The sequence below is a fragment of the Mesorhizobium sp. M0166 genome, from assembly GCF_040322255.1.
Classification (GTDB): Bacteria; Pseudomonadota; Alphaproteobacteria; order Rhizobiales; family Rhizobiaceae; genus Mesorhizobium.
The window spans coordinates 1-50,027 of the sequence record NZ_JAMYTD010000041.1 but is presented as its reverse complement, the minus strand read 5'-3'; the positions used below and the strand labels follow the sequence as shown (position 1 = coordinate 50,027).

The window sequence follows — 50,027 nt, the reverse complement described above, 5'->3', positions numbered from 1 at the left end:
CAAAGGGCCTCGGCTCTACGACTGGGCACGCATCCGCCGCCCTTGGACGTCAAAAGGCGGCTTCGAGCATTGGCTTCTCGTCCGCTGCAAGCGATCGACATCCGGAGAAAAAGCCTACTACCTGGTCTTCGCCCCGCCCGGTTCCTCCTTGGCCGAATTGGCGGCAGTGGCCGGCCTGCGCTGGGCGATCGAGGAGTGCTTTGAGCGCGCCAAGGATGATCTCGGACTTGATCATTGCGAGGCTCGGTCCTGGCGGATGGCATCGCCACATGTGCCTGTGCATGGCCGCCCTGGCATTCCTCTCGAAAGCTATCGGCTGATCTTCGCCGCAGCGCATGGAGCAAACCGAACGAAACGAGTCCAAAGGAGCCAATCGCCGCCTGATCCGGATGGCTGCGCTCGTCCCGAGCGTCCCCGAGATCCGCTATCTCCTCGCCCGAATCCTCATCTTCCCACCGACACAAAAGCCCTTCATCATCGCCTGGTCGCTATGTCGACGACGACATCAGGTTGCGGCCACCATCTGTCACTACAAACGGCATCGACATCCGCAACTGTGGTATTAGATGGCTGGTCCTTCATGATTCCGGGGATAACTGGTGTTCCACGCCACCGGTCCAGGGCCGTTTAAAGGCGCCCTATGGAAGACTGAGCTTGGCGGTGCGGCCACCATCCACGACGAAGATCTGGCCAGTGACGAATTCAGCCTCGTAGGAAGCAATCCATGCGACCATAGCCGCGACTTCCTCCACACGGCCGGTTCGACCCAACGGATGAATGGCGTCCAGCCGTGCCCGCGCCTGGTCGGGCAAAGCGGCGACGAAATTGACATTCAGATCCGTATCGATCCATCCAGGAGCCACGCCATTGCAACGCACCCCGTCTGGCCCGCCGTCGATCGCCACCGCACGCGTTAGACCATGCAGTCCTGCCTTCGAGGCACAATAGGCAGCGTGCCCGGGATTGGATGCTAATCCCTCTATCGAGCCAATGTTGACAATTGCGCCGCGGCTTCTGCGAAGATGAGGCATCGCGCGACGGATCAGCAGGAAAGGAGCATCGAGGTTGAGCGCCATTGTGCGTCTCCACTCGTCCAGCCCCGTCTCGTCCACCTTCGCTTCAATCATGCGTCCGGCGTTGTTGACAAGAATATCGAGCCGGCCGGCCTGTTGAATGACATCGTCAATGACGATGGCCGGAACCTCGGGATCGCAAAGGTCTCCGACTATCGAATCAACGGCGCGGGCCTCCCCAAGCTGAACAGCGAATACTCTGGCTCCCTCGCCGGCAAGCCGGTCGGCGATTGCGGCCCCAATACCGCTGCTGGCGCCCGTTACCAACGCGATCTTTCCGGCGAAGCGGGTCATGCGACAGCCTTTCCGTCCATCTCAACAAGGGTGATGTTAAATCGCGTGGAAATCAGCCGCGCTCCATATCGGTCTGGTAGGCAGCGCGCACCCGATCTGTGGGACAACCCACATGAGACAGTCTGCAAAGCAAGCAGGCTTCGCGCGAAGCTAGGAATCGCGGGATGATCCACAAAGCGCGGGCGTTCCGGCCTTTCTGTTGCATCGGCTGCCGATTTCGGTGGCGAGATTTGCGGTAGCGTGGTCATAGCCGCTCCGTTTGTGCGTTGGCGTTGGTGACTACACGAAGAGCCCAATAGTGCGCATCCTCATCCGCGGTATATCTGCCGTCGTTTAGACACTGTGCCAGCACAAGGATGCCCGAATGCTGCAGACGCCGCACCTCGTCTTCAAAGCATGTGGCTTCTGCATAGCTCTTGCGCGTACTTGCGATCACGAATCCGTTCGGGCGCGTGACACGAGCCAGTTTGCGCAATACATCCGGTCGTACATGCCCTGGCGCAAAAACACCGCAACACACGGTAATGTCATAGCTCGCACTGGAGTACTCGGAGAGCGGACCGTTAAGGTCGACATCGGCCTGGACACGGCGGTAGACGCGGGTTTGTCGAGCCTTTTCGGCCATCTCCTCAGAGAGGTCGAACCCGTCGATCAACCGGAACCCGAGGCTTTCCATTTCCATCCCGACGAGGCCTGTTCCGCAGCCAGCATCCAGAATCGCGATGGCTGCCCGCTCCCCGGCCAAATAGGCCGTCTGCATGGTTGCCGCTAATTCCGCCACGACCATCGGCCCGTAGTATCCTTGGCGGCCGACATCCACATCGTACGAAGTAGCCCATCGACGATAGAAATGGGCCAAGCGACTGGCGTCACTGTCGAGGAAGTGGGAATCCTTGATGCGCTTGCGTGCTTGCTCCAATGCCGTCTCCTGATCGAGGGTGCTCATGATAGTATCTCCGTCTATGGGAGCAGATGGTCATCCGCGGCGCCGGTCGGCACCTCGAAAACGAGGGCATCAAAACTCGTGCCAATTGGCCGGACGAGGCGAAGAAGACAGTTTTGCGCGTTTTCAGCTATTTGGCGTCAGGCAGGCTAAACAAAGCTTGTGTCGCGGACCCGACAAGGCTGACAGAATGGCCGATGGCGGCGCGACGTCAGAGCCAGCAAAGAGGGCGTTCTTGCGGTTGAGCGCAATCTCGGGGGTCATTCTGCCCATGTTGGACAAGAGGTCGAAGAGCATTACCGCTGGCATCCGTATTTCGCACGTCGGCTTCGCTGCAGAACTGCGAAGAGCGTGCAACGGCGGGATCATACATTTCGTCGTCGGACCCAGGCATGTCGTTGCCGCTCCGGCTTGGATGATAGATCCCGTGGCGTTCCAACTGGCTCGTTCTTGGGATCTCGATTAGCCTATTTCCTCGGACAACTTGCCCCGGGGAGGACCTGGTTCTTAGCACGCCACCTACAGCAGCCCGGCTTGCTCGGCCTCGCGGCGCAAATTCTAGCGCGGACGCGAGCCGATCTGCTGGCCAGCCCGGCGGCCAGCGAGCCAAGGTCGTGGCAATCCGTAAGGTTGCGTCCGGTCGTGTAGCCATAAGGGAAACCCGCTGCATAAAGATCGTCGGCGCCGGTCGTGTCGACCAGCCCCTTGATCTTTGTCGCCTGGATGGTGACGGTCTCGTCGCCACGCACGATGACCGAGCCTTTTTCAGAACGGGTGACGGCGGCGATCTTGCAATCCTTGCGAATAGCGGCAAGCGCTTCTTCGAAGGAGCGGTCTGGTAAAGCGACGTCTCGTGGCTGTTGGCAAAGACGATGTCGACGCTGCCTGAGCGCATCAGGTCTAGGAACTCATCGCGGTAGCCGAAGTATTTGTCTCAACTGTCTCATGGTCAGCCTTCTCTTTGCCGGCATCAAATGTCTTCGTTCATCGCGAGGCAATTGATCCCAAAGTTGCTGACCCAGGAGGTAATCTTCAGTGCCGAAAACCGGCCGGTCTTGGTTGGAATGGTGGCCGGCTTCGTACCGGAACGGTGGCCGGTGTTTGATCGGAATGGCGGCCGGCTTCACGTCGGAATTCGCACGTCCGCTTCCGTCTGTCGAGCGGGCCGACTATGCTTCGCGACACCGTTCCGGTGCTGTTGGAAGGAAAGACGAAAGCACCCGCTTATCGTTCAAGAACAGGTGTGCTTGACTCAGACGGAGGTAACCGAATGGTCGCCGCAGTCGCCGCCAAGATCGGCATGAAAAGTCTCCTGGTTCAGGGGAGCTGGGTTCCACATGAGGATGCGGTCTAACCGGGTTGGCAATATTCTCTTGAGCCGCATCATCGGAGCAGAGGTGCATCTGGTCGACGATGGCTTTGACATCGGCATCCGCCGCAGTGGGGAAAAGGCACTCTACGAGGTCAAGGCGAGGGGCGGCAGACCCTATGCGATACCAGCCGGAAGGAGCCCTCGGCTATGTAGGGTTCGCGGAGGAGGTGCGGGCTCAGGAGAACAGCTTGGATTTGACTTCGACTACGTCGTTGTCTGCACGGTCACAGGTTCAACGCATGCCGGCCTGCTCGTCGGATTCGCCGAGGAGGGTCGACAGCGCAACGTGATCGGTATCGATGCCTCTGCCACCGCCACCAAAACCAAGCCGCAGGTGCTAAAGATTGCCCAACATACAGCGGAGCTCGTCGATCTCGGAACGGAACTCGTCGAGGATGACGTGGTGTTGCTCGAGGATTACGCATACCCGCGTTATGGGATTCCGTCCGAGGGAACCAAGAAGGCCATTCGCCTGTGTGCGCGGCTCAAGGGTATGATTACCGATCCCATCTGCAAGGGATGATCCATCTCGTCCAGAAGGGCTTGTTTCCGGAGGGGTCGAGGATCCTCTATGCGCAATCGGCGGCGCGCCGGCTATCAACGGGTATGGTTACACCTTCCGCAACGGCTGACGCTCGCCAAGCTTCAAGGCGAAGTCTTTGTTTCCGTTAGCATGTCGCACTTGGACATTATTCCAGCATGCTCGTAATCGAGTGCTACGCAATATCAGGCCTGCCGCCCCCTGGCCATGGAGCCCAACGCCGTTCGGACCCTGGACCTCCTTTGCTATCCTTTTGCGTGTTCGTCGTTTCAGATCGTGGGGCTAACGTTGTAATCGGTCAGGAAATCCTGCAAGGTCAGGATATTCTCTACCCCCCCTGAGGTTGTCGGTCGCATTGAGCAACGCGCGAGAACTGTCGACAGACAACAGCGGTGCCACTGCCGCATTGCGGTCGTTCAGCAGCGCGGTGAACCGCGTGCGCAGCATTCTGTCATAGATGGGACCCTGGATAGCCGGATACGCCTCTTGACTCGCTGCACCACCGACAGCGGGAGCAGGTCCGCGGTGGCGGCCCGCAGTAGACTCTTCTCGCGCCCGTCGAAAGTCTTGTGGGCCCATGGGGTGCCGAACACGTACTCAACAAGGCGGTGGTCGCAGAAAGGGACCTGCACCTCGAGGCCCAAAGCCATACTCATCCGGTCCTTGCGGTGTCAATCGGCGCCGAACTTGACCCCTGATCGGCGTCCAATATTTGCACGCCGAAACACATTCGGCTTCGCGCCCCCGGCGCGGGGCAGCCTGTCGGCTGCTACTGGCAAGTACCTGGTCGGGCGCAGGCGGGGACGCCCACTCTTAACAACGGCTTCTTCAAGTATCCCTGACAATCGGCTGCTGTGCGTTGGACGGTAATCGCATAAAGTTGATCAGAACGTTCCTCCGATTCGGACACCTCCCGCCCAGCCCCGCCTGGGGGTCACAAGGCCCACCCCTATAATGATCCGGGTCGACTCGCCCGTGCAGCGTGGAAAGGGCGCACGAGGCGCCCTTCATTTCCGATCAGCTATCAGCAGCCGCCTTCACCTTTCGTTGTTAGAAGCGGTAGGTGACACCTGCGCCTATCAACCAGGGATCGAGCTCCGCCTTTCCCGTCAGCTTCGCGCCGTCCACCGTGACGTCGAAGTCTGGCTTGAGGAAAACCTTCTTCACGTCGAAGTTGACGCCCCAGTGCTGATCCACCATGTAGTCGAACCCGACCTGCAGCGCGGTGCCGAACGTGTTCTTAACATGGAGAGCATCTGCACTGCCGACGTCCTGGTTATAAAAGATCGTGTAGTTCACGCCGGCACCGACATAGGGCTTGAATGCGCCGAAATCGGTAAAATGATACTGCAATGTGAGCGTGGGTGGCAGCAGCCAAACCTTACCGATATTGCCCAGTCCGCCGATCGTTCCTTGGCCCTCGATGTTGGCATAGGTGGTGCCGAGTATAAGCTCCGCGGCGATATTGTCCGTGAAGAAATAGGAGATATCGAGTTCCGGCGTCACAGTGTTTGAATAAGAAAGACCGGAGCCGGGCACGGCATTGACGTAGCCCGAATCCTCAGTGACGACCCCCAACGCACGCAGGCGGATCTGCCAAGGGCTTGGCGCTTCAGTGACCGAGGCTCCTTCCTGCGGGACGCACGCAGGGTGCGCAAGGTCCGCCGCGACGGCCTGCTGTCCCACCCCCATGAGGATGACGGCCGCTGTTACCCCCCGCGCCACGCCCATTCGCTTTTTCGCCATGCTATTCTCTCCTTGCTCTTCAGAAATGATGCGATGCACTATGAAATCCTGCTGGAATCGACGGAGCGCTCATGCGCAGTTTGCATGGGACAGCGCACACATTATTTGCGCCGTGCTCGCAGTCATCGACCTGTACTCACTTGTTGAAACGTTGCCCTTTGTCTCCGTCCCCCTATCGAACGCCATCAGCTTGCCAGCCGATCGCACTGCGAAGGAAATTGGTGCCCAGGGCAATGAATGCGGCCCGCTCCCGATTGTTCTTGCCGGGGCCGTGCCCGCCCGCGCCGGGCTCGTAGAAGTAGGCGGGATAGCCAAGAGCCTGCAGCTTTGCGGCCATCTTACGCGCGTGGCCCGGGTGGACGCGGTCGTCCCGCTTCGTGGTGGCAAGCAGGATCGGCGGATAGGGCTGTCCTGGTGTCGCGGCGTGATAGGCCGAGATTTCCTTTAGGAAAATCCATTCCTCCGGCTTGTCGGGATCGCCATATTCGTCAATCCAGCTCGCGCCCGCCAAAAGCTTGGTGTAGCGGCGCATATCGATAAGCAGGACTGTGCAGAACAGCGCGCCGAAATGCTCAGGATAGCGGGTAAGCATATTGGCGATCAGAAGGCCGCCATTTGAGCCGCCCTGGGCGGCAATCCGCCTCGGCAGCGCAATGCCTCTTCGCACGAGGTCGGCGGCAACGGCGGCGAAATCGTCATGGGAGAGACGCTTGCCCGCCCTGCGCCCCGCCTCGTGCCAACGGGTGCCGAACTCGCCGCCGCCCCGGATGTTCGCCACCACGCACGTGCCGCCGCGTTCGAGCCACAGTTTGTCGAGCGAGGAGTTGTAGTGGGGCAGGACCGATTTGCGGTACCCGCCGTAGGCGGTGAGGTGAACCGGGGCATCCCCGTTCCCATTCGCCGGACCGACCTGCGTATAGGGGATCATCTCACCATCGGTCGAGACTGCCTCGTGGCGCGTCACCACCAGCCCTGACGCGTCGAAATTCTCCGGATCGCGCTTCAGGATTACTGGAGCGCCGAGAGGCGCTGCGGCATTGAGGTCTAATAGGAGACGCTTCGGCGGCGTGATCGGGTCCTGAGCCGAAATGAGGACCTCTCCATTGGTCTCGTGAGGTTCAGCATCGAGCGACCAAAGGTGAACAGTCCCTTCGGTGGGCACGGTGTCCAGCGCTCGGCGCGTCCATTCGTGGCCCTCGGGGGTGAACATCTCGAAACGTGGATCGAGGTTGACGAGGGATGAGATAACGAGCTTCCCGTTATTCCAGAAGAATGATTGCGGGGAGCGCCTGTCGCCTGGTTCAAAGAGGATGGCAAAACTGCGCTCGCCGGCGATGAAGGAGGAAAGCGAGATGCCGATCAGCGCGTCCGCGGCATAGGTCATCCCTCCGACTGTCCAGGGCTTGCGCGGCTTTACCGCCAGCCAGTCGCCGAAGCCGCTCCACCAGGCGTCCCGAGGAAGGTCGATCCGCATCTTCGGCCCGCTCCTGTCGCCGATTCTGACGATCGTCTCAAAGAAGGTCGACCCCTCGATGAACCAGAGGCGCTCGCTCTCGGCGGTGCGGTCCAGATGGCCGGACACGCGGATGGATTCGGAACCGGCTTGAAATATTACCGGCGCGGTGAGCGGATCCGCGCCACGCTTCCACAGCCGCACGGTGCGCGCGTAGCCGGAGTGGGTGGCCATGCCATCACCAAGCGCACTGGAAAGCAGCAGCGTGTCAGGGTCGAGCCAGTTGACCTCGCCCTTGGCCTCCGCGAGGTTGAAACCATCGGCGACGAAGCTAAGAGATCCCAGATCGAATTCGCGATGCACGACCGCGTCGCTGCCGCCGCGCGACAGGCGCAGAACGGCTCTTTCCCGTCTCTCCGGCTCAAGGGACGCGCCGCCCCAGATCCAGTCCTCTCCGTCACTAGCGGCGAGGGCGTCCAGATCGAGCAGTAGCTCCCACTGGGGATCAACATTCATGTAGGCGGCAAGGGTGGTCCGGCGCCACAGTCCGCGCGGATTTCGGGCATCTTGCCAGAAATTGTAGAGGTACTGGCCGTGGCGCCTGCTCAAGGGAATCCGGTCAGGGCGATCGAAAATCGCTGCCAGGGCGTCATGGTCCCGCTCGAATTGCGGTCCACCGAACTGCTCCAGGGTCCTGGCAGACTGGCTGGCGGCCCAGTCAAGTGCCCGTTCGCCTTCTACATCTTCGAGCCAAAGATAGGGATCATCGTCGGGAGCATTCAGCGTTGGGCGGCAATCGAATGCGGTCATGTCCGGTTAACCCGAAGAGTGAAGTCGCCTGGAAAACAGGCGCAAAGTCTTCCGTCGGCCCGGGAAAGCTCCGCTTTCGCGGCTGTGACCGCATGTTCGGCGCGCATGATCATGGGATGATTTCTCCTGTGTCCGTGCCGCAGCGCGTTTTGCGGACAGCCTCGCAGGAGGCGTGCCAAATGAGAAAATCTTTTCAAAACAATGCGATCACGCTGAGGGCGCTGTGTCTCATGTCCGACATCGTCGAAGATCCGACAACGAATGCAGCCGTGACCGCCTCATAGAACCTCCTGTGCCAGCTCGGTGGGCACTGCGGAATAAGCAGTGAAGCTCACCGCGCAACTGCCCGAGCTTCGGATCGACATCGGCGACGGGGCCCTCGACGATAACTACGTCGCAGGTGTCGGGCGCGCGGCACAGCCTGAGGACTCCGCGGCGGCGATCATCAAATAGCTGCGTTTACGATGGCTCCATCCTGGCCCGCCGGTGGGCGCGCAAAAGGCTGCTTTGCGGCCTCATCCCTCCGCCTGGATTGAGTCGCAGGGACCGAATGGCGCACGTGCTTTTGGAACCGGCAGAGTGGCCATAACGCAATTGTCTTCCGGCTATCTTTGCAGAGATTCGACAATCCGTTGGTGAAGGTCCCATGTCGCCCAATCATTGATGTGCTTAGGTCTGGGCATGCGCTCATCCGCAACTATCTCATCAAGAGCATCGATCCGACACCAACGTAGAGAATTGCTTCCCCATGAGAGAGGCCCTCGCGGCTGACATGAGAGTGCGCCACTCTTCATGATCGCGGCCTCCCAGGATGTCTGGATCGACCCAGTGCAACGGCACTTAGGGCGGAGGATCTGGCAGCTCTTGCAATTGCCGACCTCGATGGGAGAAGGGCAATCGCGATCCGTCCGGCAGACACACAAGGTTCTGCACTGTCCGTTCATGAAGACTTCGTGCTGGTCTCCATAAGAGAAGTATTCTGGTGCAGAAGGTGCCCGATTAGCTATTCGGAAAAGGCGACATCGACGTGCAAATCGGGCGTCGCCATGAGGCGTCCCCCTCAATGTCGGATTTCCGACAGGATCGCAAATCCGCCAACCCATTGTTTAATAAAATTTTCCTTCTCTGGCACGGCCCATGCATGGGGTTCTGCGAACGCATCAGCGAGACGTCCTCCATGATCATGCGCACTGAAAATGCCGTCGCCGCAGTGAAAACCCCGCTCTCGCCTGCCATCAAGCCGCCGAAAAGGCCGGCGTCATGGTCGAGGCGGGCGATTGCGCCGGCTTCAAACACCTTAATGGGCCTGGAAAGCGTCTCGCGTGACGGCGACGCGGGCATCCAGACGGGCGGAAAGGACATACGTCGTTGCCCCACGTCGCCGGCATGACTCGTCGATTGTCACCGCGCTGGAATGCTCGGGTCTACATTCGACGACCCGAACGCGCTGGACAAATTCTCGCAAACCGGTCCGGACCGGGCTCGAAAACATCCGCGAGGGGGCCCAATGGCTATGGCCGATATTCGCCGCGAACAAGCCGCCTAGCGGGAAGACTCTATAGGAGGAAAGCAAGTGGAGTTATCTTGCGTTGGGGTCGGTGCTGGGCCATCTAATTTGAGCCTTGCGTGTCAGATACACGAGCAAGTTGGGCAAGGGGCACTGTTCCTGGATCGGCAGGTCGACTTCCGCTGGCATCCAGCCATCGCATTCGATTCCTCGGAGCTCCAGGTCAGCCACTTCAAGGATCTGGTCACGCTGGTGAATCCGCGATCAGCCTACACTTTCGTAAACTTCCTGCACGAGAACGGGCGTCTGTATCACTTCCTGAACGCACAGTTCGAAGCCGTGCTCAGAGTTGAGTTCGAACAATATCTGAACTGGGCCTTCCACAGGAACCCACTTGTGCGTGGCGGCCAGACGGTGCGCGAAATCCGCTTTGACGGCGAGTTTCGGGTGCGGACGGATAAGGCGGCTCTCGGCGCCAGAAACGTCGTGGTCGGCATTGGCAAGCAGGCGCAAATTCCGCCTCAGTTTCAGGGCTGGACTGGACGCAACCTGTTCCACTCATCTGTTTTACTGCACATCCATCCTGAAGTGCGGAGAAAGCATGTCTGCGTGGTTGGCGGAGGCCAGTCGGGAGCCGAGGTGATGTTGCACCTTGTCGGCCTGCCGAAAGAACGGCGGCCTGCCTCGATCACTTGGGTCTCGCAGCGTGAGAACTACCTGCCTCTCGACAACAGCCCGTTCACAAACGAGTTGTTCATGCCCTGCTTCTCGGATCGTTTCGCGGCGATGAGCGAGTCGCAGCGTAAGCTGCTCCTGCGGCTTTTCGTGCTTGCCTCGGACGGCATTTCGGAAAGGACGTTGCGCGCGATCTATCAGGCGCTATACCGCCACGCATTTTTCGAGCTAAACCGATGCGAAATCACACTGCGGCCAGGCTGCACCGTCTCGCACTGCATCAACGCCGGCGCGGGTCACAGGCTGACCCTGCAGCACGGCATGGACGAAGTCGAAGAAGTCACGGCTGACATCGTCATCCTGGCCACCGGCTACGAGAACGCGGTGCCAGACTTCTTGGAACCCATCGCACACCGGCTGGAGCAGATCGACAATGAATTAGCTATTCGCGAAGATTTTTCGGTGAGCTGGGACGGACCGAGTGACAGACGCATCTTCGTACAAAACGCGAGCCTCGGGCAGCGCGGCCTGGCCGATCCGAACCTAAGCCTGCTGGCCTGGCGCGCGCGCCGCATCCTCGATAGCCTTCTTGGGCGCGCGCCATGCGCGAACCCCGAGCATCCTGGCTTCATCAGCCATACCTCGATCAAGAGCTGGCCCGCCCCCGCAGCCGAAGAAATGGGCAGCGGGATATGACTCGTAGACTTTTGATCATCGGCGGTGGCATCCTAAGAATGATGTCCGCCTCCGCTGCGGCGAAGGCCGGAGGCTTCTCTGAAATCATCGTGACCGAACAAGCCCTTGGACCAAGCGGCGCATCGCATTATTCCGGGGGCGTGTATTTCCCGTACGGTTGTCAAGACCGTCCCAGGTCGCTCACTCGAAAGCGCGCCGTGGTCTTGGCGGCCATGGCTGGGTCGGCGGTCAGCGGATGGTGCCGGCCTTTAGCGATGCGTGTCGTGGCTGGACCGGGTGAAGCGATTGATCCGGCCCAGTTTACGGAACCCCTGGACCCGGCTGAGCCTGACATAGGCAGTCTCGCGCCGAGCTTCTGCCGACAACATCCGCCGGAGCGGAACGCACTTAGCATCGCCGTCCCACATGACGTGAGTCCGTCTCCGTGGACCCGCAACTTGACCAGCGCCCGACTGCCCTAATCGGGATGTCCGACCAACCAGTCTTTCCAACAGGAGGCTTTTCGCATGTTGACTGATGCACAAAGAGAAAAGTGGCAGAAAGACGGATACGTCAGGCTCGAAAGGTTCTTCGCTCCAGCGGCTCAGGAAGATATCTCTACTTTTGTCGAAGATATGTCACGCTGGGATGTCAGCGATGATAAATGGCTCATGTGGTTCGAGAAGACTACGGACAATCGAAAGATCATCTCCAAGATCGAGAATTTTCTCGACTTCCATGATCCATTACGTCGTTTGCTCTTAGAAGATCAACGCATAAAGTCAGCGGTCGAGGATTTGCTTGGCGAAGATTCGCGCAGGCTCAAGGAGTTGCTGATTTTCCACTACCCCGACAGCGGCGGCTATCTCCCGCATCAGGACATTTATCACATTCCACACAAACTCCCCGACCGGATGGTCCATGCGGTGGTCGCCATAGGCATCGACGACTCCGACCCGGAAAACGGCGGGCTTTTCTTCAGCCCCGGGAACCACAAGAAGGGTGTGTTTCCCATGGATGCCGGTGGGGTGATCGATCCTCAAGTCGCCGAAATGTTCGCCTGGGAACCCGTAGTATGGAAGGCTGGCGACATCTTCATCTTCGACGATTACGCACCGCACTACTCACGACCGAACAAAAGCAATCGTTCGCGGCGGACACTCTACTTGGTGTTCCAGCGTGCTTCAACCGGTGGACCGACCCGCGCTGAATATAACGTGCTTAAGCGCGCCCTTAACCCGCCCGAGGGCAAAGTGGCCGATCTCGACAAACTCAAGCCCCCAAATGGCATTTTCTATCGCGATTGAGCTCACGCAGCCAGGCGGAGGCATGCACACGAAACTGATCGACCGCTCAAAAATGCGCGGAGAGTATGGCGTTCTGATTTGCGGGCTCGCGGAGCATCGACCGCAGCCCGTTAAGACGCTTCGGCACGTGGATTGTGGAGATGGTCGCAGGGCGGTCTTCTATGACGCCTACAGCCCGACTGGCGCCCCCCTCGTCGCCCGCCTGGCGGCCCAGAGCTGCATTATCCTGGCCGGGGCGGTCGGGCCGTTTCTCTCCACGAATTGCACGGGAGGCTGTTGCGTTGGCAGCCGAAGATCCCACGGCTTCAACAGCTTAGGTTCGTTGTCATGCGCAAATACACGTTTTCTCGAACGGAGCTGTCGCGGGCGTTCGGTATCGACATGGCCACGCTTGGAACGGGAAGCGTCGGCACGGGTTTTTCGTTCGGTAGGCTTGCACCGGGCGTTACATCCGAGCCCCATCGGCACGACGAAATCGAGGCCTTCGTGGTCCTGTCTGGCGCGGGCAAGGTCACTACCGACCACGGGGAAATCTCGGTCGAGGCGGGCGATGTCGTTCTGTTCCACCCTTTTGAAGCCCATGTGCTGCGCAACGACGGAAACGAAGACCTAGATTTCGTCGATGTCTACTGGCGAGACGGCGAGGCCGCCCTTGATGCCGCTGCAAAGACCACGGCTCCACGCGGGCCGACCTTCGTCTTCTCCACGCCGCCAACGCCAAATGGGGATCTGCATCTGGGGCATCTTTCTGGCCCCTATTTCGGCGCCGACGTCTATACTCGTTTCCTGCGCATGAAAGGAGTCGAAGCCTATCACCTCACTGGAAGCGATGACAACCAGAGCTACGTCACGACACGCGCCGATGCCGATCAATCGACGCCTGCGAACATGGCGCGCTACTACGCCGACGAGATTCGCGCCACGCTTGCACTTCTCGATTGTGAAGTCCACAGCTTCCAAACCACAATGGGCGATGACGGTTACGGCGAGTTTCAAGCCGCGTGTTTCCGCAGCCTTCTGAGCAGCACGGCGGTAGATCTGCACCAGAGCCCCGCGCTTTTCGATGCTGTGACAGGCCACTATCTTTACGAGCCGGATGTTAGCGGCCTCTGCCCCGATTGCGGCGGCTCCGCCGGTGGCAACATCTGCGAGGAATGCGGCGCCCCAAACCTTTGCCACGACTTGGGTGCAGCCCGGTCACGGCAGTCTGCCGAGGCGCCTCTGGTCGGCTCCGTCCGCCGCCCGGAACTTGCCTTGGACCGATGCTACGACAATATCGACCGGCATCTAAGGGCGTCGGGCGTCCCGCTACGGATCTTGGATCTCTTCGCGCGCCTACGCCGACGCGGCAACTTTTCAGTGCCCATTACCCACCCCTCGGATTGGGGCCTGCCGGCCGAAGGGTTCCCGGGGCAAGTGATCTGGGTCTGGCCGGAAATGGCCTTCGGTTTTCTTTACAACATCCAGGCGCTCGGCCGCTTGCTGGGTCGCGACTGGAAGGCGGAGATGCCCGGCAACGACTGGCAGATTGTCCATTTCTTCGGCTTCGACAATTCGTTCTACCACGCGCTACTCTACCCCGCTCTTTACGCCGAGGTCTTCTCCCACTGGACGCCACGCATCCACTATCACGTCAACGAGTTCTACCTGCTCGACGGCAAGAAGTTCTCAACCAGCTGCCGCCATGCGGTCTGGGGCAAGGAGGTTCTGAGCCCAGAGACAGTCGACGTCGTGCGCCTCCATTTGGGCCTGACACGCCCGGAAGGTGAGCGGACGGATTTCACGCTGGACGCGCTGCGCCGCACCGAGAACGAGGTATTCCAAGGGATTTGGCTGAACTGGCTTGATGCGTTGAACCAGGAAATCAAGCAGGATTTTGCCGGCCGTGTACCCGATGCAGGCGACTGGAGCCCGGTCGACCGCGCCTTCTTTGCTCGCATAGAGATCTATCGCGCCGCGATGGAGCGCACCTATTCGGACGAAGGCTTCTCGGTCCGGCGCGCGGCCGCTCAGGTCTGCGATTTCGTGCGCGATTGCGTGATCTACCGTCGGGCGCAAGACTATGCGGCGGCGCGACGTTTCTATCCCGCCCGCAATCGGACTTCGCTAGCCCTTCAGACGACGGCCGCTGCGATCCTGGGACCGACACTCGCTCCGCTGATGCCCCGATTCGCCAGAACGCTGGCGCGAGGCATCGATGGCGTCTCAACCGAAACATGGCCCCGGTCCGTCCAGCGCCTTGCGCCCGGGACGCGCTTTGATCTCGGACCCGTGTTGGTGTTCTACGCCAAATCCGGCAATCCTCATCTCGATGAGGAGGAAGCACTATGAGCCCAAAGGGTGCACCAGTGAGCTATCCCAATCTCGACCAGATCTGCGCGGCAATCAAAGCCGATGATGCCAAATATCTTTACTCGCTGTCACTGACGACCCGAAGCCGCTATCAGACGGTAGAGACCAGATTGGCGGACCTGGACCAACGCATCGTCGACACCCTGGCCCGCGCCTTTCGAGGACCGCTCGGCCAATTGCTTCCCAGCCCTTGCTGTTTCGTGCCGCAAATGCCGTGTGGACTCGACTGCGCTGACCAACCTCTTCGGCATCGCGGGATTTCCGTCCTCCAGCCGGTCAAGACTGTCATGCGGTTCGAGGCGCTTGGTCAACCTGGCGCGCCCTGGATCGTGCGCCGATCACCGGAAATGTCGAATGCGAATGCCTGCCTGATGGTATCTTCGATTCTGTCCGAGCCTGTATTGGCGCGGCAGTCGGCCGAAGAACAACTGAGCTACTGACAATCGGAAGGTAGCAGGTTCAAAATTCTGTCCCAGAAACCGGATATTGCGCACAACCAGCGTTCACGATCGCGATGGTGCACAAGCTTCCAACCATACCCGCGCAACGACAGCCCGTCGCCTGAAGATAGTCGGCGAGGGCCGCCAAATCCCTCGCAAGCGTATCCTCCGTCACATGCACGTCGTCTTCGCCGACAATGCGGTACGCTTGTCTCGTCGAGAGATAAGTCCAGCCAGGGTGCTCCTTCAGGATTGCGTGTTTGCTCGGCTACGGAGCCGCCCCTCAGTTCCCAATCGAGGAGCGATCCTACAATTCACATATTTGGAGATCGCTCGCCAGGTTCCCCGGTCTGTGAACCCTGCAAGCCGAAAATTCAGATGCCGCCCATGCAGAGATATTTCATTTCGAGGTAGTCCTCGAGGCCATGGCGGGATCCCTCCCGCCCGATGCCGACTGTTTTATCCCACCGAACGGCGCCGCTTCTGAAGACATCCGGCCGGTATTTACCCCGACCATTCCATATTCCAAGGCCTCGGCCACACGCCAGACACGCTTCAGGTTGGAGGCATAAAAGTAGGCCGCGAGGCCGTAGATCGTGTCGTTGGCCTCACGCACGACCTGATCCGCATCTTTGAAGCGAATAATTGGTGCCAGCGGCCCGAATGTCTCTTCTTGCGCGACGGTCATCTCGCTGGAGACACCGGTCAGGACTGTTGGTTGGAAAAACGTACCATTCGTGCCGATGCGTTTGCCCCCGCATCGAATTGCGCCGCCTTTGGCGACGGCATCGGCAATATGGGACTCGATCTTGGCCAAAGCGTGCTTGTCGATGAGCGGTCCGATGTCCACTTCGGGAGCGAAACCGTCACCAACTTGAAGTTGGCGAGCCCGTTGCACGAATTTCTCGACGAACTCGTCGTGAACGCCCGACTGGACGTAAAGGCGGTTCGCCGAAACGCAGGTCTGGCCGGCATTGCGGAACTTCGCCTGGATCGCACCGTCAACCGCGGCATCGACATCGGCATCATCGAAGACGATGAAAGGTGCATTGCCGCCGAGCTCAAGGCTGACTTTTTTGATCTGGTCCGAGCACTGGCGCATGAGAAGGCGCCCGATCTCAGTCGACCCGGTGAAGCTGATCTTGCGGACCTTGGGATTGGTACAAAGTTCGCGGCCGACCGCGTCACCTTCGGACGCATAGATCAGGTTGACGACGCCTTCGGGAAAGCCAGCCTGATGGGCGAGGGCGAACATTGCTCCCGCCACGAGCGGCGTCTGTTCAGCGGGCTTTAGGACGATCGTGCAGCCCGCCGCCAAGGCTGGCGAGATTTTGCGCGCCACCATCGAGGCCGGGAAATTCCATGGCGTTATCGTGCCAACAACTCCGATGGGCTGCTTGATTACCAGCATTCGGCGGTCCATCGATGGTGCGGAGATCGTCTCACCATAGACGCGATTGGCCTCCTCGGCGTACCATTGCAGATACGCCGCAGCATGCGATATCTCCGACTTGGCTTCGGCAAGCGGCTTGCCCATCTCCGCGGTGAGAATCGCGGCGAGATCGTCGGCCTGGTCGATGATCAACTGATGCCATCGCCATAGAACGTCGCTGCGCTCACGTGCGGTCAACCCTGCCCATCCAGGCTGCGCGACATAGGCCTTGTCGATCGCAGCGCATGTCTCCTCGACACCCATGTCGGGTAGTTCTGCCAGCACTTCGCCAGTCGACGGGTTGAGGACCTCGAATGTCCGCTCGCTAATCCGCGTGCCAAGTGCCGGCAGGCGATCAATGGGTCCAAACAGATCGGGGGATCTCAGGTGACGGATCATCGGCAGGCACAGGGGCAATACCGGATTCCTCCTCAACGCAGCAGGTATATATAGCAGGTGCGGTGTGTACTCCGCGACGTCCGGGTTCCTTATAGGGCCTCGGCCAGACAGCTGGTAGACCACGGTACCCGACTGGAAAGGGAGAATACCTGAATACGCTAGAAGATGCCTCGCGGTTCTACTAGTCGAACGATTGAACAACGGACATCGGCTTCGCCAGCCGCGCGGAGTGGATGCTGGTGGCCTGCGCCTACAATCTGCGGACCACGAATCGGCGACTCTATCCACTCGAAGAGAGGCTGGCCTGAGGAGCAGCGCACCCCAATAATGACGCCTAAACCGGCAAATGCCTGGCAAGGCCCGCGAAAACCGCTCCTCGCGGCTTTAAACAGATCCCGTTTACCCGGCGAGCGCCCGCAAGATGAGAAAGAGGATGGAGAGGAACAGGGTGGCGAAGGCGCGCAGAGGGAAGATCGGCCGGCGCATTTGCATGGGGATGGAGCTCATGATCAATTCCCCGCCTGTTGCTGCGGCAAAAGATAGCCTGTCGTCGAATGGTCGAGCACCAGATAACGCGCGGCGACCGCCTTGACCTCGTCGGTGGTGACTTTGCGGACGCGGTCCGGCCTCTCGAGCACGTCCTTCACATTGCCACCGGTGGTGAGCGTCTTGCCATAAATGTTGGCGATGTGGTCCAGCTCGTCGTGCGCACAAATCACCGAGCGGATATAGCGGTCTTTGGCCTTGTCCAGCTCGTCGCTGGTGACGCCATCCTTGGCGATCCGGGCGACTTCGGCAACGGCCGCCGCTTCGAGATCGACGAGCTTTGCATCGCCGCGCGGCGAGCCGGAGATGGTGAAATTGGTGTCGTCTAGCATGGTGCCCTGGAAGGAGGCGCCGGCCGCCGAGGCTATGCCTTGCTTGACGACAAGCTCCTGATATAGCCGGCTGCGGTTACCGCCGCCGAGGATCTCGGCCAGCAGGTCGAGCGCCTCGGCCTCGCCGGGCTCTGCCGTATGATAGGACGGCACCACCCATTGAGTGGAAAAGCTCGGCATCGAAACGCGCGCATCGATAAGCGTCACTGTCCGCCTGGTGTCCTGCTCCGGCTCGACCGGGCGGTTGCGCGGCGGCAGGTCCGCCCCGCGCACAACTTTGCCATAGGTCTTCTCGGCCAGCACCTTCACCGCCTCAGCCTCTACGTCGCCGGCCACCACCAGCACGGCGTTGTTCGGTCGGTAGTACTTGTTGTAGATGGCGAACGCGTCGGTGCCGTTCAGCTTTTCCATCTCCTGCATCCAACCGATGACCGGAATGCGGTAGGGCTGGTTCTGCCGCAACGTCGCGTCAACCTCCTCGTCCAGCACAGCCTGCGGGTTAGTCTCTGTGCGCCAACGGCGCTCCTCCAGGATGACGTCGCGCTCGGTCTTGATATCATCGTCGTTGAGGATGAGGTTGAACATGCGGTCGGCCTCGAAACCCATCATCTCACCCAACGCCGGGGGCGCCACCGTCTCGACGAAGGTGGTGTAGTCATAGGCGGTGAAGGCGTTGTTGTAGCCGCCGATGGCTGAGACGGCTCGGTCGAACTCGCCGGCGGCGTGGTTGATCGTCGCTTTGAACATCAGATGCTCGAGGAAATGGGCAAGGCCGGATTTGCCGGGTGGCTCGTCGGCGCTGCCGATCTTGTACCAGACCATATGAGTGACGATCGGCGCGCGGTGATCCGGGATGACGACCACTTCCATACCGTTGTCGAGCAGGAAATCCGTCACCTTGCCGCCGTCGGTGGCGGCCAGAGCCGGAGCGGTCGTCACCAGGGCCAGCGCGGTGGCAATGAACGCCTTGCGCAGCCAGGGGGACGATCGATGGCTCCGGTTGTGGTGGCTGGTCGAAAGGCAAGGTTCGAGGCAAAGTGATTTGTTCCTCATTTTGATGAAGGCGCTGCGTCCCCTTCTCCCCCCGTGGGAGGATCGGCGGGTAGAGCCGAGCCAGATGAACAAGCTCTTCATGGTGCCAGGCCTTACTCGAGCCTGATCTTTGGATGGACCCAGGAGACCTGCGGCGATATTTCTTGGTGAGGTGATCATGGGACGAATTCTCCTTGGTCCGCCACGCCTTGCGGATACCAAGCATGCACCGTGCCAGATCAGAAAACGTTCGAGGCATGTGGACAAATCCGGCTCTGCCATGCTGCGCATCCGACATTGTCGGACATCGGACAGGGCCGAACGCGACGCGCGCGCGGCTGAGGATATCTTCTTCGTTCGGAAGACGGTTGGGCGCGCTGCCGGGGGAGGGGTATAGGATGCGCTTCGAATGGCCGCTGCACTGACGGTGAGAATGGAGATGTTGGTCGCCCAAGCGGAACCCTGTTCTCGACTGCCAGACCGGGTCGATGCTGAACGGCAGAGGCGTGAGCAGCGTAGCGAACTCGAGCGCGGGGCCTGCTCGCGCGCGAAGACGGATCTGATCAAAGATCGGCGAGTTGGGCGATATCCGCGAGGCGCTGGAAAACGAAGATCGTAGGACTCGGGCGGGAAAAAACGATGCGGTTGCGCGCTTCTGGCGTAATGCGCCTGCCGCGAGGCCGTTGAGCCTGATGAGTTGCTGCGGGAAAGGGGAGTGTTTGCGCGGGACCTTGGTCAAACGTGAGAAACAACCGTCGAGCTCGTCGTGGATGGGGGCATGCAGGCACGTTTGTCGCTGGAGGACAGCAGCACGGAAGCTGTCCGCGCTTGCCGTCGTCGCTGGGTACCAAACAGCAGAATTTGGCGGTCGCGATCGAATTCATCTGCGTAAATACCGCCTGGCTGTGCTCGGTTTGCCGGCGAACAGATTTTGCCTTCTTTGCGGCTGCAAACGCATCCCTGGCAGCGTGGTCCCTTAGGTCAAGAGCATCGGGTGAGTAACAGCCTGATCCTGCTCAATCTGATGCGCGCCAACCGCCTCGCCGGATTGTGGAACCGCTCGCGGGTAGCTTCTATCACAAACAGCAAGGTCATGAAATCAAGTAGGAAGTCGTCGATCGCTTGGGCGATTGTTTCTGACTTGCCTTTGAACTGGTCCAGCAAAACGCGCGCGTTATCGATCGCTTCCACGCTGGTGGCATCGATTAACCCCTCGACCCTCTTGAAACAATCCAATTCGAAACTCCTTCACGCGCTTGCCAAGCCGTTATGCACGAAGGTAGCTCCGTGAACTACCCGGCCCTTGAGCGGCGGCACGAGCAGCGGTCGGCCGTACGTCCCGTGCCTCCAAGCACCAGCCATAGACGTGGCGCTGAGGAGCGTTGGAAGGGTCGGGCGCTTCCGGCCATGCTCGAGCGGTAGTGTAAGGACAGTGTTTGCTGGCGACCACGGCCACAATGGAGTGCGCAAGTTGTCGCCGACCAATCAAGCGGCCTTGAAATTTTTCGTATTGCTGCCCCTAAGTCTCGGCTATGAATCGGACTGGCCAAATGGCCTGCCCACGTTGCAATTTGTTACAAAGGAACACGCATATGGCGACCGGAACAGTGAAGTGGTTCAACAGCACCAAGGGGTTTGGATTTATCCAACCCGACGATGGCGGTCAGGATGTTTTCGTCCACATTTCCGCTGTCGAACGCGCGGGCCTCTCGACCCTCGCTGACGGCCAGAAGATCAAGTATGAGATTGAACAGGACCGCCGCACTGGCAAATCCTCCGCTGGCAGTCTCAGCAAAGTTGGCTGAATTTACTCTTGCGTCCTGGCAAGAGTGGGCGCGGTACGTCACGAGGGACTCACGGCCGCTCGACAAGAGCGAGCAAGAACGTGGCTCAACTGGACGGCCGGGTCAGCAGATTGCTGCAAGGCGTGGCGAATTGAATTCCTCAAGAAACAAGGCTGTTTGAAAGGAAGGCGGGGTTGGCCCCGCCTTTTTATATGACGCGCAGATTAAGCCGATTGCTGCAACGCTCCAGAACGAATCTCGATTGCCGAAATCAAGCCGCGACCTTCTTGCGGGTTCGCTTCGTCGGCGCCGGCTCCGGCGCTTCCGGCGCTTTCGGTTTGCGGCCGAGCCCCATCGTCTTGGCCAATGACGAGCGCGCCGCGGCGTAGTTCGGCGCGACCATGGGATAATCCGCCGGCAGGCCCCATTTGGCCCGATATCCATCCGGCGTCAGCCCATAGTGGGTCGACAGATGGCGCTTTAGCGATTTGAATTTCTTCCCGTCCTCAAGGGAGATGATGTAGTCCGGTGTCACCGACTTCCTGATCGGGACTGCAGGCGTAAGGGCAACCGGCTCTTCTGCAGAGACACCTCCGGCCGTCCCTTTCAGAGCCGCGTGCACTTGGCCGATGAGGGCAGGGAGATCCCCCACCGGGATCGGATTGTTGGAGACATAGGCTGAGACGACATCGGCCGTGAGCTCGATGAGGGTGTCGATGTTTTTTTCGGCTTCTTCTGTCATAAAACTCTCCAGGCGGCGTGAAACACAGTCGGCGAAGCGTCGCTTCATAGTGGCGGTCGCCGCTTAAAGCAACAAAGGTCTCGCCAGGATTATTGCGATGCTCGTCCAGCGAGATCTATGGCGCGGTATCCCGCCGTCGTGACCGTTGATCCGTCCGTAATTGGCGACCTGCCGCGGTACTTGCGCATTTTCAGGCGCGTCTCGGCCGTAAGCTTTGCGCCGAAATGACCAGTAATCTCGAAACGAAGCGGGCTATTTCTGTTTCGCCATCCTCTCTTTGGCTGTGAAATCGGTGGCAGAGCAGTGGCCGCTTCCTGGTGGCGCGTGGAGGAACTATCAAGCGTTGATTCGCAATGGTCGAAACGATGTAGATTCATCCGGGAGCCGCTCTCGCAGCAGGATATTAGGGACTGGCCCGCTGGTAAACCGAGGACATCACGCCGCTGCTTTGCTATTGAACCGCTATCGCTGTGACAACACATTCCGCAATGGTGGGCGGGTGTAGAGGAGGCGCCTGTTCACGCAAACTAGCGGTTCAGCAGGTCGGGAGGAACGAATGAGCTCAGGGACTTTCAGCAGCCCACTTTTCGTAAGGCGTGCAGCGCACATCGTGCAAGAGATTGCCGGTCCTGCGGATGCTATCGATTTTCTCAACGAATGGCCAGAAGATCGCCGAGACCGGATCTACGAAGCCGCCCTCAGGGCGTGCTTTGATGCATACAACGGACGAAAACCTGCGAGCGCAGCGCGCAAGACTTTTTTCCGCTTTGCGAAACAGGTCGTCATATTGGAAGATGCAACCTCCGCGATGCAATGGCTCGCTACCTGCATGTCGGACAGTGGAAAAGCGCAAGTATAGGCGTCGCAGTCGTGTGTGAGGCTGGAGCCGGTACGCCGACGAGGTTATTGTATCCAGATTTCGCCGGCATCTAGAGCGTAGTATAAACAAACAATATTTTGCGCGCTATGCCGATGTTAATCATCTTGTTGTATTTGTAAATCAGCTTCTCGCGACAGGACTGCAACGCTTCCGGTGTGAAAATCACTGCGTGGGACTTGGTTCTCTCAAATTCATGACGGTAAATTGCCCTGTTATTATCGCAAAGCAGTTGTCCCATTGAAGGCTGATAAACGAGGCCAAAATTGTGCTCCGTCGTCTGCCAATATTCGCTCGATGGAAGCTATAAGCTCACAAGCCGATCAAAACAGCTACTCGGGCGCCCTTTGAAAATTCGTTTAATTTCGCTCACCCGAAACGGTCCTCTACAGTCGAAAAAAGATTGTCCCGCAAAGGTGCTACAAGACACTATCGCGGATCGATTTGGGCCCACGTCGATCTGGGGAAGGCAGGCGGAAGTCGAGCAGGACCTGCAGCGGAACAGATCACCGGCCCCGAACCGAAATCTGAGACAGCGGCCGACCCGATTTCTTCATGGTAGAAGGCGCAGAGAGAACCGGAGCACGGCTCCGGCGCCGCCGCTTGCCGAGCAGCGATCCTCCGCCTCCCAAAATCCAATCGAGAAGAGCGTTCAATTCCGGGACGGTCCAAGCTCTGCCGCAAAAACAGGTGTCAGACCACCCGGTCCTCTCCCGCAACTGATCTAGCGCAGGGCGTTCATGAGCCGCATATCCCAGAGTGGCTGCGTGCACGACGCAGCGAGATCATTTATGAAAATCCTATTCAGTACGATGGCTGTCCCCTTGCTGACAGCCACCGCCTTTGCTGCGGATTCGATCCCCGCAGACCTCAGAGAAACGGCAATGGCCACTTTCAAGGCTTTGCCACCCACCACGCCGGCAGTCGCCAACAACCCGATCACTCCGGAAAAGATCGCTCTCGGCAAGGCACTGTTCTTCGATCCACGCGTCTCTGCGTCAGGCGTCTTGTCGTGCAACTCGTGCCACAACCTGGCCACCGGCGGCGACGACAATCACGAAACCTCGATCGGCCATGGTTGGCAGAAGGGACCGCGCAACGCGCCGACTGTACTGAACGCTGTCTTCAACATCGCCCAGTTCTGGGACGGTCGTGCCGAAGACCTGAAGGCTCAGGCGAAGGGACCGGTCCAAGCCGGCGTCGAAATGGCCAATACACCGGGTCAAGTCATCGCCACCCTCAAGTCGATGCCGCAATATGTCGATTGGTTCGATGCCGCTTTTCCGGCTGAAGCCGATCGGGTCACCTTCGACAACCTCGCCAAGGCAATCGAAGCCTTCGAGGCGACACTGGTCACGCCGGCCCCCTTCGACAGCTTCCTGAATGGCGATGACGCCGCCATGACTTCCGAACAGAAACAGGGCCTGGCGCTTTTCATGGACAAAGGCTGCTCGTCCTGCCATGGCGGTATCAACGTTGGTGGGGAAGCCTATTACCCATTCGGCCTCGTGGAACAGCCCAGCGCCGAGGTCCTGCCGGAAAAAGACAAGGGCCGATTTGCGGTCACCAATACTGCCGATGATTCCTATGTTTTCCGCGTGGCGCCGCTGCGCAACGTTGCACTCACCGCGCCATACTTTCATTCGGGCAAGGTTTGGGATCTGAAACAGGCCGTTGCCATCATGGGAACCACCCAGCTTGGCGTGGTACTGGCGGACGAAGAAGTCGACCTGCTTGTTGCCTTCCTCAACTCGCTGACCGGAAAGGCACCCGAGCTCGCCTATCCCATTTTACCCGCCGAAACGTCTACAACGCCCCGGCCTGTAACGCAGATCTTAGGAAAATAAACGGCCAGCTGACTGCGGAACATCGCAATCGACAATGATTGCGACTTTTACTGGGACGAGACGACTCGCGAGGTCCATGAGGACGCAAATGGCTCGTTTCCAAAGTGCAGACACTGCTTCCGTCACCACCTCGTTGCGGTGGAACCATGTTTGGGATCTGGCGTGCGACATGCCAAGGAAGGCGTCGGACGTTTGAGGCTCGCGCGCTGTCGATACCGCGCGGCGGCCGGCTATCGCGCTGGCGGCCGAATAGCCGCGCGCCGGAGTGACCGGCCCCCTCAGGGTGATGGGGCAGCCACTCCGTCCTCCATGTCCAGCGATTCTTCGACCGCTTCCGGATTCCGGGCGATGGTCCAAAGGAGAGTATTCGCCGCTACATCCGGTTTCGAGCGACCTTGCTCCAAGTCTCGAAGCGTTGCCAGATCGAGGCCATACCTCACGGAGAATGCCTCCTGAGAGAGCTTCGTGCGATCCCGGACTTCGCGAACACTTATCGGCCGCGGCGCTCGCGATCACGCCTGCGGACGACAGTTCATTCTTCAGTGCCAACAGGTCGTCGACGCAAGGAACCGTCACGAACGCCTTGCCGTGATTGACCATCTCCGTGAGTATCGCGTGGGCCGTCCTGAGCGGCAGCTGTCTCTTACCGAGAATGCGGGCGGCCTCAGGAGTATTCGCGCCGTGAAGAAAACCGAGGCTCAGTCGGACGGGAGAGCCTGACGACGCCGGCACGACGTCCTGGGTTCGCACCCGTTGTCCGAACCGCTCCATGAATTTCGATGTAGTCGACTTTAACCTTCTCCGCGATCACTCGACCGAGCTTGCGTAATTTGGACCATCCAACACTGGAGGGCATCGCGACAAAAGTACGCCAAACAACGCTACGGGAGAACCAACGGTGATCTGATTTCGTTCGACGCTCGTTTTCGAGAGCCGTTCTGGGTCGTTCGCAACAATCAACTGTGTAGGCCAGCGGAGCGAGCAAGGAGCGCCAGATCCGGACAGGGCTGAGTGGGGTGTTTCTCCGAAAGGTGGGGCCATGCCCTAAGGGACACGAGATGTAGTGGACTCGTCGATCCGCGCGGTTTCGATTCGCGCACCCGGGCACAACGCTTGGATAAGTCCCATCAGATGCTCTCCGGTGGCCGTCATCTGTTCAGCTGACATTGGGCCGAGGGCTTCCAGCACGAGCCACATGGCGCGGGTATCGACCGTGACCATGGTGCGCCGCCCCTGCCGCCAGTTCCAGCGGCGGCACGTGACACCGGCATCATCGCACCAGATGACTTCGCCCGGTTCGGGATGCTCGGTTACCATTTCACCTTGCTGGATCGTGTCGAATGGCTCCGCTCCCTTCGCAATTAAAAGTCTCGGGACCCCTTGGTAAGATCGAGATCCTCCCCGCCAATCGGAACGCCGTACAGCACGCTGACGGCATTGTAGGCATCAACCAGTGGGGATATCCGCGGGAGAGAGCCATCTTACCGCACCCGCTTGAGAAGCGCGGCGGCCGAGCACGGCGTTCGATTGGCCTTTGTGCCGAAAGCCTCGTAGGCAACGGCCCACGCCGCAAGATGCGCGTCCCTTTGGGCGTCATCGCGAAGCGCCGCCTGTTCCGCCGCCGCAATCGTGTCGTTCAACGCCTGTGCATCCGGCACGTCGATTTCAGCGTTCCGCACCACAATGCTGATCAGATGAAAATCGGGCCTTGATCTCGGGGGCAATCAATGGCGTGAAAGACATGGGATGCTCTTTTCTCATGGGGAGGCTTTGCTGCGGGTCGTTCGGCAACTGTAAGAAGAAAGGTGCTTGTCGAGCGTCCAGATCTTCTGGCATCGGCATGGTGCATGCCGCACCATGCGCTGGATAATTCCATCATTCGGCCGTGGACAAGGCCTGGTAGAGATCGTCGATTATCTATTGCGGGCTCGAGCCCGCCTCGGCCGGCAACAAGCTACGTCTCCGCCAGATCCTCCATTTCATAGCAGGCAGCGGGCGCGATATGGATGTGAAGCAGCTTTCCTTGCCGGCTCATGCATCGCTCTCGGAAATTCGTCTCGCACGAAAATCTGCCGCCAAACTGGCCTGATCAACAGCACCAGTTTCAAGGCGTTTTACAAGTCCAGTTGGCTTTGCACGAAATGCGGTTCAGCCCAAGGGTCGGTTTCTTCGCCAGCACGCCAGTCCCCCGCCGTTTTAGCCACCGTGTCCCGGCAACGCGTCTTGCACCTGCTTGACAACCGCTCGCAGGACCTCAACGCCCTTCTCGATCTGCCGAATGCTTAAGGCGGCATAGCCCATGACAAGCCCCACGCGATCGATGTGGCCTTCGTCCGACTGCCGCTCGTAAAGGGGCGAGATCAGGTGTAGCCCCAGGCCCGCGCCTCGGGCGGCTTCGACCAGTGCCGTTTCCTGCGATCGTGGCAGGTCGTTGAACCAGACGGCGACGTGCAGTCCGGCCTCTGCTCCCTGGACAGCGATGCGATCGCCGAAGCTGCGCCGCAAGGCGCCCAACAACGTCTCCCGACGCTCGCCGTTCAGCCTGCGCACACGCCGCACATGGCTTTCGTAGCCGCCGCTCTCGATCAAAGATGCAAGCGCCTCCTGTTCAGCCACCGGCGAATGCCGGTCCGAGAATTGTTTGGCGGTTGCGAAGACCTCCTGCAATTCGGGCGGGACGACGAGGTAGCCTATGCGCAGCATTGGCGAGAGCGTCTTGGAGATTGTGCCGAGATAGATGACAGCCCCGTGGTCCTCGAGGCTGTGCAGCGGTGGAACCGGATTGATGTCGTAGCGATATTCGCTGTCGTAGTCGTCCTCGATCACGTAGGCATTGTTGTGCCGCGCCCATTCCAGAAGCTGGTGGCGGCGCGTGATCGGCATGACGCCGCCCAGCGGAAACTGATGCGATGGCGTGAGATAGGCCAGTCGTGCACCAATCCCCGCCAGCAACTCCGTCTTCATCCCGTCCACGTCGACGGTGACGGGGATGGGCGAGGCGCCCGTGCTGGCAAAGACCTGACGCGCCATCCTATAGCACGGGTCCTCGATGACGAAGCGGTCGGCGGGATCGAGAAGCAGGCGAGCGCACAGATCGAGGCCCTGCTGCGAACCGTTGACGATGATGATCTGCTCGAGGTCGCAGCTCAGGGTTCGGGCGCGCCAGAGATAGCCCTGGAGTGCCTGGCGCAGCCGGCGCGAGCCGCGAGGATCGTCATAGGCAAGACGCAACGGGCGCTGCCCCATCGCCTCGTTCATCGCACGTTTCCAGACCAATGCGGGGAAGTCTGACGGCGCTAGGTCGCCATAGCGGAAATCGACCTTCAGCCCAGTTGGCAGATAATCCGGCCAGGGCGGCGTAACGCGCAGTCGTTCCCCATAGGCGGACAGATGAACCGGGCCGACTCGTTTCGCGACAGTGCGGCTCGTCTCAGGACCGATCAGCCAGGACGCAACGCGAGGTCGTGCGCCTTGACGGACTTCGATGAAACCTTCCGCAGTCAGTTGCTCATAGGCGACCGTCACCGTCGTTCGCGAAACCCCAAGGTCATTTGCCAGGCCTCGGGAGGACGGCAGCTGACTGCCGGTTTCATAGACGCCGGCGAGGATCTGCTCGCGAAGAGCCTCGTAGATCTGGCGTGCACCCATCGCGTGCGTGCGACCTGCAGAACCGGCACTTGAAGACTGGACCATTTCATTCATCGCCAACTGGATATTTCACATTGGCCAGTTTGCCGGCAATCTTTCGGAAACCCAAGAAAGATCTAGAGGCCGAATGACCCGCTCCTATCAATCCGTGACCGATGCTCTCACGCGGTCGCTCAACGACACCGGTCCCGGATTCGCCACTCGGGCGATCCATCATGGCTACGATCCCGCCGGCTTTTCCAATGCCGTCCAGCCGCCAGTGTTCCTGACGTCAACCTATGGATTCGAAAGCGTGGCAGCAAACGAGGCGGCCGCCACGCTTGGCGGAAGGCTCTATGCGCGCGAATACAATCCGACGACGGAGATCCTCGAGCAACGGCTCGCCAATCTGGAAGGAGCCGAGGCGGGGCTGGTCGTTGCCTCGGGGATGGCGGCTTTCGGCACACTGATCCTGTCGCTCCTGTCCCAAGGCGATGAACTCATCGTCCACAAGACGCTTTATGCGAACACGCTTGCCATGGTCGAACAGGCGGTCCCTCGCTTCGGCATCAAGGTCGTCGCGGTCGATCTGTCCGATCCCCAAAATCTCGATGCCGCGATCACCGAGCGGACGCGGCTGGTTTTCTTCGAGACGCCGGTGAATCCGCTGAGCCGCATCTGCGACATCGCTGCCATTGCCGAGCGCGCCCACGCGCACGGTGTAAAGGTTGCAGTCGACAGCACCTTCGCCTCCCCCGCGCTCCAGCGGCCGCTCGAACATGGGGCAGACCTCGTGCTCCACTCGCTGACCAAATACATCAATGGGCACGGCGATGCCCTTGGCGGGGCGATTCTCGGCGACGCGCCAACGCTCCGCACGCTGCACGAAACGGGCCTGCGCTACATCACCGGCGCAGCGCTCTCGCCCATGTCAGCCTTCCTGATCCTGCGCGGTCTGAAGACGCTCACGCTGCGCATGGAACGCCACAGCGCCACTGCCCTTGCGGTGGCTCAGGCGCTCGAGGCGCACCCGGCGGTGGCATGGGTGAGTTATCCCTTCCTCGACTCGCACCCTGATCAGGTGACGGCGCGAAAGCAGATGTCCCAAGGGTCGGGCATGTTGGCCTTTGGCCTGCGCGCTGGATATGAAGGCGCGCGCCGGATGATGGACCGGCTCAACCTGATCACCCGGGCCGTCAGCCTCGGCGATGCCGACAGCCTCATCTATCATCCGGCAAGCCTGACCCGTGCTCGGCAGCCGATCCGCAAGGATGCGCATCTGGCCGATGGAGTCGGCGAGGACCTCATGCGTCTCTCGGTGGGTCTTGAAGACGCCGATGACCTAATCGCCGACCTGCGGCGGGCTCTGGACGCCTTGTGATGACCTGTGGTCCGGCCAGTCACGCGCTCACGCACAAACCTGGAGCCTTGCCATGGCATTCCTGAGCGGTCTTTCCGCGTTTCCCATCACGCCCGCCGATCGTGACGGCCGCGTCGATACCGTTGCTCTGCGCAGGCTGATTGCTCGGCTTGGCGCCGCTCAGGTCGACTCCATCGGTCTTCTCGGCAGCACCGGCACCTACATGTATCTGTCGCGCGAGGAACGGCGACGGACGCTCGCCGAGACCTTGGACGAAACCGCAGGGCAAATGCCGGTCGTGGTGGGTGTGGGCGCGCTGCGCACCGACGAAGCAGTGAGGCTCGCGCAGGACGCTAAGGCCATTGGGGCTGCCGCGGGGTTGCTTGCCGCCGCCTCTTACACCCCGCTCACTGATGACGAGGTGTTCGAACATTTCTCCACGGTGGCGCGCGAAAGTGGCCTGCCGATCGTCGTCTATGACAATCCAGGAACGACGCATTTCCATTTCAGCCCAGCCCTTGTCAGCCGCCTGGCAAAGGTGGGTGGGGTCGTCGCTATCAAGAATCCGACAGACAGGAGCGACGCGATCAAGAACCATCTGGCCGACCAGAGGCGCACGCTGCCGGAAGGGTTCTCGATTGGCTACAGCGGCGACTGGAACGCTGCCGAGGCCATGATCGCCGGCGCCGACACATGGTACAGCGTGCTCGCGGGCATCTTGCCCGAGGTCTGCATGAAGATCGTCGCGGCGGCGCAGCAGGGCGATGCGACCGAAGCGCGACGGATCGATGCCACGCTTGCGCCGCTCTGGAGCCTCTTCAAGGAGTTCTCGAGCCTTCGCGTCGTCTATGCACTTGCCGAATTGCTCGACATTTGCCGTGCCGACCCTCCGCGTCCCATCCTGCCTCTGCCCTCAGCAGCGAAGCGCCAGATCGCCGCCGCGTTGGAACGCTTGCCATCGGATGTCAACCGGTGAACAGCGAACCCGGCGGCCAGTGAAGGAACCTGTCATGTATGTACCCGCGCATTTCGATGAACCGAGCCGAGAAGTCCTTTACGAACTGATCGAGAACAGCGCACTTGGCATGCTGATAACCCATGGCCGGAGCGGTCTCGACGCCAATCACATCCCCTTCGAACTCGACACGTCACAGGGAGAAAACGGTACCCTTTACTCCTGCGCGATTAATACACGTGCCGAAGGAAAGTGCACATTCTCGCTCGCGTGACTTATTTCAAAAGATGTGATCGCGTTTTGGCACATTCACGGCCGACATGCGGCAGCCGGTCACTCACCACATGGTGAGCAACCAGGAAACCCTCCGGCCTACACTTTCTACCGGAGCGCACGTGCTGCATCGACCATGTTCATCAGGGCAGGGCGGACCTCCTCCCATTTGCGTGTTTTGAGGCCACAGTCCGGGTTTACCCACAGTTGGGAATCCGACAGTCGCTCGCGGGCAAGCATGACGAGATCCGAAATTTCGCCGACTTCCGGGACGCGTGGTGAGTGAATGTCGTAGACTCCGGGACCGATTTCGTTCGGATATTTGGAGCTCGTGAAGGCGTCCAGCAGTTCCATCTTCGAGCGCGACGTCTCAATCGAAATGACATCCGCATCCATTTCAGCGATCGCGTCGATGATCTCGTTGAACTCCGAGTAGCACATGTGGGTATGGATTTGAGTCGCGTCCTTTACACCCGTTGAAGCGATCCGGAAGCATTCGACAGCCCAGTCGAGATAGTCGTTCCAATCAGACTGGCGCAGTGGCAATCCTTCGCGAAACGCGGCCTCATCGATCTGGATCATCCTTGCGCCGGACCATTCGAGATCCGTCACCTCGTCGCGGATGGCGAGCGCGATCTGGCGGCATGCTTCGGAGCGGGGTACGTCGTCGCGAACAAAAGACCAGTTGAGAATGGTCACCGGGCCTGTGAGCATTCCCTTCACAGGCTTTTCCGTAAGCGACTGGGCGAACTGCCACCAGCGCAGCGTCATCGGATTGGGCCTCGATACGTCGCCGAAGATGATGGGGGGGCGCACGTAACGCGACCCATAGCTCTGCACCCACGCATGCTGGGTGAAGGCGAAGCCGGACAGCTGCTCGCCGAAATGCTGTACCATGTCGTTTCGTTCGAACTCACCGTGCACCAGCACGTCCAGCCCGATCTCTTCCTGCCAGCGAATTGCAGCCTCGATCTCCTTCTTCAGGAAGGTCTCGTAGTCGACATAGCTCAGCTGGCCCTTCGCATGAGCGGCCCGCGCCCTGCGTACCTGCGGCGTCTGCGGGAAGGACCCGATGGTCGTCGTCGGGAACGGCGGCAGCCCGAGCGTGCCGGCCTGGACTCTGGAGCGCTCGGCAAAAGCGCTCTCTCGTCGCTTCATGCTGTCGTCAATGCTGGCGATCCGCCCCTCAACCAGCGGGTCATGGATCTTCGTGGATGTCACGCGAGTGGCGGCAGCCTCGGCAGACGCTTTCAACGCGCCTGCCACCGCATCCCTGCCTTGGGACAGGGCCCGGGCAAGCAACACCAACTCGTCGGTCTTCTGGGCCGCGAAGGCGAGCCACGACCTGATGTCCGCGTCGAGTTCCGTCTCCATGCGGAGGTCGATCGGCACATGCAGCATCGAGCAAGAAGGCGCGATCTCGACGCGGTCCAAGGGCCAGCCGGCGACGATCGGTTTGATGCGGTCGAGAATGGCGGGCAGGTTCGCACGCCAGACGTTGCGGCCATCGATCAAGCCAAGCGAGAGCACCAGATCCTTCGGTGCGAGCCGACCCACCGTTTCCAGCTGCTCGGGAGCGCGCACGAGATCAATATGCAGCCCGGCCAGGGGCAGAGAAACCGCGGTTTCGAGATTGTCTCCCAGCGGCCCGAAATAGGTAGCCAGCATGATCTTCAGCTCGGGCGCGGCTTTCGACAGCTGGCCATAGGCGAATTCGAACGCAGCTCGTTCGTTCGGGTTCAGATCGAGGACAAGCGCTGGCTCATCGATCTGCACCCAATCGGCGCCCGACAGCTTCAAGCTCCGCAGGAGTTGCTCGTAGACGGGCAGAAGCCGTGGTAGGAGCGCGATGGGATCGAAGCCTTCGGCAGGCGATTTAGCCAGCTTGAGGAAGGTGACCGGTCCAAGGATGACTGGGCGTGTGTGAATGCCGAGGGCTTTAGCCTCGAGGAAGTAATCAACCGGCTTCGTCGACGAAAGAGCGAACGTCTGATCATCGTCTAGTTCCGGCACAATGTAGTGATAGTTGGTGTCAAACCACTTGGTCATTTCCATCGCGGCTACGCCAGGCCGATGAGCCGCATGCTGGTGACCACCGTGCCCACAATCCTCCGTCTGACCTTGGTTGCCGCGCGCCATAGCGAAGTAGATGTCGAGTGGGACCTCGCCGCCATTCCAGCCGTAACGGGACGGAAGGGCGCCGACCATGGCTGCGGTGTCGAGCACATGGTCGTAAAGCGAGAAGTCGTTCGACGGGATTTTCGACACGCCGCGATCGCGTTGCTCCTCCCAGCTAGCGGCACGGAGCGCCTTCGCCGTCGTGAGAAGGTCGGCAGCGGACGATTTTCCGGACCAGTAGCTTTCAAGCGCGAATTTCAGTTCTCGCCGACGACCGAAGCGGGGCACGCCGAGCGTTGCTACAGGAATTTGCTGAGAGACAGTCATGCCAGACCCCGATGGTTGGGGCGTCGGTGACAAGGAAGGCGCTAGCAGGCCGGCACGAACGCCAGGCTGCAGCGGCCACCGAGACACCCCGCCCGTGGACGTAATTCGCCGTGGCAGGTCTCCTGGCTCGCGGGGTCATAGCCTCTACCCGTCTTCCCAAGGCTATTCGCCTCAGTGACATGAGTGGGGTTGGCTCGCCGCTAACAGTTGCGGGGGCAGCGCCGGCATCGCACCGGCTTCCCTCTTAGCTCCGCTGCGGCAGCGCCGTACGGAGAACCACGACGCGGGAGACAATTACAGCAGTTCGCTTCTCTGTCAACGCCGCATAAAGAAATGTTTATGTCGTTATGTTAAATTTCCGTTGGCATGTTCCAAAGGTCGCCTCGAAAGCGAAAACTGTGGAAGCCTTGAGCGGCCGGTAAATCAAAGCAATGACGAACGGCGCCCTTGTCCAGGAGGATAGGAGTTCGTCGCCTGCCGGCAGCAAACATACCGGCAAGCGCCGTGGTGCTGCTTAGCGCATCATGCGAACCACCTCGGCGTCGAACTTCGGCTCCGAGGTTCCGACCGCTTCGTTGGTGATCTGCTCGCGACCATATTCGGCTCAATGGCGAGGCTGTTGCCCATGTGGAAGCTGTTGGCCGTGATGCCCTCGGTGATATGACACACGATTTCGGGGGGAGCACACCGAGGCCAGGCGCAGCGGCGTGTTGCGAAGTGATCGAGGCCAATGTCTCGAACTGCTTGTTCGCAGCCCACCGGCTCAAGGTAACCCGGCTCAAACCACCGGGCCAGCTCAAGTCCTGTCCAAATGAGGCCTGAGCGGCAAATCGTCGTGCACGCGCACGGTTTGGCGTTCGATCTTGTGATGCGTCTTGGGCGGACAATCGCCACGGTGCAGCGCGCAGAAGCGGTCCCCAAGTGGGAAGCCGAGGGCGGTGAGGGCAAGCCAGCGCCACAGGCGGAAGGGGACTTGGACCTGTTTGCCCTGCTGGACCACAAGTTCGCGACACAGGGCCTCAAGGAGAAGACCAAGAGTGATTATGCGCGGGACCTCGCCAAATTCATCAAAAGCAGCGGGCAGTCAAAGTTCGGCGCCGATTGACATGGAGATAGCCATCGCGGCGGACCGCCCAGGCGGACCGCAAGCCGGAATACAACCGGGTGCAGGCGGCCAAGCTCGTCCACAAGATGGCGTCGGGCACACACCGGCGATGGGAGAGCGGACCGTGGAGTGCAGGAACTTCACGCCTATCCACGCTCCCGTGGACGTGTCCTGCGGCACATCGGCAGCGATATTGAGGAGGCAGTTGAGCTTCTGGTCGAGCACTCTTACCTGCCACTACCTACGCTTAACGTCATCTCGTACTGAAAACGCACCACGCAAGGTCGAGATGTAACATGCGCCCTTCGTGGATGGTTCTAAGCTTCCTCGGGCGCGGTCAATCTATGATAACGGTCGCTTGGAACCTCCATCACCGCGACGCGATCAAGGTTGGCGTATCGCGCTCGGTAGTAACCTTCTTCCTCCACTTCGGCGAAACTACACTGGGGAACGTCAAAGGTCGCAGCTTCCAATCCGAAGAAAGTCGTAGCGGTTTCTTCATCCAAGAAGTTCCACTCATCTTCTCCGTCGTCATATGTGACGCGAACATAGGAGGCCATGCGCACGGCTTCCTGATCACCCATCTCTGCGATGATGGCATCGCATTCTTTCTTCAGCTTTCCTGAAACCTCACCCTTATCCCAGTCATCCAAAGCCCGATAGATTTCTGGATGATAATACTCTGGCATCTCCTCTACATCGTCACCGATAAGCTCAATGGTGCGGACATATTGCGGATTTATCAAGAGTATTTTGTTGTCAAGGCTCCAACAATACAGCCATGGCCTGCTTGTGTTATTTCTACGCAGATTATGAAGTTCCTTCAACTGACGTAAAATCGATTCACGCGCCTTTTCATCGATAGGATATTGGCGGCTGCCAACAGTCGTCTTGATTCTGAGCGTGCCGTATCGCGTTTCGGCATCGGCAATTGCAAACGGGCTCGTGCGCCACTCCTCGACATCAATCTTCCAGCCCAGCAGCTCCTCGACCGTGCATTTCAACGTGAGACAAAGGTCCTTGATCTGCTCGACGTTCAACTGCGTTTTGCCTGTTTCCCAACGGGCCACAGTCTGTTGCGTCGTTGCCATCTGCTCTGCCAAATCTTTTTGAGTCATGCCCAGTCGAACCCTAAGCTCTTTCATGTTCATAACTCACCTCGCGTGTTCAACACACGCATCGTGGATGAATTAATCTAACACGTCAAGCGTGTTCAAAAATCGCAGCATGTGTTTTTAGGGCGTCTTCGAGGCTCCGGCAGCCGTTCGTGACCACTTGCGCAAGACACAGGGCTGGTACACAGCACGAATGGGCGATCAAAAATTACTGCTGCGATGCTCGTCATCAGCCAAGCTGCCGCCGCACCTTCCACTAGGGTGCCAAGGTTCGAAATGAGTGCAGCCGACCATAGCGAACGGAAGGTCTTGTGCTCAAAAGGAACGAGTGAAGATGTTCTCTTCGCCATTGTGGGAAGCCTCGGGATTGACCGCGGGGCTGGATTTCTTTCGCCTCACTCAACCATGGCCTCGCCGTACAAGCCAAGCTGCCACAGTGCGCGCCTGCTAACCCAGAAAACTTGGCGGCCTTACAGGCATGCGCAGGACGTGCGAAGCCGCTCAAATCTCCCCAGATGGTCAGCCATCGAAGACCGGCATCACTTGCCCGTTGAGCGGCTATACGATAATGCTCCGCGCTAAGCAGGAAGCGCCAAAAAATTCGAGCGGCGACTTCATTCTCCTATTCAGGAAGGAACTATGAGGCGGCAGACGCGACCATTCACCGTGGAAATCAAACAAAAGCGCAATTATCAAAAATCCGCACGTTCCATCTGGGGCAATTTCGACATCGCCGCGGCGATGGCCGAGACAACAAAGGAAGTCGAGCCGTTAAATCGTCAGCTTGTTGACTCTACTGTAGTGGCCCTTGATGCTGAACCTTTGCACAAACCGCGAGTGGAGCATTTCATGGCCAATCCCCTGGAGACCGAGTCAGCAGTAGTTCATAGCGAACCGGCAGACAAAACGGAAACGCCAAAACCGAAGACGAGAGCGCGGCGGTCGAGGAAGCCAGAAGCTGAGGCGAGCGCGCCTGCCAAGCCGATATCCGCGACCACTGAAGCACCGCCGTCAGCGCGAACGGGCCGAAAGAGCTACTCCGCGAAGGATCGTGCCCAGAAGCTGGCGCAGATCGAGACCTCGATCGGCGGCGGCGCTACTCTCAAGAGCGCGGTGAAGCAAGCCGGCATCTCGGAACAGACATACTATCTTTGGAAGAAGGCGGCGGCGCCTGCGGCGGACAGTGACGGGCTGAAGGATCTCGTCGCGCTCGAGGAAGAAAACAAGCGGCTAAAGAGCCTGCTTGCCGATCGTCTCCGCAAGGAGAATGCGGAACTGAAGAAAAGGCTCGGGCTGGATTAAGGAGGGTGGGCAGCTGGTTCTTGGCTCGCCACCTACAGTAATCCCGCCTGCTCCGCCTCTCGGCGCAGATTCTGCCGTGGCCTTGGGCCGATCTGCTGGATGACCAGTCCGGCCGCTAGCGAGCCGAGATCGCCGCAATCCTTGAGGCTGCGGCCTTGCGTGTAGCCGTAGAGGAAGCCGGCGGCGTAGAGGTCGCCGGCGCCGGTGGTGTCGACCAGCTCGCGGATCCTGGTCGCATTGATGGTCACGGTCTCGTCGCCGCGCACGATCACCGAGCCCTTTTCCGAGCGGGTGACGGCGGCGATCTTGCAATCCTTGCGGATCTGCGCCAGCGCCTCGTCGAAGGACGCGGTCTGGTAGAGCGACTTGATCTCGTGGCTGTTGGCAAAGACGATGTCGACGGTGCCGGAGCGCATGAGATCGAGGAACTCGTCGCGGTAGCGGTCGACGCAGAACGAGTCCGACAATGTCATCGACACTTCGCGCCCGGCGGCATGGGCGAGCTTCGCCGTCTGCCTGATCGCTTCCTTGGCGCGCGGCGGGTCCCATAGATAGCCCTCGAAATAGGTGACCGCGGCGCCCGACGCCTTGTCGGCCTCGACGTCCTCCGGGCCGAGCTCGACGCAAGCGCCGAGATAGGTGTTCATCGAGCGCTCGCCGTCCGGCGTGACGAAGATCATCGAGCGCGCCGTCGGCGGTTCGCCGTTGAGCGGCTTTGTGTCGAAGGCGACGCCCTGGGCATGGATGTCATGCGCGTAGATTTCGCCGAGCGCGTCGTTGGAGACCTTGCCGAAGAAAGCGGCGCGGCCGCCGAAGGAGGCGACGCCCGCCGCCGTGTTGCCGGCGCTGCCGCCCGAGGCTTCGATGGCCGGGCCCATGCGGCTGTAGAGCAGTTCGGCGCGCCTGGTGTCGATCAAATTCATCGCGCCCTTGATGATGCCGTTGGTCTCCAGAAACGCCTCGTCGCACTGGGCGATGATGTCGACGATGGCATTTCCGATGCAAAGCACGTCATAATCCGGCATCAATGTCTCCGCCAAAACTCTGCCGGCTTCTTGCCACCCCGGCCGGGCGCGGGTCTGGCCAGTGGGAATGGGCTTTCTCGCTTGCCAATCCGTTCGGCGCCAGCCCTCACGGGGCGGCAAGTCCTGCCTCGCGACGCAATTCGTCGGCCCTGTCTGTCTTCTCCCAGGTGAAATCAGGCTCTTCACGGCCGAAATGGCCATAAGTCGCGGTCTTGCGGTATATGGGGCGTAAGAGATCAAGCATCTTGATAATGCCCTTCGGTCTGAGATCGAACAACTCAAGAATGAGGCGCTCGATCCTTCTTTCCTCAACCCTCCCTGTTCCGAACGTGTTGACCATGACAGAAACCGGACTGGCCACGCCGATTGCGTAAGCAAGCTGCACCTCGCAGACGTCCGCAAGTCCGCTAGCGACGATATTCTTTGCGACATACCGGGCCGCATAGGCAGCTGAGCGGTCAACCTTGGACGGGTCCTTGCCCGAAAAGGCGCCGCCGCCGTGACGACCCATCCCACCATAGGAATCGACGATGATCTTGCGTCCAGTGAGACCGCAGTCGCCGCGCGGCCCGCCGACTACGAACCTCCCCGTCGGGTTGACCAGAATTCTGATGCCTTCCGTCTCCAGGTGGGTCGGCAGGACAGGCTTTATGATTTCCTCAATGACGCCCTCGCGGACCGTCTCTTGCGAGACTTGCTCGTCATGTTGGGTCGATACGACGATGGTATCAAGGGCGACCGGGCGCAACCCCTCATAGCGCACTGAGACTTGGGATTTCATATCAGGACGCAACCAGCCAAGCTGTCGTGCTTTCCGGACATCTGCCTGTCGTTTCGCCAAGCGATGAGCGAGCTGGATCGGCAAAGGCATCAAGGTATCGGTTTCGCGGCATGCGTAGCCGAACATGAGGCCCTGATCTCCCGCTCCCTGCTGGAGGTCCTGCCCTCGTCCCTCGTCAACGCCCTGGCTGATGTCGGGCGATTGCTCGGTGAGTGCATGAACGACGGAGCAACGCCGGCCGTCAAAGCCGACGGCCTCATCGTCGTATCCAATATCGAGAATCGTATCGCGCGCAACTTGGCTATAATCCACCCGCGCATCGCTGGTAATCTCGCCAGCCAGAACGACTATCCCTGATTTTACCAACGCTTCACAGGCGACGCGCGCCTTGGGATCGGTGCGGAGGATGGCATCGAGGATGGCATCCGAGATGTTGTCGGCCAACTTATCCGGGTGTCCCGCGCCAACCGATTCGGAAGAGAACACGAACTGCCTAGCCATGAAATGCCTCGTTTCGGGTGTTGGAGTTGTATGGTGCATTTTGCTTAGCCCACCTTACCTGTTGGTGATGCCCGGGACCTCGAACGCAGCGCACAAATCGGCAACGTCTCTTCGCACGCAGGCATGGAGATCTTCGTCATCAGGCCGCCGGAGGACGCAGTCAATGAAGCCAGCAATTTGCACCATTTCCACATCGCGCATGCCCATTGACGTCACTGCTGGCGACCCCAGGCGAATTCCGCTTGTGACCGCCGGATCCCGCGGGTCGCCAGGCACCATATTAAAGTTTGTGATGATGCCTGCCTTTGCTAGCCGCTCGGCATAGGCCTTGCCCGATAGTGGTCGATCGCGCAGATCAAGGATCAGCATGTGATTGTCCGTCCCCCCGGTAACCAGGTCATACCCTCGCTCGATCAGTGCCTGTGCAAGAGTCTTGGCATTCTTGACGGTCTGTTGGCCGTAGCTTCGGAAGGACGGGTTCGCGGCTTCGTGCAAGGCAACTGCTAGCGCAGCGATGGCATTCATATGAGGCCCGCCTTGCAGGTGAGGAAAGACCGCCCGGTCTATTCGTCTGGCGAGATTGTATTTGCTCTTTGTATGATACAGGGCCTGATAGCGATCTTCGTTCCTGGACAAAATGAAACCACCGCGGGGACCGCGGATCGATTTGTGGGAGGTGCTGCTGACCACGTCGCAATGGCGCACGGGATTCGGGTGCGCTCCCGCGGCAATCAGTCCGCTGATGTGAGCAATGTCGGCTACGAGATAGGAGTTCGCTTCCAGGGCGATTTCTGCCATTGCCGCGTAGTCAAAGACACGCGGGTAAGCAGTTCCGCCGACCCAAATGAGCCGCGGCCGTTCCCGCTTGGCTGTCTCGCGCAAGCGGTCATAGTCAATCTGCTGTGTCTTTTCATCTAGTCCATAGGGGACGCGTTGATAGTCAGTTCCGGAAAAGTTGATGGCCCAACCATGAGTCAGATGGCCCCCTTCCGGGAGGGGCAAGCCCATGACTTTGTCACCGGGGCTCAAAAGCGCACGATAGACAGCCTGGTTGGCCGGCGAGCCGGAATAAGGCTGGACGTTGGCATGCTCGCTGCCAAATAGTGTTTTCAAGCGCTCAATGGCTAGATTCTCAAGCTCATCAACGATCTCATTTCCAGCGTAGTAGCGCGCACCGGGGTACCCCTCGGCGTACTTGTTCGTGAAAATCGAGCCGTTCGCTTCCAGCACGGCCGAGGACGCAAAGTTCTCTGAGGCGATGAGCTTAAGGGTCGTCCGCTCCTGCCGCTCCTGTCTCAGAAGCAGTTCGTGAACGCGGCAATCAACCGCGGCCAATCGAGACCGTCCGTAAGTGTCGCGCGGCGCGATGGCGCCGTCGGCGGAGTTGTACATGGTGGTTTCGCGCTCCAATTGGACTGATCTATTTCACGGTCAAGCATGCGATCCCCTTCGACGGCGCGTCTTGTGTGGCTTCGAGCCGTTGAAGGTCTCGTTTGTGATAGCCATCGCCGTGGGGCAGGAGATCAACCAACAGTTGAACCAGCCCGCCGTCCTTACCTCCTGCTTTGAGATGGTACGAGCACCACGGACGTTGTTCGTTGCAGTAAAGAAAGTCGGCTCTGGCCAGCAGCCGGACGTGTCGTACAACGTGCTCACGACGGAGACCCAGAATCTCCGCTAGCTGGCAGACAGTTAGGTCCGCATGCGCGCAAAGGCCTAGGATTCGAAGGCGATCTAGATGCGCTGCCGTCCGAAGGCGACTGACCAGTGTCAGCATTGGGCAGGACCAAGCCACTTGGAAAGCCTGGGCACTCGTCCTACTGAATTTGTCATTTCGCGTTCTCCACAGATGTTGCAGCTTTCGAACGAAATAATATGATTGCTTGTCCACCGACCGGACAATCTCGGTGGCCGTGAAGATACTGTTTTGAGCCAATATGGCTGTGTCGAACAAACAAGATGGGCGCTGTTCTTGCCATTGCCTTTAGCCGAAATTGCACGCAGTTCGGCGGGTCGGAGAATAAGCCACGGTTCGGACTCCACTGACTCAAACGTTGCAATAAGCCTACCATTCACAGCGAACCGGAGTTGCTAAGAGTCTATGAATTTCCTTGAAGGATCTGTTGCAACGTTTGCGCAGCCCGGTCTTGCTCACGGCTTGCAGCGGTCAATCTCGTGCAGACTGACCGTGATGCAAAGATGACAAGGAAGGTTCGCTTTCAATCCGATCTTCTTCCTGGCCAAGTGGTTCGTAGTCTCATAACTGTGGCCTAGACAAAAGCTGGGCTAATCAGCGGTATGATGTCGTTAGCGTGGTTGGGCCACCAGCAGGTCGACGCCAAGATCGACACGCGCAATTTCCCGCGCTACGAGAATGTGAGTGACTGCGCGCTCTTCCTCGGGCGGTCTGGCTGCGCCGTCTAGAATTTGAATGCATCTCGCGCCGACCCGTTCAGCAATGAGCTGTTCGGCTTGCCGCATGACGGCGAAGCAAGCTCAAGTACGTTTTCGCGCATCTCACGCGGCGCCTCGCCGACTTCCGCAAAACGCTTCTCGGCGAACTGCTCCCTGAAGAGCGCAGCGAGATCATCAAATGTTTGAACTTTGGTGGGCTTGGGTTTCGAGCGAAAAAGATCCAGTTGCCAGTCCAGGTTTATAGGCAAGGCTGTGCGCCTTGTCGTCTGGCAAGGGCCCAATATCCCCTGGTGAGACGAAAATGGACTGCCGTGCTACGGTTGCTCCAAATAAGAGCGGTCGAAATCGCTGATGTTTGCGATACAAGGAGCCGCATAGAAGACGTTTGACGGATAGCGCGCCTCAAACCGAAGAAGCAGTTCATGCTGACGCGACACATCCCTGCGCATCATCGCAATCCGAAAAAATGGTATCGACAAACCGGGACAATGTCCGCTCGCAACCTCAAAGGCAGTTCCTCGCTTCATCAGCTCCGGAAGCTTGTACTGGAAAAACAGCGGAACCCCTGGGAAATTGATGCGGATGTCAAAGCCAGAATGCCCCTCCTGTATGAGGTTTGGAAAGACCGGCGCGCCTACAGGTGCGGCTGACGATGACCGGATAAGGTTTTCGGTGAAGGCATACCCAAATGAGAACTCCATGTAGCCCACCTTCATTCAGTTCTGCTTTCGTGCTGAAGTTTATCCTGGCTATTTGCCTGCAGTCGAGCAGAATCTATAACAAAAAAAACTATGTATACTTGCGAGATAGTCTGAGCTTATCGATTCCTCGGATAGATATTTAAAGAGCTCACCCACTCTTCTGGCTGCTAGAATGGGAATGGGAAGCTTCTGGTTGATCTGGGTCGAGTTCCAGTTGATTTTGGTAAGCGAAAAACCTCCTGCGCTATCTCAGCGATTCCCGGCCAGATCGCCGATAAGTTTCGGGCTTCGCGAACAGCGCCAGAGTGCGTAGCCGATATCATCAACCGGGGCGGCGGCTTCTCCCTCGCCAGTGCCGAGCGCGATCACATGCGTTGCGCATTCGGCCAGCACGCCGTCAAGGCGCCCCGCTTCCGTCGCGCTGCCGTAAAGGTCCAGGAACCACGCCAGCGAATAAGACCAGTCGGCAGGCAAGTCCTGCCCATTGTGATCCCTTGCGACGACGGCCACGACGGCGTTGCGGCCTTCGGGCGCGCGGGGCTCTATCCCAAGGATCGGGTATAATTCGGGTGTCGGCTGCTGAAGGATACGCGCCGGCACGAGCGACAGTGCTTTCTCCAGCGAGGGAGGAAAATCTTCCAGTTCTTCGGCCAGTTCGGCAGCTTCTCTCCTTCGTCCCTCGCGGCGCGCTTCTACATATTCTGCCGCAACCACGGCAATGGTGCGCTGCGCCCGTTCAGCGGTGCTGGTGGCAATCAGCTCGGCCGGAATGTCACCATCCTTGATCGCCCAGTGCGTACGGTGCTGTTCGAACTGTTGAATGCCCAGCCGGTCCGCAATTCTCAACACCGCTGACCGGTCGGGAAAGGCATGTTTCGGATCGGGCTCGAAGGTGAAGGCCAGTTCGTGTCCGCGCCGAACGATATTGCGTATGCGGCTGTGCCGGACCACGCGCGCGTGCGGGCCTCCCGCCCCGACTTCGTACATCAAAAGCGCCGGGATTTCCTCCAGCCGGCGCAATGTTTCAGGGCGCGAGGTCGATAGCCTCGGCCTCGGCGCCGCTAGATTCCTTGAACCGGTCAATGGTTGACGTGAACGGCGGCGTTTCCCACCACTCGCCGTGGCCCGAGACAAGCAAGTTAAACATGGCACACCACCGACCTCACGCCGCCTTCTCCATAGACCACTTCACCCGTTCGCCGAGAAAGGCGGCGAACGTTTTCACATTCATATTGCCGCTCGCCTCCTCCAGCCCTGCGAGGTAGGCCTTCCGGTCATCGACTCTGACGACTGTCCAGGGGTAACCGCCTGAAGCCAGCATCGCGTTCATGAGGAACCGCGCCATTCGTCCGTTGCCGTCCGGATAGGGGTGCACATAGCCCACAAGCCAATGCCCCAGCACGGCACGCACGGAGGCCTCCTTCTCCGCCTCCAGCAGGTCGAACAGCTCATTCATACCATCGGCCACCGCTTCGGTACGCGGCGGCACGTGCTGCGAGCCGCGCAGGTACACAGGGTGATTGCGATATCCCGCAAGCGCGCTGGCTTTGAGGATGCCGGCGGTCACTGACGGCGCGAACAGCTCCCGGTACCACTCCCGGTGAGTGTCCCGCGTCAACGCGCCGGCTGGCTTGCCGTTGATGATCGCGGCAACAGAGTCTTTGACCTTCTGGAATGCGAGGTAGTAGCCACGCGCGGCAAGCGCATCTCGGTTCTTGCGGTCCTCTTCATCAATCTCCGGATTCCAGCTCCCCTCGCGCACCCGGTCGATGAGTTCCGGGGTGACGCTGTACCCTTCTATCGACAGCGAATGGTAGGCGTCGCTTTCGTAGATATCCTCGACGAACTTCATATAGGCGTCTTTGTCGGACGGCAGTCCGGGTGCCTTCGGGAATATCTCGATGATGGCTTCGCGCTGCGATTGCCAGATCGCGCGCAGGCGGGCGACCAACGGCGGTACGCCCGCCGCAATAGTTGTCACTCCAATTTGTCCCGCGAACGGATCGGATTCGCGTACGTCATAGCCGGCGGCTTTGAAGGCGGCCACGATTTCATCGGCAAAGGAGTCGCGTCCTACGCGACGGAAGGCCCCCGCAAGCCGTCCCGCCACGGCGGAATGGCCGCCATCAAGCAGCAGGGCCAGAACGGTTGATACGTCGCGCACCGACGCCATGGCGATCTGCATCTCGATAGGGGCGCGCTGGAAGAACGCTTCCGGCACCCGGGTAAGGGCGGCCTCGACAGTGAACACGCGCTGGCCGTTTTTCTCTGTCAGTTCGGCCGGCATCTCCTTGACCTTGAGGTCATAGAGCGAAGTGCCGAACAGCAGGTCGATTTTGTTATTCGTGCCTTTGGGGGTGTTCACCACCACCTGAGGCGGAATAGTGGGCGCTTCCGCGTGCAGAAGCAGCGACTGCTCCGGTGAGAGGAACCAGTCCTTGCCGAACCGGTCATTGCAGTAAAGGGAGCAGAACTCCCAGAAGCTCGCGTACCAAGGGGTGGTGTCTTGCTGCCGTGCCTGCGGGCCGGTCGACATGAGCCAGCCTTTGATAACATCGCGCAGGAACCCGTTCTGCAGCAGCCGCTCCCGGTGGACGCGGGTCAGCTTATCTGATTTGAATATGCGCCGCCCACCCTCCTGCAGCTCTTTGAGGACGGCCAGTGATACAGCGAGTTTTTCATGGGGCTTGGCCATGGCCGTGCCTTTGCAAGTTTTTAGAGCTGTGCGATTACAAGTGTATAGTGCTGATAGGCGACAAGTCAATGATGCTGTGGAGTTGCAAGTTTTTTTAGTCGTGCGATAACAAGTTTTTTATGCGATAATCGGCAAATGCGATCGTTTCCATAGCCGCGCGAAGGATCGTTACCCGGATGGGCCGAGACCCAGCTCCCCCGCAGGCTACGCAGGGGCTCGGGGCGAGCCTAGAGCCTGGCCCTCCGAAGCGCTTCGAAGGAGGACGCGCCTCTTTGAAAAACTCGCCCGTTGTGCATCGTGGGTACCCGTAAACGCGAATTCTCAAAGGAAAGACGCTCCTTACCTCTCCCTCCCGCCACGATCATCACGGCCGCGCCCGCGCTCACTACGCCGCGACGCCCGCGAGATCGCTGCACGCATCTGATCGGCCACCAGACCGGGTTGCAGATGAAGGATGTCCGTGACGCTGTCGTGTGTTTGCACCGTCACCGCAGTGACGGCAAGGCAGCTGCGCACGCCCATGGAGGAGAGCGTCTCGATATCGCGCGCGATTCCGGCACCCCCACTGGAGTCCGATCCGCCGACGACAAGTACATGCGATGCCTGCCTCAGCGCCCTTTCATCCGTTAGAATGAGCGTTCGAAACGCAGGATTCCGCCGACACTGCTCTTCTTGTTCGCGTTGGTCCAATTCATGTTGGAAGCGCCGTCCACCTTGCCGACGGCGAAGTTACCGTATCGGCCATAGTCGAGTTCCGCCGTAACTGTGAAATCTGGAAGAAACGCATAGGCGACGTTTGCAGCGACACCATGGTTCTTGAGCTGATCACCGGAGAGCTGAAGGTTGAACGAAGTTGTCTCGTTGAGCTTGTAAGTGGCGCCAGCCCAGAAAGCCCAGTTCCCGCCCCAACTCTTATAGAAGCCGCGACCATGAGCGTCGATCGCGTTGATGGAGTCGTCGTTGAGCTTGCCATTGGAACCGTAGCCGAACATTCCGAACAGCAACAGTTCGTCGGTGACATTGATGTCGACACGGACCTTAGCGGCCACCGATTCGTAGTTGCTATCATAAGCGGCAACGCCGGTGATCGCGCCCCAGCCATGTGTGTATTTCAAGCCGCCGACTACGTGCGGTGCGTAGCTGTCGATTGTGCCGACCACGCCCGAGCCTTCTTCGAGCGAAACCACGGCCGAAAAGCCGTTCCCGACGTCGAAGTAGTACTGAACCACATTGGTATCGAAAGGGCCGTACGGAACCGGCGTCTGGTTGAGTACGTCACCCGCGCCGCCAATAAACATGTCGAAGGCCGACCAGTCCTTACCAACTCGGAGGCCACCAAGCTGAATCCAGGCGAAAGTCAAAGTGCTGTCTCCGTTGAAGGCATAGGGCCGAGAACTGTCCGAAACCGAAGTGTGGCGGTTGCCGAAGTTCATGCGGGTTTCGGTGTAGGTCTTCAACGTGCCGAGTTCGGTCTCCTGGCCGGTCCAAGTTTTCAATGTGAAGCGCGTGTTGTTTTGCCATGTGCCCTGATGCTCACCAGTCCTCACATCCGAGGTTCTGGCGTGATCAACCAATCCGACATGGCCCAAGCCGACGTCGTAACGGACATAGCCGCCGATGCGCACGCAGGTCTCAGTGCCTGAAATGTAGACGTAGCCCGAGCCGTAGACGTCGCAGACTTTAACGTACTCAGTCGGGTCAGGCTCGGCAACGGCGGTCACGGCGCGAGCGTCGGAAACGGCAATCAGTGCCGCAGTTGAGCCGAGGAGGAGGCTCCTAATGTTCATTGTTGATCTCCGTTCAAAGAGTAAAAGGAATGGACGTCAGTGATGAACTCTTGCTAAGGAAACAGTCGATAACGATGCGCATTTAGTTGAATTTGAGCAGTTTTGATGCGCTCGTCACGCCAGATATTCATCAGAAATTGAGAATATTATTGGGTGTTATTGTTACAAATATGCGATTGTTATTACAAATATAATAATCGCCGAAACGACTCCATCCAACATTTCTGTACAAATCATCCCCGTCATCTCCGCTAGTTGTGGGCGGGCCGTCACAAAGGCTTCTACTGCAAATGACGTGCCATCCTGACGACGCAGCTGCGGCTTGAAGCTCAAGTGTGCCGGCGGACCTTGGTTCGCTCTTCCTTCCTTTTTGCCTTGCGGATCAACCCAAGCACGAACGGCAAACGTTTCGGCTACGGTTCGTCTGTTCGCTTCGCGACAGTTTCGTTCAATGGCGACAGCTTTGTTTGCTGTGAGCCCCGACGTTGAGACATCATGCGGCGGCACCGCTCGGTACGACGCCGTCATTTTGGCGAGCGCGATGATCGGTAATCACGCGCTGACGCGCAGCCTTGCCTCCACCACGGAGTCAGTAGGCGCGCCGGCCTTGGCATTGCGGCCGACCTGACGGTCGCGTCGAGCAGCCTCTCGTCCTGATAGACGGCGCGCCACAGCTAGTGCTTCTTGCCAGCAATTCACACAACGAGCTCATCGAGATGCCAGAGATCACTATGGGGCTGCGCTAGCTGGCGAGCAAAGTCCGGTCCCAACGCCGTGTTATCTCGTTGGATGCGGCAGCCGCGCTCAGCAGAATCTAGTCGACCAGGCCCAGGCTGAAGGGAAGGGATGGTGGAACCAAACGGTGCGCGTGAGGGTCGCGGCGGGAACAGCCATGGCCAGTCGCTGACCGTCCAGCCAAGACTGAACGGCCGCTATTGCTGAGAAAGCGGAACGGACTGACATAGCGCAAAGACACAGGCGAGCGCAGCGGTAAGGTTGGCGGTTATCAGCATGGGACGGTAACTGTTGCAGACCACAAAATATCGCGAGGCCGGCCTGCCTTGGTACACTATCTATCCGACCGTGTCAGAGTTCTCTGGGGCGGTCGGCGCCGAGGCTTATGAGGAATGGCTCAGGAACCTGCCGGCTGACCATCCGGTGTCGCTCTATTTCCACGTTCCGTTCTGCCGATCAGCTTGCTGGTATTGTGGCTTCCCCACCACCATCACCCGCCATGATGCGCCGATCCTCAACTATCTGGCGGCCCTGCGTGACGAGATCCGTTTGGTCTCGGAGCGAGCGCCGCAGACGCTGCCCGTGAGCGACATGCATTTCGGCGGCGGAACGCCGTCTCTCATAGGACCAGCCGAGTTCCTGGCTCTGATGGAGTTCCTGCGACGCCGCTTCGCTCTCACGAAAACAGCTACGGTTGCCGTCGAGATTGATCCGCGCACGTTCACGGCCGAGATGGCCGAGGCCTTAGGAGCAGCCGGCGTGAACCGTGTGAGTCTCGGCGTGCAGAGCTTCGATCCCATTGTTCAAAAAGCAATCAACCGGGTTCAGAGTGAGGCGCAGACGTCGGCTGCCGTGGAAATGCTGCGCCGGCATGGAGTAAGCCGCATCAACTTCGACCTCATCTTCGGTCTCCCGCATCAAACGGTGCAGTCCTGCGTTGAGACCGCGAGGGCGGCGGTCGCAATGCGCCCCGATCGGCTTGCGGTGTTCGGCTATGCGCACATCCCGTCGCTTATAAAGAATCAGCGCCTCATCGAGGAGGCAGTTCTTCCGGGCAGCGCTGCCCGCGCCGAACAGTATGCGGCCGTGGCCGCGACGCTGATTGCCGCCGGCTACCGCGAGATCGGACTCGACCATTTCGCCTTGCCGGACGACGAGCTCGCGCTGGCACAGAAAACGGGTCGCCTGCGGCGTAACTCGCTGGGCTACTCGGCCACCACCTGCAGAACCCTGATCGGTTTCGGCGCGTCGGCTATCGGCCGCGTCGGCGAGGGGTACGTCCAAAACGAAGTTACACGGGATTCCTACATCCAGCACATCGCAGCTGGCCGTCTGGCGACGTCAAAGGGCTATCGCCTCACCGACGACGACCGCGTGCGAGCCGCAATTATCGAGCGACTAATGTGCGATCTCGAGGCCGATGTGCAGGCAATCTGTGCCGCCCACGGATCTGATCCGATCCGTCTTCTCGATTCAGCTGAACGCTTGGCGATGCTGGCCGAGGACGGGATAGTGGACTTCGAAAACGGTTTTGTCCGCGTACGGCGGGAGCATCGCTTTGTAATTCGCGCTGTCGCTGCCGCGTTCGATGCTTTTCTCGATCGGGATGGCCGTAGGCATAGCCACAGGTGAGGGCAAGCATCCAACCGGAAGCTAAACTCGACGCCCTCGGCCGAGGCCTGTCATGAAGCGCGCGTCAAGGATGCGAAAAGCAGAGCTGATCCGCCTATTTCATCTCATCTTCAATGACATCGACCTCGTGGCTGCCACCGAGGCGTTTCCATATTGATCGTGGTAGGTGCGGGGCATCTGGGTGTTTCGCCGTCAGCGCATGAATATCCCCGCCATGTGATGGGTCAGGAAATCGCGGTGGCTGCAATCAGCCCGTCCATCGATGACAGACCGCGGCCACGCCGCTTCGCGAGGCCCGTCAGGTCGCCCAGGCCAGGACAACCAGTTTTCCACGGGCAGGACTCTCGGCTCGAAGCGCTGCGGCAGGTCCCGGGCGAGCCATCCGGCCAGTGCGTCACGTTTCCGACCTTTGTCCATGAGGGCAGCGCCGCGCCGGATCTCGGCGATCGACACAACGCTGATAAATGAGCGGTCTTCATCGAGCCCGTCATCCATTCCAGCACGCGCGCGTCAGGGCTCGGCCTCGTCACCTCGGAGAGGCCATTAGTGTCGAGCAAGACCTCACAATGGCAGACCATGCGGTTCATCGCGTAGCCGCTCGATGTCCAGTTCGGCGTTGCGCAGCGGCGATGCGCAGCGAGTGCCCAAAAAACAGCAGTCAGCTCCCCTTCCGGAAGATCGGAGCGGACGCCACGCAAAAAGCGCCAAATCCTTGGCGCCGGCGGTCTGTGTGTTTGCGCGCTGGCGGCTTTGGTGTACTCCTGTGCCGTTTCGACGAGGCTTCCAGCCGGACCGGCAGGGGAGGAGGCTTTGGCGGCGCGGCCGGCACACGGCCCACCTCGAGGACGAGATCGACGATGTCGGGCAGATCCTCGGTCGCCTCACAAATCGGTGAGGTCGTCGGGACACCGTCTTCCACTTTTGTTGATCAGCCGCCTTCCTGGCCATGTTCCGAGACAATAAGGCGCCCGTGCGCCGCCGCCTCGATTAACCCAAGACGCGCAAGGATCTTTTGCCGGAGACAACGAGGTCACCATCCTGCGGTGCCGCGTTGCGTCACAGTCGGCATGAGATGTGCAAAGTGGACCGTCGTCAAACGTCAAACAGAGGCGTTGGTGACTGGACTGAACGACCAGAACGGGCTGCTTGCGCCCTTTCGGACTTCACAAAGTTCGAAAATGGCGTCGTTTCAGGGCATAATCGCCGCTTGTCAAAATGTTTGCGACAAGTCCGGTGAAAGCCTACCGAGTATCTTGTGCTTGGGGGCGGTTAGTTCCGATAAACTATGCGGCATACACATGCTAATCTAAGTTGTGTGCGTCAAGTTCTGCAAAAATGGCGTGGCAGTAGCTGTGACGTCGGCGTGTCCGCCGCGCAGCCCCCGTGTTTAGCGG

Annotated in this window: 39 protein-coding genes, 6 pseudogenes and 1 riboswitch; of the genes and pseudogenes, 17 read left to right on the top strand and 28 right to left on the bottom strand. The window is 59.5% G+C overall.

Annotated elements, in window-relative coordinates; genetic code table 11:
* Nucleotides 1-384, top strand: a pseudogene (locus tag NKJ46_RS34870) (transposase); the annotation flags it as partial.
* 254 nt (nucleotides 385-638) lie between these two features.
* Here NKJ46_RS34870 and NKJ46_RS28600 read toward each other — a convergent pair.
* The 3 genes and pseudogenes from NKJ46_RS28600 to NKJ46_RS28590 all read right to left on the bottom strand — a co-directional run.
* Nucleotides 639-1,367: an SDR family NAD(P)-dependent oxidoreductase gene (locus NKJ46_RS28600; RefSeq protein ID WP_352536049.1), complete on the bottom strand. Its 729-nt coding sequence runs from the start codon at nucleotides 1,365-1,367 to the stop codon at nucleotides 639-641.
* A 244-nt stretch (nucleotides 1,368-1,611) separates the two neighbouring features.
* Nucleotides 1,612-2,313 (bottom strand): class I SAM-dependent DNA methyltransferase, encoded by a 702-nt coding sequence (locus tag NKJ46_RS28595; protein ID WP_352669593.1) that lies wholly within the window; start codon nucleotides 2,311-2,313, stop codon nucleotides 1,612-1,614.
* A gap of 555 nt (nucleotides 2,314-2,868) precedes the next feature.
* Nucleotides 2,869-3,229: pseudogene (locus tag NKJ46_RS28590) on the bottom strand (PfkB family carbohydrate kinase); the annotation flags it as partial.
* A gap of 454 nt (nucleotides 3,230-3,683) precedes the next feature.
* Here NKJ46_RS28590 and NKJ46_RS28585 point away from each other — a divergent pair.
* Entirely contained in the window at nucleotides 3,684-4,205 is a 522-nt protein-coding gene (locus tag NKJ46_RS28585; protein WP_352669590.1) for a pyridoxal-phosphate dependent enzyme, read from the top strand.
* Between the two features lie 434 nt (nucleotides 4,206-4,639).
* Here NKJ46_RS28585 and NKJ46_RS28580 read toward each other — a convergent pair whose 3' ends face one another.
* From NKJ46_RS28580 to NKJ46_RS28570, 3 genes are all read right to left on the bottom strand, one after another.
* Nucleotides 4,640-4,879 carry an asparagine synthase-related protein gene (locus NKJ46_RS28580; protein WP_502903468.1) on the bottom strand — a complete coding sequence of 80 codons (240 nt, stop codon included), beginning with the start codon at nucleotides 4,877-4,879 and terminating at the stop codon, nucleotides 4,640-4,642.
* Between the two features lie 394 nt (nucleotides 4,880-5,273).
* A complete protein-coding gene (locus NKJ46_RS28575; protein WP_352669585.1) occupies nucleotides 5,274-5,969 on the bottom strand; it encodes an OmpW/AlkL family protein in 696 nt (231 codons plus the stop codon).
* Between the two features lie 172 nt (nucleotides 5,970-6,141).
* Nucleotides 6,142-8,232 (bottom strand): prolyl oligopeptidase family serine peptidase, encoded by a 2,091-nt coding sequence (locus NKJ46_RS28570; protein ID WP_352669582.1) that lies wholly within the window; start codon nucleotides 8,230-8,232, stop codon nucleotides 6,142-6,144.
* A 324-nt stretch (nucleotides 8,233-8,556) separates the two neighbouring features.
* Here NKJ46_RS28570 and NKJ46_RS28565 point away from each other — a divergent pair, with 324 nt between their 5' ends.
* The 6 genes from NKJ46_RS28565 (at nucleotide 8,557) to NKJ46_RS28540 (ending at nucleotide 15,188) form a co-directional block, all read left to right on the top strand.
* Nucleotides 8,557-8,685, top strand: coding sequence for a hypothetical protein (locus NKJ46_RS28565; protein ID WP_352669580.1), 129 nt, complete (start codon nucleotides 8,557-8,559; stop codon nucleotides 8,683-8,685).
* A gap of 610 nt (nucleotides 8,686-9,295) precedes the next feature.
* Nucleotides 9,296-9,622, top strand: a complete 327-nt coding sequence (locus tag NKJ46_RS28560) for a hypothetical protein (RefSeq protein ID WP_352669577.1) — start codon at nucleotides 9,296-9,298, stop codon at nucleotides 9,620-9,622.
* A 225-nt stretch (nucleotides 9,623-9,847) separates the two neighbouring features.
* Complete coding sequence (locus tag NKJ46_RS28555; RefSeq protein ID WP_352669575.1) at nucleotides 9,848-11,110, top strand: lysine N(6)-hydroxylase/L-ornithine N(5)-oxygenase family protein; 1,263 nt, start codon at nucleotides 9,848-9,850, stop codon at nucleotides 11,108-11,110.
* A gap of 506 nt (nucleotides 11,111-11,616) precedes the next feature.
* Entirely contained in the window at nucleotides 11,617-12,396 is a 780-nt protein-coding gene (locus NKJ46_RS28550; protein WP_352669572.1) for a phytanoyl-CoA dioxygenase family protein, read from the top strand.
* 327 nt (nucleotides 12,397-12,723) lie between these two features.
* Nucleotides 12,724-14,727 (top strand): class I tRNA ligase family protein, encoded by a 2,004-nt coding sequence (locus NKJ46_RS28545; protein ID WP_352669569.1) that lies wholly within the window; start codon nucleotides 12,724-12,726, stop codon nucleotides 14,725-14,727.
* Between the two features lie 17 nt (nucleotides 14,728-14,744).
* Nucleotides 14,745-15,188 (top strand): hypothetical protein, encoded by a 444-nt coding sequence (locus NKJ46_RS28540; protein ID WP_352669567.1) that lies wholly within the window; start codon nucleotides 14,745-14,747, stop codon nucleotides 15,186-15,188.
* A gap of 374 nt (nucleotides 15,189-15,562) precedes the next feature.
* Here NKJ46_RS28540 and NKJ46_RS28535 read toward each other — a convergent pair.
* From NKJ46_RS28535 to NKJ46_RS28525, 3 genes and pseudogenes are all read right to left on the bottom strand, one after another.
* Nucleotides 15,563-17,019 (bottom strand): annotated as a pseudogene (locus tag NKJ46_RS28535) (NAD-dependent succinate-semialdehyde dehydrogenase).
* Nucleotides 17,020-17,528: 509 nt separating this feature from the next.
* Nucleotides 17,529-18,950 carry a M16 family metallopeptidase gene (locus NKJ46_RS28530; protein ID WP_352669564.1) on the bottom strand — a complete coding sequence of 474 codons (1,422 nt, stop codon included), beginning with the start codon at nucleotides 18,948-18,950 and terminating at the stop codon, nucleotides 17,529-17,531.
* A gap of 960 nt (nucleotides 18,951-19,910) precedes the next feature.
* A complete protein-coding gene (locus NKJ46_RS28525; RefSeq protein WP_352669561.1) occupies nucleotides 19,911-20,165 on the bottom strand; it encodes a hypothetical protein in 255 nt (84 codons plus the stop codon).
* A gap of 356 nt (nucleotides 20,166-20,521) precedes the next feature.
* On the opposite strand from NKJ46_RS28525, the gene NKJ46_RS28520 reads away from it, so the two are divergent.
* A complete protein-coding gene (locus NKJ46_RS28520) occupies nucleotides 20,522-20,734 on the top strand; it encodes a cold-shock protein (protein ID WP_023721434.1) in 213 nt (70 codons plus the stop codon).
* Between the two features lie 250 nt (nucleotides 20,735-20,984).
* Here NKJ46_RS28520 and NKJ46_RS28515 read toward each other — a convergent pair whose 3' ends face one another.
* The gene (locus tag NKJ46_RS28515) at nucleotides 20,985-21,455 is read right to left on the bottom strand and encodes a Ros/MucR family transcriptional regulator (protein WP_352594544.1); all 471 of its coding nucleotides are present in this window, start codon (nucleotides 21,453-21,455) and stop codon (nucleotides 20,985-20,987) included.
* A gap of 556 nt (nucleotides 21,456-22,011) precedes the next feature.
* On the opposite strand from NKJ46_RS28515, the gene NKJ46_RS28510 reads away from it, so the two are divergent.
* Nucleotides 22,012-22,314, top strand: a complete 303-nt coding sequence (locus NKJ46_RS28510) for a DUF982 domain-containing protein (RefSeq protein WP_352669557.1) — start codon at nucleotides 22,012-22,014, stop codon at nucleotides 22,312-22,314.
* An 809-nt stretch (nucleotides 22,315-23,123) separates the two neighbouring features.
* Nucleotides 23,124-24,179, top strand: a complete 1,056-nt coding sequence (locus NKJ46_RS28505) for a cytochrome-c peroxidase (RefSeq protein ID WP_352669598.1) — start codon at nucleotides 23,124-23,126, stop codon at nucleotides 24,177-24,179.
* Between the two features lie 1,044 nt (nucleotides 24,180-25,223).
* On the opposite strand, the gene NKJ46_RS28500 is transcribed toward NKJ46_RS28505, so the two are convergent.
* The 5 genes and pseudogenes from NKJ46_RS28500 to pdxR all read right to left on the bottom strand — a co-directional run bounded on the left by NKJ46_RS28500 (nucleotide 25,224) and on the right by pdxR (nucleotide 27,872).
* Nucleotides 25,224-25,496: a phenylalanine--tRNA ligase beta subunit-related protein gene (locus tag NKJ46_RS28500; protein ID WP_352669555.1), complete on the bottom strand. Its 273-nt coding sequence runs from the start codon at nucleotides 25,494-25,496 to the stop codon at nucleotides 25,224-25,226.
* A gap of 164 nt (nucleotides 25,497-25,660) precedes the next feature.
* The gene (locus NKJ46_RS28495; RefSeq protein WP_352669552.1) at nucleotides 25,661-25,858 is read right to left on the bottom strand and encodes a hypothetical protein; all 198 of its coding nucleotides are present in this window, start codon (nucleotides 25,856-25,858) and stop codon (nucleotides 25,661-25,663) included.
* On the bottom strand, nucleotides 25,845-26,021 hold the full coding sequence (locus NKJ46_RS28490; RefSeq protein WP_352669550.1) for a hypothetical protein: 177 nt from the start codon (nucleotides 26,019-26,021) through the stop codon (nucleotides 25,845-25,847). Before NKJ46_RS28490 ends, NKJ46_RS28495 begins: the two co-directional genes overlap by 14 nt.
* A 115-nt stretch (nucleotides 26,022-26,136) precedes the next feature.
* Nucleotides 26,137-26,214 (bottom strand): annotated as a pseudogene (locus tag NKJ46_RS28485) (MOSC domain-containing protein); the annotation flags it as partial.
* A 161-nt stretch (nucleotides 26,215-26,375) separates the two neighbouring features.
* Nucleotides 26,376-27,872: a MocR-like pyridoxine biosynthesis transcription factor PdxR gene (gene pdxR, locus NKJ46_RS28480; RefSeq protein ID WP_502903467.1), complete on the bottom strand. Its 1,497-nt coding sequence runs from the start codon at nucleotides 27,870-27,872 to the stop codon at nucleotides 26,376-26,378.
* Nucleotides 27,873-27,954: 82 nt separating this feature from the next.
* Between pdxR and NKJ46_RS28475 the strand changes: the two genes are divergently transcribed.
* Genes NKJ46_RS28475 through NKJ46_RS28465 form a run of 3 tightly spaced genes read left to right on the top strand, consistent with a single transcriptional unit; the run spans nucleotide 27,955 to nucleotide 30,395 of the window.
* Nucleotides 27,955-29,187 carry a trans-sulfuration enzyme family protein gene (locus tag NKJ46_RS28475; protein ID WP_352669548.1) on the top strand — a complete coding sequence of 411 codons (1,233 nt, stop codon included), beginning with the start codon at nucleotides 27,955-27,957 and terminating at the stop codon, nucleotides 29,185-29,187.
* Nucleotides 29,188-29,239: 52 nt separating this feature from the next.
* Nucleotides 29,240-30,142, top strand: coding sequence for a dihydrodipicolinate synthase family protein (locus tag NKJ46_RS28470; RefSeq protein ID WP_352669545.1), 903 nt, complete (start codon nucleotides 29,240-29,242; stop codon nucleotides 30,140-30,142).
* A 34-nt stretch (nucleotides 30,143-30,176) separates the two neighbouring features.
* Nucleotides 30,177-30,395, top strand: coding sequence for an FMN-binding negative transcriptional regulator (locus NKJ46_RS28465; RefSeq protein WP_352542147.1), 219 nt, complete (start codon nucleotides 30,177-30,179; stop codon nucleotides 30,393-30,395).
* A 107-nt stretch (nucleotides 30,396-30,502) separates the two neighbouring features.
* Here the strand turns inward: NKJ46_RS28465 and metE are convergent, their stop codons facing one another.
* On the bottom strand, nucleotides 30,503-32,839 hold the full coding sequence (metE, locus tag NKJ46_RS28460; RefSeq protein ID WP_352669543.1) for a 5-methyltetrahydropteroyltriglutamate--homocysteine S-methyltransferase: 2,337 nt from the start codon (nucleotides 32,837-32,839) through the stop codon (nucleotides 30,503-30,505).
* Between the two features lie 95 nt (nucleotides 32,840-32,934).
* A riboswitch (cobalamin riboswitch) is annotated at nucleotides 32,935-33,135 on the bottom strand.
* Nucleotides 33,136-33,689: 554 nt separating this feature from the next.
* On the opposite strand from metE, the gene NKJ46_RS28455 reads away from it, so the two are divergent.
* Nucleotides 33,690-33,944 carry a hypothetical protein gene (locus NKJ46_RS28455; protein ID WP_352669540.1) on the top strand — a complete coding sequence of 85 codons (255 nt, stop codon included), beginning with the start codon at nucleotides 33,690-33,692 and terminating at the stop codon, nucleotides 33,942-33,944.
* Between the two features lie 317 nt (nucleotides 33,945-34,261).
* On the opposite strand, the gene NKJ46_RS28450 is transcribed toward NKJ46_RS28455, so the two are convergent.
* Nucleotides 34,262-35,095 carry a helix-turn-helix transcriptional regulator gene (locus tag NKJ46_RS28450; protein WP_352515945.1) on the bottom strand — a complete coding sequence of 278 codons (834 nt, stop codon included), beginning with the start codon at nucleotides 35,093-35,095 and terminating at the stop codon, nucleotides 34,262-34,264.
* A 62-nt stretch (nucleotides 35,096-35,157) separates the two neighbouring features.
* Nucleotides 35,158-35,409 carry an MFS transporter gene (locus NKJ46_RS28445; protein WP_352458261.1) on the bottom strand — a complete coding sequence of 84 codons (252 nt, stop codon included), beginning with the start codon at nucleotides 35,407-35,409 and terminating at the stop codon, nucleotides 35,158-35,160.
* A 289-nt stretch (nucleotides 35,410-35,698) separates the two neighbouring features.
* Between NKJ46_RS28445 and NKJ46_RS28440 the strand changes: the two genes are divergently transcribed.
* The gene (locus tag NKJ46_RS28440) at nucleotides 35,699-36,361 is read left to right on the top strand and encodes a transposase (RefSeq protein WP_352542143.1); all 663 of its coding nucleotides are present in this window, start codon (nucleotides 35,699-35,701) and stop codon (nucleotides 36,359-36,361) included.
* A gap of 32 nt (nucleotides 36,362-36,393) precedes the next feature.
* Here NKJ46_RS28440 and NKJ46_RS28435 read toward each other — a convergent pair whose 3' ends face one another.
* The 9 genes and pseudogenes from NKJ46_RS28435 to NKJ46_RS28395 form a co-directional block, all read right to left on the bottom strand.
* A complete protein-coding gene (locus tag NKJ46_RS28435) occupies nucleotides 36,394-37,386 on the bottom strand; it encodes an adenosine kinase (RefSeq protein WP_352624093.1) in 993 nt (330 codons plus the stop codon).
* A 106-nt stretch (nucleotides 37,387-37,492) separates the two neighbouring features.
* Nucleotides 37,493-38,668 (bottom strand): methionine adenosyltransferase, encoded by a 1,176-nt coding sequence (gene metK / locus NKJ46_RS28430; RefSeq protein WP_352669536.1) that lies wholly within the window; start codon nucleotides 38,666-38,668, stop codon nucleotides 37,493-37,495.
* A gap of 54 nt (nucleotides 38,669-38,722) precedes the next feature.
* Complete coding sequence (glyA, locus tag NKJ46_RS28425; protein WP_352669534.1) at nucleotides 38,723-40,060, bottom strand: serine hydroxymethyltransferase; 1,338 nt, start codon at nucleotides 40,058-40,060, stop codon at nucleotides 38,723-38,725.
* Between the two features lie 1,028 nt (nucleotides 40,061-41,088).
* Nucleotides 41,089-41,331: a hypothetical protein gene (locus NKJ46_RS28420; RefSeq protein WP_352669532.1), complete on the bottom strand. Its 243-nt coding sequence runs from the start codon at nucleotides 41,329-41,331 to the stop codon at nucleotides 41,089-41,091.
* 66 nt (nucleotides 41,332-41,397) lie between these two features.
* Complete coding sequence (locus NKJ46_RS28415) at nucleotides 41,398-41,799, bottom strand: hypothetical protein (protein WP_352669529.1); 402 nt, start codon at nucleotides 41,797-41,799, stop codon at nucleotides 41,398-41,400.
* A 234-nt stretch (nucleotides 41,800-42,033) separates the two neighbouring features.
* Complete coding sequence (locus NKJ46_RS28410) at nucleotides 42,034-42,771, bottom strand: hypothetical protein (protein WP_352669527.1); 738 nt, start codon at nucleotides 42,769-42,771, stop codon at nucleotides 42,034-42,036.
* 175 nt (nucleotides 42,772-42,946) lie between these two features.
* Nucleotides 42,947-44,479, bottom strand: a complete 1,533-nt coding sequence (locus NKJ46_RS28405; protein WP_352615350.1) for a Fic family protein — start codon at nucleotides 44,477-44,479, stop codon at nucleotides 42,947-42,949.
* Between the two features lie 402 nt (nucleotides 44,480-44,881).
* Nucleotides 44,882-45,091, bottom strand: a pseudogene (locus tag NKJ46_RS28400) (bifunctional hydroxymethylpyrimidine kinase/phosphomethylpyrimidine kinase); the annotation flags it as partial.
* 14 nt (nucleotides 45,092-45,105) lie between these two features.
* Nucleotides 45,106-46,266 (bottom strand): porin, encoded by a 1,161-nt coding sequence (locus NKJ46_RS28395; RefSeq protein ID WP_352478720.1) that lies wholly within the window; start codon nucleotides 46,264-46,266, stop codon nucleotides 45,106-45,108.
* 1,026 nt (nucleotides 46,267-47,292) lie between these two features.
* Between NKJ46_RS28395 and hemN the strand changes: the two genes are divergently transcribed.
* Entirely contained in the window at nucleotides 47,293-48,633 is a 1,341-nt protein-coding gene (gene hemN, locus NKJ46_RS28390) for an oxygen-independent coproporphyrinogen III oxidase (protein WP_352669525.1), read from the top strand.
* A 227-nt stretch (nucleotides 48,634-48,860) separates the two neighbouring features.
* On the opposite strand, the pseudogene NKJ46_RS28385 reads toward hemN, so the two are convergent.
* Nucleotides 48,861-49,211: pseudogene (locus tag NKJ46_RS28385) on the bottom strand (PIN domain-containing protein); the annotation flags it as partial.
* Between the last annotated feature and the right edge of the window lie 816 nt (nucleotides 49,212-50,027).

Bases quoted from the DNA above. Each gene is read 5' to 3' on its own strand.
- NKJ46_RS28600 (WP_352536049.1), bottom strand. From the start codon at position 1,367: ATGACCCGCTTCGCCGGAAAGATCGCGTTGGTAACGGGCGCCAGCAGC.
- NKJ46_RS28595 (WP_352669593.1), bottom strand. From the start codon at position 2,313: ATGAGCACCCTCGATCAGGAGACGGCATTGGAGCAAGCACGCAAGCGC.
- NKJ46_RS28580 (WP_502903468.1), bottom strand. From the start codon at position 4,879: ATGAGTATGGCTTTGGGCCTCGAGGTGCAGGTCCCTTTCTGCGACCAC.
- NKJ46_RS28575 (WP_352669585.1), bottom strand. From the start codon at position 5,969: ATGGCGAAAAAGCGAATGGGCGTGGCGCGGGGGGTAACAGCGGCCGTC.
- NKJ46_RS28570 (WP_352669582.1), bottom strand. From the start codon at position 8,232: ATGACCGCATTCGATTGCCGCCCAACGCTGAATGCTCCCGACGATGAT.
- NKJ46_RS28560 (WP_352669577.1), top strand. From the start codon at position 9,296: ATGTCGGATTTCCGACAGGATCGCAAATCCGCCAACCCATTGTTTAAT.
- NKJ46_RS28550 (WP_352669572.1), top strand. From the start codon at position 11,617: ATGTTGACTGATGCACAAAGAGAAAAGTGGCAGAAAGACGGATACGTC.
- NKJ46_RS28545 (WP_352669569.1), top strand. From the start codon at position 12,724: ATGCGCAAATACACGTTTTCTCGAACGGAGCTGTCGCGGGCGTTCGGT.
- NKJ46_RS28530 (WP_352669564.1), bottom strand. From the start codon at position 18,950: ATGAGGAACAAATCACTTTGCCTCGAACCTTGCCTTTCGACCAGCCAC.
- NKJ46_RS28520 (WP_023721434.1), top strand. From the start codon at position 20,522: ATGGCGACCGGAACAGTGAAGTGGTTCAACAGCACCAAGGGGTTTGGA.
- NKJ46_RS28515 (WP_352594544.1), bottom strand. From the start codon at position 21,455: ATGACAGAAGAAGCCGAAAAAAACATCGACACCCTCATCGAGCTCACG.
- NKJ46_RS28510 (WP_352669557.1), top strand. From the start codon at position 22,012: ATGAGCTCAGGGACTTTCAGCAGCCCACTTTTCGTAAGGCGTGCAGCG.
- NKJ46_RS28505 (WP_352669598.1), top strand. From the start codon at position 23,124: ATGAAAATCCTATTCAGTACGATGGCTGTCCCCTTGCTGACAGCCACC.
- NKJ46_RS28500 (WP_352669555.1), bottom strand. From the start codon at position 25,496: ATGGTAACCGAGCATCCCGAACCGGGCGAAGTCATCTGGTGCGATGAT.
- NKJ46_RS28490 (WP_352669550.1), bottom strand. From the start codon at position 26,021: ATGCCGATGCCAGAAGATCTGGACGCTCGACAAGCACCTTTCTTCTTA.
- pdxR (WP_502903467.1), bottom strand. From the start codon at position 27,872: ATGGTCCAGTCTTCAAGTGCCGGTTCTGCAGGTCGCACGCACGCGATG.
- NKJ46_RS28475 (WP_352669548.1), top strand. From the start codon at position 27,955: ATGACCCGCTCCTATCAATCCGTGACCGATGCTCTCACGCGGTCGCTC.
- NKJ46_RS28470 (WP_352669545.1), top strand. From the start codon at position 29,240: ATGGCATTCCTGAGCGGTCTTTCCGCGTTTCCCATCACGCCCGCCGAT.
- NKJ46_RS28465 (WP_352542147.1), top strand. From the start codon at position 30,177: ATGTATGTACCCGCGCATTTCGATGAACCGAGCCGAGAAGTCCTTTAC.
- metE (WP_352669543.1), bottom strand. From the start codon at position 32,839: ATGACTGTCTCTCAGCAAATTCCTGTAGCAACGCTCGGCGTGCCCCGC.
- NKJ46_RS28450 (WP_352515945.1), bottom strand. From the start codon at position 35,095: ATGAACATGAAAGAGCTTAGGGTTCGACTGGGCATGACTCAAAAAGAT.
- NKJ46_RS28445 (WP_352458261.1), bottom strand. From the start codon at position 35,409: ATGGCGAAGAGAACATCTTCACTCGTTCCTTTTGAGCACAAGACCTTC.
- NKJ46_RS28440 (WP_352542143.1), top strand. From the start codon at position 35,699: ATGAGGCGGCAGACGCGACCATTCACCGTGGAAATCAAACAAAAGCGC.
- NKJ46_RS28435 (WP_352624093.1), bottom strand. From the start codon at position 37,386: ATGCCGGATTATGACGTGCTTTGCATCGGAAATGCCATCGTCGACATC.
- metK (WP_352669536.1), bottom strand. From the start codon at position 38,668: ATGGCTAGGCAGTTCGTGTTCTCTTCCGAATCGGTTGGCGCGGGACAC.
- glyA (WP_352669534.1), bottom strand. From the start codon at position 40,060: ATGTACAACTCCGCCGACGGCGCCATCGCGCCGCGCGACACTTACGGA.
- NKJ46_RS28415 (WP_352669529.1), bottom strand. From the start codon at position 41,799: ATGAAGGTGGGCTACATGGAGTTCTCATTTGGGTATGCCTTCACCGAA.
- NKJ46_RS28410 (WP_352669527.1), bottom strand. From the start codon at position 42,771: ATGTACGAAGTCGGGGCGGGAGGCCCGCACGCGCGCGTGGTCCGGCAC.
- NKJ46_RS28405 (WP_352615350.1), bottom strand. From the start codon at position 44,479: ATGGCCAAGCCCCATGAAAAACTCGCTGTATCACTGGCCGTCCTCAAA.
- NKJ46_RS28395 (WP_352478720.1), bottom strand. From the start codon at position 46,266: ATGAACATTAGGAGCCTCCTCCTCGGCTCAACTGCGGCACTGATTGCC.